This window comes from Streptomyces sp. NPDC107517, assembly GCF_055582645.1.
Window position 1 is genome coordinate 173015 of sequence record NZ_JBVJPM010000014.1, and the last position, 56829, is coordinate 229843.

47 protein-coding genes, 1 tRNA gene and 1 pseudogene (1 of these 49 running past the window's edge) are annotated in these 56829 nt (G+C 70.9%); 20 read left to right on the top strand and 29 right to left on the bottom strand.

All coding sequences use genetic code 11. The features are described 5' to 3' along the window. The 6 genes and pseudogenes from uca to ACZ67T_RS29250 all read left to right on the top strand — a co-directional run. On the top strand, positions 1–1396 hold the final stretch of the coding sequence (gene uca, locus ACZ67T_RS29225) for an urea carboxylase (protein ID WP_469987990.1). It extends 2192 nt beyond the left edge of the window; only the last 1396 of its 3588 coding nucleotides appear in the window; its start codon lies off the left edge, out of view; it ends in the stop codon at positions 1394–1396. Continuing rightward, positions 1393–3063, top strand: a complete 1671-nt coding sequence (gene atzF, locus ACZ67T_RS29230; protein ID WP_469987991.1) for an allophanate hydrolase — start codon at positions 1393–1395, stop codon at positions 3061–3063. The genes uca and atzF overlap by 4 nt, the downstream gene beginning before the upstream one ends. Positions 3064–3747: 684 nt before the next feature. Next, positions 3748–4920 (top strand): annotated as a pseudogene (locus ACZ67T_RS29235) (PP2C family protein-serine/threonine phosphatase). Between the two features lie 326 nt (positions 4921–5246). Then, on the top strand, positions 5247–5822 hold the full coding sequence (locus ACZ67T_RS29240; RefSeq protein WP_469987992.1) for a lamin tail domain-containing protein: 576 nt from the start codon (positions 5247–5249) through the stop codon (positions 5820–5822). A gap of 190 nt (positions 5823–6012) precedes the next feature. Then, entirely contained in the window at positions 6013–6321 is a 309-nt protein-coding gene (locus tag ACZ67T_RS29245) for a helix-turn-helix transcriptional regulator (protein ID WP_469987993.1), read from the top strand. 733 nt (positions 6322–7054) lie between these two features. Beyond that, positions 7055–8077 carry a DUF389 domain-containing protein gene (locus ACZ67T_RS29250; protein WP_469987994.1) on the top strand — a complete coding sequence of 341 codons (1023 nt, stop codon included), beginning with the start codon at positions 7055–7057 and terminating at the stop codon, positions 8075–8077. A 59-nt stretch (positions 8078–8136) separates the two neighbouring features. On the opposite strand, the gene ACZ67T_RS29255 is transcribed toward ACZ67T_RS29250, so the two are convergent. The 4 genes from ACZ67T_RS29255 to ACZ67T_RS29270 form a co-directional block, all read right to left on the bottom strand. Beyond that, entirely contained in the window at positions 8137–8871 is a 735-nt protein-coding gene (locus tag ACZ67T_RS29255; RefSeq protein ID WP_469987995.1) for a hypothetical protein, read from the bottom strand. Positions 8872–9400: 529 nt separating this feature from the next. Beyond that, positions 9401–10948 (bottom strand): long-chain-fatty-acid--CoA ligase, encoded by a 1548-nt coding sequence (locus tag ACZ67T_RS29260; protein ID WP_469987996.1) that lies wholly within the window; start codon positions 10946–10948, stop codon positions 9401–9403. Positions 10949–11126: 178 nt separating this feature from the next. After that, complete coding sequence (locus tag ACZ67T_RS29265; RefSeq protein ID WP_469987997.1) at positions 11127–11717, bottom strand: aldehyde dehydrogenase family protein; 591 nt, start codon at positions 11715–11717, stop codon at positions 11127–11129. A 65-nt stretch (positions 11718–11782) separates the two neighbouring features. After that, complete coding sequence (locus ACZ67T_RS29270) at positions 11783–12829, bottom strand: Lrp/AsnC family transcriptional regulator (RefSeq protein ID WP_469987998.1); 1047 nt, start codon at positions 12827–12829, stop codon at positions 11783–11785. A 139-nt stretch (positions 12830–12968) separates the two neighbouring features. On the opposite strand from ACZ67T_RS29270, the gene ACZ67T_RS29275 reads away from it, so the two are divergent. Further along, the gene (locus tag ACZ67T_RS29275; protein ID WP_469987999.1) at positions 12969–14267 is read left to right on the top strand and encodes a metal-dependent hydrolase family protein; all 1299 of its coding nucleotides are present in this window, start codon (positions 12969–12971) and stop codon (positions 14265–14267) included. Continuing rightward, positions 14264–15841, top strand: coding sequence for an AbgT family transporter (locus ACZ67T_RS29280; RefSeq protein ID WP_469988000.1), 1578 nt, complete (start codon positions 14264–14266; stop codon positions 15839–15841). The genes ACZ67T_RS29275 and ACZ67T_RS29280 overlap by 4 nt, the downstream gene beginning before the upstream one ends. Before the next feature lie 62 nt (positions 15842–15903). On the opposite strand, the gene ACZ67T_RS29285 is transcribed toward ACZ67T_RS29280, so the two are convergent. The 11 genes from ACZ67T_RS29285 to ACZ67T_RS29335 form a co-directional block, all read right to left on the bottom strand. Further along, the gene (locus tag ACZ67T_RS29285) at positions 15904–16698 is read right to left on the bottom strand and encodes an alpha/beta fold hydrolase (RefSeq protein WP_469988001.1); all 795 of its coding nucleotides are present in this window, start codon (positions 16696–16698) and stop codon (positions 15904–15906) included. Positions 16699–16762: 64 nt separating this feature from the next. Continuing rightward, complete coding sequence (locus tag ACZ67T_RS29290; RefSeq protein ID WP_469988049.1) at positions 16763–17797, bottom strand: LLM class flavin-dependent oxidoreductase; 1035 nt, start codon at positions 17795–17797, stop codon at positions 16763–16765. Between the two features lie 14 nt (positions 17798–17811). After that, complete coding sequence (gene dmpG / locus ACZ67T_RS29295) at positions 17812–18828, bottom strand: 4-hydroxy-2-oxovalerate aldolase (RefSeq protein WP_469988002.1); 1017 nt, start codon at positions 18826–18828, stop codon at positions 17812–17814. Further along, a complete protein-coding gene (locus tag ACZ67T_RS29300) occupies positions 18825–19763 on the bottom strand; it encodes an acetaldehyde dehydrogenase (acetylating) (protein ID WP_469988003.1) in 939 nt (312 codons plus the stop codon). The genes dmpG and ACZ67T_RS29300 overlap by 4 nt, the downstream gene beginning before the upstream one ends. Next, complete coding sequence (locus ACZ67T_RS29305) at positions 19760–20566, bottom strand: 2-keto-4-pentenoate hydratase (protein ID WP_469988004.1); 807 nt, start codon at positions 20564–20566, stop codon at positions 19760–19762. The genes ACZ67T_RS29300 and ACZ67T_RS29305 overlap by 4 nt, the downstream gene beginning before the upstream one ends. After that, positions 20563–20883 (bottom strand): ferredoxin, encoded by a 321-nt coding sequence (gene fdxA / locus ACZ67T_RS29310; RefSeq protein WP_469988005.1) that lies wholly within the window; start codon positions 20881–20883, stop codon positions 20563–20565. Before fdxA ends, ACZ67T_RS29305 begins: the two co-directional genes overlap by 4 nt. A gap of 5 nt (positions 20884–20888) precedes the next feature. Further along, positions 20889–21923, bottom strand: coding sequence for an NAD(P)/FAD-dependent oxidoreductase (locus ACZ67T_RS29315; protein WP_469988006.1), 1035 nt, complete (start codon positions 21921–21923; stop codon positions 20889–20891). Between the two features lie 89 nt (positions 21924–22012). Then, positions 22013–22846: an IclR family transcriptional regulator gene (locus ACZ67T_RS29320; RefSeq protein ID WP_469988007.1), complete on the bottom strand. Its 834-nt coding sequence runs from the start codon at positions 22844–22846 to the stop codon at positions 22013–22015. Next, complete coding sequence (locus tag ACZ67T_RS29325) at positions 22843–23820, bottom strand: DODA-type extradiol aromatic ring-opening family dioxygenase (protein ID WP_469988008.1); 978 nt, start codon at positions 23818–23820, stop codon at positions 22843–22845. Before ACZ67T_RS29325 ends, ACZ67T_RS29320 begins: the two co-directional genes overlap by 4 nt. After that, positions 23817–25175: a M20 family metallopeptidase gene (locus ACZ67T_RS29330; protein ID WP_469988009.1), complete on the bottom strand. Its 1359-nt coding sequence runs from the start codon at positions 25173–25175 to the stop codon at positions 23817–23819. The genes ACZ67T_RS29325 and ACZ67T_RS29330 overlap by 4 nt, the downstream gene beginning before the upstream one ends. A 115-nt stretch (positions 25176–25290) precedes the next feature. Beyond that, positions 25291–26532, bottom strand: a complete 1242-nt coding sequence (locus tag ACZ67T_RS29335) for an aromatic ring-hydroxylating oxygenase subunit alpha (protein WP_469988010.1) — start codon at positions 26530–26532, stop codon at positions 25291–25293. A gap of 183 nt (positions 26533–26715) precedes the next feature. Between ACZ67T_RS29335 and ACZ67T_RS29340 the strand changes: the two genes are divergently transcribed. Next, complete coding sequence (locus ACZ67T_RS29340; protein ID WP_469988011.1) at positions 26716–28221, top strand: AMP-binding protein; 1506 nt, start codon at positions 26716–26718, stop codon at positions 28219–28221. A gap of 122 nt (positions 28222–28343) precedes the next feature. Here the strand turns inward: ACZ67T_RS29340 and ACZ67T_RS29345 are convergent, their stop codons facing one another. The 7 genes from ACZ67T_RS29345 to ACZ67T_RS29375 form a co-directional block, all read right to left on the bottom strand. Then, positions 28344–29300 (bottom strand): alcohol dehydrogenase catalytic domain-containing protein, encoded by a 957-nt coding sequence (locus ACZ67T_RS29345; RefSeq protein ID WP_469988012.1) that lies wholly within the window; start codon positions 29298–29300, stop codon positions 28344–28346. Continuing rightward, the gene (locus tag ACZ67T_RS29350; protein ID WP_469988013.1) at positions 29300–30154 is read right to left on the bottom strand and encodes an alpha/beta fold hydrolase; all 855 of its coding nucleotides are present in this window, start codon (positions 30152–30154) and stop codon (positions 29300–29302) included. The genes ACZ67T_RS29345 and ACZ67T_RS29350 overlap by 1 nt, the downstream gene beginning before the upstream one ends. A 72-nt stretch (positions 30155–30226) precedes the next feature. Next, a complete protein-coding gene (locus ACZ67T_RS29355) occupies positions 30227–31075 on the bottom strand; it encodes an alpha/beta fold hydrolase (protein WP_469988014.1) in 849 nt (282 codons plus the stop codon). A 290-nt stretch (positions 31076–31365) separates the two neighbouring features. Then, entirely contained in the window at positions 31366–32142 is a 777-nt protein-coding gene (locus ACZ67T_RS29360; protein ID WP_469988015.1) for an enoyl-CoA hydratase/isomerase family protein, read from the bottom strand. Between the two features lie 71 nt (positions 32143–32213). Beyond that, positions 32214–34526, bottom strand: a complete 2313-nt coding sequence (locus ACZ67T_RS29365) for a CaiB/BaiF CoA-transferase family protein (RefSeq protein WP_469988016.1) — start codon at positions 34524–34526, stop codon at positions 32214–32216. A gap of 78 nt (positions 34527–34604) precedes the next feature. Next, positions 34605–35396, bottom strand: coding sequence for an IclR family transcriptional regulator (locus tag ACZ67T_RS29370; protein ID WP_469988017.1), 792 nt, complete (start codon positions 35394–35396; stop codon positions 34605–34607). Positions 35397–35483: 87 nt separating this feature from the next. Further along, a complete protein-coding gene (locus tag ACZ67T_RS29375; RefSeq protein ID WP_469988018.1) occupies positions 35484–36905 on the bottom strand; it encodes an MFS transporter in 1422 nt (473 codons plus the stop codon). A 344-nt stretch (positions 36906–37249) separates the two neighbouring features. Here ACZ67T_RS29375 and ACZ67T_RS29380 point away from each other — a divergent pair, with 344 nt between their 5' ends. The 5 genes from ACZ67T_RS29380 to ACZ67T_RS29400 all read left to right on the top strand — a co-directional run bounded on the left by ACZ67T_RS29380 (position 37250) and on the right by ACZ67T_RS29400 (position 40970). Beyond that, positions 37250–38233, top strand: a complete 984-nt coding sequence (locus tag ACZ67T_RS29380; RefSeq protein WP_469988019.1) for an ABC transporter substrate-binding protein — start codon at positions 37250–37252, stop codon at positions 38231–38233. Continuing rightward, positions 38230–39204, top strand: coding sequence for an ABC transporter ATP-binding protein (locus ACZ67T_RS29385; RefSeq protein ID WP_469988020.1), 975 nt, complete (start codon positions 38230–38232; stop codon positions 39202–39204). The genes ACZ67T_RS29380 and ACZ67T_RS29385 overlap by 4 nt, the downstream gene beginning before the upstream one ends. Continuing rightward, a complete protein-coding gene (locus ACZ67T_RS29390; RefSeq protein ID WP_469988021.1) occupies positions 39201–40028 on the top strand; it encodes an ABC transporter permease in 828 nt (275 codons plus the stop codon). Before ACZ67T_RS29385 ends, ACZ67T_RS29390 begins: the two co-directional genes overlap by 4 nt. A gap of 185 nt (positions 40029–40213) precedes the next feature. Continuing rightward, a tRNA-Ile gene (locus ACZ67T_RS29395) sits at positions 40214–40286 on the top strand. 45 nt (positions 40287–40331) lie between these two features. Further along, a complete protein-coding gene (locus ACZ67T_RS29400; RefSeq protein ID WP_469988022.1) occupies positions 40332–40970 on the top strand; it encodes a hypothetical protein in 639 nt (212 codons plus the stop codon). Positions 40971–41077: 107 nt separating this feature from the next. Here ACZ67T_RS29400 and ACZ67T_RS29405 read toward each other — a convergent pair whose 3' ends face one another. Further along, positions 41078–41893 (bottom strand): DUF899 family protein, encoded by an 816-nt coding sequence (locus ACZ67T_RS29405; protein WP_469988023.1) that lies wholly within the window; start codon positions 41891–41893, stop codon positions 41078–41080. A gap of 335 nt (positions 41894–42228) precedes the next feature. Here ACZ67T_RS29405 and ACZ67T_RS29410 point away from each other — a divergent pair, with 335 nt between their 5' ends. Continuing rightward, positions 42229–42831 carry a TetR/AcrR family transcriptional regulator gene (locus ACZ67T_RS29410; RefSeq protein WP_469988050.1) on the top strand — a complete coding sequence of 201 codons (603 nt, stop codon included), beginning with the start codon at positions 42229–42231 and terminating at the stop codon, positions 42829–42831. Positions 42832–42852: 21 nt separating this feature from the next. On the opposite strand, the gene ACZ67T_RS29415 is transcribed toward ACZ67T_RS29410, so the two are convergent. Together ACZ67T_RS29415 and ACZ67T_RS29420 are read right to left on the bottom strand one after the other, a co-directional pair. Continuing rightward, positions 42853–43881, bottom strand: a complete 1029-nt coding sequence (locus tag ACZ67T_RS29415; protein ID WP_469988024.1) for an SMP-30/gluconolactonase/LRE family protein — start codon at positions 43879–43881, stop codon at positions 42853–42855. 225 nt (positions 43882–44106) lie between these two features. Beyond that, entirely contained in the window at positions 44107–45168 is a 1062-nt protein-coding gene (locus ACZ67T_RS29420) for an SDR family NAD(P)-dependent oxidoreductase (RefSeq protein WP_469988025.1), read from the bottom strand. 174 nt (positions 45169–45342) lie between these two features. On the opposite strand from ACZ67T_RS29420, the gene ACZ67T_RS29425 reads away from it, so the two are divergent. Both ACZ67T_RS29425 and ACZ67T_RS29430 read left to right on the top strand, forming a co-directional pair. After that, a complete protein-coding gene (locus tag ACZ67T_RS29425) occupies positions 45343–47157 on the top strand; it encodes a flavin-containing monooxygenase (RefSeq protein ID WP_469988026.1) in 1815 nt (604 codons plus the stop codon). 308 nt (positions 47158–47465) lie between these two features. Next, a complete protein-coding gene (locus tag ACZ67T_RS29430; protein WP_469988027.1) occupies positions 47466–47894 on the top strand; it encodes a hypothetical protein in 429 nt (142 codons plus the stop codon). A gap of 270 nt (positions 47895–48164) precedes the next feature. Here ACZ67T_RS29430 and ACZ67T_RS29435 read toward each other — a convergent pair whose 3' ends face one another. The 4 genes from ACZ67T_RS29435 to ACZ67T_RS29450 form a co-directional block, all read right to left on the bottom strand. Continuing rightward, complete coding sequence (locus tag ACZ67T_RS29435; RefSeq protein ID WP_469988028.1) at positions 48165–48968, bottom strand: SAM-dependent methyltransferase; 804 nt, start codon at positions 48966–48968, stop codon at positions 48165–48167. A 167-nt stretch (positions 48969–49135) separates the two neighbouring features. After that, positions 49136–50047: a carbohydrate ABC transporter permease gene (locus ACZ67T_RS29440; protein WP_469988029.1), complete on the bottom strand. Its 912-nt coding sequence runs from the start codon at positions 50045–50047 to the stop codon at positions 49136–49138. After that, positions 50044–50967, bottom strand: coding sequence for a carbohydrate ABC transporter permease (locus ACZ67T_RS29445; RefSeq protein ID WP_469988030.1), 924 nt, complete (start codon positions 50965–50967; stop codon positions 50044–50046). Before ACZ67T_RS29445 ends, ACZ67T_RS29440 begins: the two co-directional genes overlap by 4 nt. Then, positions 50967–52301, bottom strand: a complete 1335-nt coding sequence (locus ACZ67T_RS29450; protein ID WP_469988031.1) for an extracellular solute-binding protein — start codon at positions 52299–52301, stop codon at positions 50967–50969. Before ACZ67T_RS29450 ends, ACZ67T_RS29445 begins: the two co-directional genes overlap by 1 nt. A 327-nt stretch (positions 52302–52628) precedes the next feature. Between ACZ67T_RS29450 and ACZ67T_RS29455 the strand changes: the two genes are divergently transcribed. The 3 genes from ACZ67T_RS29455 (at position 52629) to ACZ67T_RS29465 (ending at position 56566) form a co-directional block, all read left to right on the top strand. Further along, positions 52629–53396: an SDR family NAD(P)-dependent oxidoreductase gene (locus ACZ67T_RS29455; RefSeq protein ID WP_469988032.1), complete on the top strand. Its 768-nt coding sequence runs from the start codon at positions 52629–52631 to the stop codon at positions 53394–53396. 154 nt (positions 53397–53550) lie between these two features. Then, positions 53551–54285 (top strand): FadR/GntR family transcriptional regulator, encoded by a 735-nt coding sequence (locus ACZ67T_RS29460; RefSeq protein WP_469988033.1) that lies wholly within the window; start codon positions 53551–53553, stop codon positions 54283–54285. Positions 54286–54718: 433 nt separating this feature from the next. After that, positions 54719–56566 carry a transketolase gene (locus ACZ67T_RS29465; RefSeq protein ID WP_469988034.1) on the top strand — a complete coding sequence of 616 codons (1848 nt, stop codon included), beginning with the start codon at positions 54719–54721 and terminating at the stop codon, positions 56564–56566. The last annotated feature ends 263 nt before the right edge of the window (positions 56567–56829 follow it).

The window sequence follows — 56829 nt, forward strand, 5'->3', positions numbered from 1 at the left end:
CCAGCTCCGGCCCGGTGACACAGTCCGCTTCGTGCCCCTCACCACGCGCGCCGCCGCAGGGCTGAGGCGGAACCCGGCCGCGGCCCCGCGCGAGGACCGCGAGGTCATCGTCGACGGCGGCATCCTCGCCCGCCTGCCGCAGACCGAGATCCGCCCGTCGGTCACCTACCGGCGCAGCGGCGACGACAACCTCCTCATCGAGTACGGGCCGATGCAGCTCGACCTGGCGCTGCGGATGCGCGTCCACGCGCTCGCGGAGGCGCTGGCCGCCCGGGAGCTCGACGGCATCGCCGACCTGACCCCGGGCATCAGGTCCCTCCAGGTCCGGACCGACCCCGACGTGCTGCCGCAGGACAAGCTCCTCGAAGCCGTCCTGCTGCTGGAGGCGGAACTACCCGCCACCGACGAGCTGGTGGTGCCCAGCCGGACCGTGCACCTGCCGCTGTCCTGGGACGACCCGGCCACCCGCGAGGCCATCGCCCGCTACATGGCGGGCGTGCGCGACGACGCCCCGTGGTGCCCGTGGAACATCGAGTTCATCCGCCGCGTCAACGGACTGGAGACGGTCGACGAGGTGTACCGCACGGTCTTCGACGCCGAGTACCTGGTCATGGGCCTCGGGGACGTGTACCTGGGCGCACCGGTCGCGACCCCGCTGGATCCGCGCCACCGCCTGGTCACCACCAAGTACAACCCGGCCCGCACCTGGACCGCGGAGAACTCCGTCGGCATCGGCGGCGCGTACCTGTGCATCTACGGCATGGAGGGCCCCGGCGGCTATCAGTTCGTCGGCCGCACCACCCAGGTGTGGTCCGGCTGGCAGCAGCGCGGCGCCTTCGCACCCGGCAAGCCCTGGCTGCTGCGCTTCTTCGACCGCATCAAGTGGTACCCGGTCGAGGCGGACGAACTCCTTGAGCTGCGCGCCGACATCACGTCCGGCCGTTTCGTTCCCAAGACCGAGGAAGGCACCTTCTCGCTCGCCGACCACCAGGGGTTCCTCGCCGAGAACGCCGCGTCGATCGCCGGATTCCGGGCCCGGCAGGGCGAGGCGTTCCGTGCCGAGCGCGATGCCTGGGAGGCGGCGGGCGAGTTCGCTCAGGCCGAGGCGGCCGCCGAGGCCGCCCCGCCGGCCACCGACGTCGAGGTCCCCGAGGGCGGCAACCTGATCGAGGCGGAGTTCGCCGCCTCCGTCTGGCAGGTCAACGTCGAGGTCGGCGACCAGGTCTCGGCAGGACAGCAGCTTCTCGCGCTCGAAGCGATGAAAATGGAGTCACGGGTCCCGGCCCCCACCGACGGCATCGTCACAAGGATCCTGACCAAACCGGGCAGCCAGGTCGAGGCGGGCACCGCGCTCGTCGTCCTCGCGCCCCTCAAAACCACGGAGGCAGCCGCGTGATCACCGCAGTGGAACGGGTGCGGGCCGCCTATGCGCGCATCGCGCAGGCGGACCGCCCCGAGGTGTGGATCTGCCTGCGCCCCCAGGCGGACGCGGACGCGGACGCCGCCGCGATCGACGCGAAGGCCGCCGCCGGCGCGCGGCTGCCGCTCGCGGGGACCGTGTTCTCGGTCAAGGGCAACATCGACGTGGCCGGGCTGGCGACCTCCGCCGGCTGCCCCTCGTGCGCGTACGAGCCGGACGCCGACGCCCCGGTGGTGGCCCGCCTGAAGGCGGCGGGCGCCGTGGTCCTCGGCACGACGAACCTCGACCAGTTCGCGACCGGCCTGGTCGGCACCCGCAGCCCCTTCGGCGCGGTCCGCAACGCCGTCGACCCGGAGTACGTGTCCGGTGGCTCCTCGTCCGGCTCGGCGGTCTCGGTGGCCCTCGGCATCGCCGACCTCGCGCTCGGCACGGACACCGCAGGATCGGGCCGGGTCCCGGCGGCCTTCAACGGCATCGTCGGCCTCAAGCCGACCATCGGCCTCGTTCCCACCGAGGGCGTCGTCCCGGCCTGCGCATCCCTCGACTGCGTGACGGTCTTCGCCCGTACGCTGCCGGAAGCCGAGCTGGCACTGTCCTGCATGGCGGCGCCGTCCGGCCGCGACCTCCCGCCGCTCGAACAACGCGGTCCGGGCCCGTGGCGCATCGCCGTGCCCGAGCGCGGACAGCTCGCAGATCTGGACAAGGGCTGGGCCGAGGCCTTCGACGCGGCCGCTGCCCGGCTCGCCGACGCGGGCGCCGAGCTCCTGCCCGTCGATCTCGCGCCGTTCACCGAAGCGGCGGCGATGCTGTACGAAGGCGCGTTCGTCGCCGAGCGCTACACCGCCGTCGGCGCCTTCATCGACGCGCACCAGGGCTCCGCGGACCTCGATCCGACCGTGGCCGGGATCATTTCCGCGGCCCGGGACATCCCGGCCCGCCGTCTCTACGCCGACCAGGCGAAGCTCGCGTCCCTGCGCTCCCGGGCCCTCGCATCGCTCGGCGACGCGGACGCGCTGCTCCTGCCGACGACACCGGGGCACCCCACCATCGCCGAGGTCTCGGCCGACCCGCTCGGCGCCAACGCGCGGCTCGGCCGGTTCACCAACTCGACGAACCTGTTCGACCTGGCGGCGGTCGCCGTCCCGGCCGGCGAGGTGAACGGGCTGCCGTTCGGCGTCATGCTGGTCGGCCGGGCATTCACCGACGAACGGCTCGCCCGCATCGCCGGGGCGCTCACCGCCCCGCCGCTGCGGCTCGCGGTGGTCGGGGCACACCTTTCCGGGCAGCCGCTGAACGGGCAACTGCTGGCTCTGGGCGCCCGTCTGGTTCGCACGACCACGACCGCCCCCACCTACCGTCTGTACGCACTGGACACGACACCGCCCAAGCCGGGACTGGTCCGCACCCGGGAAGGCGGGGGAGCGATCGAGGCCGAGGTGTGGCAACTGCCCGCGGCGGGACTCGGTGCTCTCCTCGCGACGCTGCCCCGCCCGATGGCGCTCGGCAGCGTGGAGCTCGCGGACGGCAGCCTCGTGCCCGGCTTCCTCTGCGAACCCGAGGCCGTCGAGTCCGCGCAGGAGATCACGTCGTACGGAGGCTGGCGCGCGTACATGGCACGTGTCCGGCGACCTGCCGGTGGCTGAGCGGGCCAAGCCGTGGTGAGGGCTCGTGTCAGGGCCGGCCCTGATCTTTCCTTCGTCACGTCGAATCGCCGACCGGCCGTGGGGCCCGCATGATGTCGTCGGGCAGCCATGTTCCACGGAAGGGTAGTGATGGAGCCGATCCGCCCAGGAATCGACGCACGCTACCGATTGGACCTGGGTGCTGTGCGTGAACTGCTGAGAGGGCAGCAGCGGCGAGTCAATGACTACGCCCTCACGCATCAGCCGCCCTCTCGTGCCAGCGCTCCGGTACCGGCAGCCCTGCGACGGCCGGTGCCGGCACTGATCCGGGACATGCTCGACGCCATTCCGCTGGCGGCCGTGCTGATCACCCCGGTCCCGGACGAGGACGGGACGGCGCAGTTCGTTTATACGGCCCAGAACGACCGCGCCCGCGCCTATGCCGCCGCCCATGTGCCGCACGACGCCGTGCCGGAGTTCGCCGGGCCCGTCCCGTTGCTCGAACGGTTTCCCGTCCTTGAGTACACGCCCCTCCCGCAGATGCTCGCCGACGCCCAGCGCGACCGTGTCCAGCAGGGACCCAGATTGATCGAGTGGTTCATCACCCGGCCACCGCGCGCGCCGGTGCGGCTGAGCAGCGAGGCGACGGTGACTCCCTGCGGCGAGCACCTTCTCGTCACCTGGGCGTCCGGACACCGCGCGCACATGGCGTTGGCTGCCCAGAAGCTGGTCCGAACGTGCTGGGCCGAGTGGGACCTGGCCGGCGGCACCGTCGAGGCGTCCCTCGCCTTCGCCCATGTGCTCGGCCTGGACGAGACGGCCCCCGTCCCCGGCTTGGCCGACCTCGCTGCCCAGGTCGGCGCGGGCAGTCTTCCCACGCTCTACGACCTGCTGTACGACGTGCTGCTGCGCAAGCGGCAGTCGGAATGCCTGCTGCGCATGGGCGGCCCCTTCGAGCGCTTCGTCCGCATGGTCGCCGAGCCGGTCCGCGCGACGGACGGCCCGGTCTGGGCCGTACGCGCGGTCCTCATCGACGTCACCGACGACCATCGCCGACGCGAACTGGCCCGGGCCGCGCAACAGGAGGCAGACAGACAACGGGAGCGTGCCCGCGCGCTGAGCGAGATCGCCGTCGTACTGCGCGACGCCGTCCTGCCCCGCTTCGCCGGGGAAGTGCCCTCCTCGGGTCTCGATGCCGCCGCCGTGTACCGGCCCGAGGCACGGGCCGGCATCGGCGGAGACTGGTACAAGGCGCGCAAGCTTCCGGGCGGGCGGCTGCTCGTCGCTCTCGGCGACGCCCGCGGACACGGGCTGGACGCGGTCACGCTCATGGCCAAGCTCCGCTACGCGCTGGCCGGACTCGCCTACACCGGCCATCCGGTCGAGGACCTGACCGAGTGGCTGAACAAAGTGGCGTGCGACGACGGAACCGAATCGACCGCGACCGCCATCATCGCCCACTACCACCCGGAACGACTCCTCCTGCGCTGGACATGAGCCGGCCACCCCCGCCCCGTCCTGCTGCGCGGGGGCAGGGCCACACAGTTTCCCGCCCCTGAGCGCGGCCCCGACCTGGCTCTCGGCGTCGTTCCTCGCACCGCGTACGTCGCCACCGAGACCTACCTCGCCGCCGACGACGTCATCCTGCTGTACTCGGACGGACTGGTCGAACGCCGCGACACGGATCCGGACGAGGACGCCGCCCGACTCCTCGAGGCAGCCGAAGACTGTGCGCGTGGGGGATCCCCCCGCCCCGGGCACGTGGCACTGCAGACCTACGCCGAGAGCCTCATGAACCGCCTCGACGACCCGCACCGAACCGACGACGCGACCCTCCTCGCGCTGCGCCGCACCGCGGAGCCTCGGCAGACCAGTTGACACAGGCGTCGAGCCGCAGTGAGCAGTGCCGGGCTGTTACGCACTTTTGGGTGACGAGGGCAGGGATGCGGTCCTGACTACGGGCGCCGACGCGTTACGGGAGAGCGACTGTGACGCCAATTTGGGGCATTCGGTACATAGATGGAAGTTACATGTGAGAGTGACAGAAATGTGTCTGAATTGTAACGGCCTTCACGCCTCGCTCACATCTGGCGGCGACTGAGGCACGTTGTGGTTCCTCGGCCATCGGGCCGGGATCAGCACACAACGGACCTGCGGCGCACGCGCCGGGGAACAGGTCTGCAAGTTCGAGATGAGGGGCATTCATGTCCGCTTTCATGTCTGTCGCTGCCCGTCGTACGGGTGCCGCCGTTCTGGCGGCCGGCGCGCTGGTCGGCACCTTCGCGGCGTCGGCCTCCGCCGACCCGGGGGCGCGTCGGCACCGCGAGTTCGTTGAGATCAGCGGCGTGCAGTACGACGCGCCCGGTTGGGACACCCGCAGCATTCGCTCCCTGAACGGCGAATGGGTCGACGTCACCAACACCTCCCGCCGCTCGGTGAACCTCGACGGCTGGACGCTGTCGGGCAAGGACGGTCACACCTACACCTTCCACCACTACCGTCTCGGAGGCCGCTCCACCGTCCGCGTTCACACGGGCATCGGACGCGACACCTACCGTGACGTCTACCAGGACCGGCGTTACCACGTCTGGAACAACCGCTCCGACACGGCCACGCTGCGTAACGACCGCAACTGGAGGGTCGACACCTTCTCCTGGGGCCGCGACCGCGACCGCCACGACCGTGACTACCGCGACTACCGCGACGGCGGCCGTGACTACCGCGACGGCGACCGCCACGACGGCGGTCACCGTGGTCACGGCCACGATGGGCGCCGCTGACCTGACGTGAACGGAAGCGCGGGCCCAACCGTCCGCGCCTCCCTGCCCGGCTCTTGAGGGGCGTGCCCGCAGATCGCCGTCTGCGGGCACGCCCCTCCGTCTGCGTGGGGTCACACGCCTTCGGTGGTGGGGCGGTCGGCCGGCTGCCCTGCGACGCTCATGGTCCTGTTCGGCCAGTCCTGCCACGAGCGTGGAACACGTCGCACAACTCTTCAACGTCCACCGGTACACCCTCAACCGACGCCTCGCCCACCACGGCATCACCTTCGAGACCCTCCTCGACGACACACGGCGCGACCTCGCGGGCCAACTGCTCAGCGTCACCGACCTCCCCATGTCGGACATCGCAGGCATGCTCGGCTACGGCAGCCAGGGCAACTTCACCCGCGCCTTCCGCCGCTGGCACCACCAGCCACCGAGCCGGTGGCGCCACCAGCCATCGAGCCGGTGGCGCCGGGAGCAACTCGCCAGACAACTGCCGTGTCCTGGAAGCGAGTAGAGGCACATGAATCGAGTGTCGCCAACCGTTCTCCATGGCTACAGTGGGCGTCGTTCAGGTGCGCAGGTTGCGGCTACTCCTCCTTCAAGAGAGCAACGCGGGTTCGAATCCCGTCGCCGGCCCCGGCCGGTGTCGTCCAGCGGCCCAAGACACTACGTCGCCGCCACCGACCTTGATCTCTGGACACTCACGGCGCGAGCCGTCCGTCAGGGAACCTCGGCGGGCGGCTTCGCGGTGTCGCCGACGTGCGGGCGGGCGCGACACCCTTTCCCGGCCGACGAAACCCCTGCTCCCGCACCGAGCTGACGAGCGAGCCATCGAGGCGGCGTCGCGCCGATCGCGCCCATCGCTGATGGCGTGACCTCTTCGTCATGAGAGGGGCAGCAGTTGTGGGTGCGAGAGATGGCTCACCCCGACGCGGCGAGTAACCCCGCCAGCGGGCATCGTGGTTGAGCTCGGGCTGCTGATCTCAGGGCAAGTTGACCGGGAGAGTTCCGCCTCGGCGGCCTCGGCAGGCCTCCGTGGACCTCGGCGGGCCTCCGCGGCGATGCTGGGCCCGAGCGTGCGGTCGGCCTGTTTCCTGTTGGGTGCGCCCAGTGGGGTGACGGTGCCGCCGCGCCGCGCGGCTGGATGGGTGCACTCGGGTAGAACGGGCCCTCGGAGAAGGGCTGGCAGGCCGGAGCCGTGATGGCCAGGGCACGCTGTCCGTACTGAGGGGTGTGAGGTCCGCCGCATGGCATCGATCGATACGGCCGCGGTTGAGCGGATGGTCGGCACCCTGTTCATCGAGAGGTCGTGGCGCAGCCCCAGCGCGTCGCGGTTCTGGGTGCTGCTGGTGCTGGCCTCGGTCATCGCGGGTGCCGGGGTGGTGGGCGATTCGACGGCCACGGTGATCGGCGCGATGATCGTCGCACCTCTGATGACACCGATCCTCGGCAGCGCGCTGGCGCTGGTACTGGCTGCCCGGCGCCCACTGGTGCGCAGCCTGCTGCTGGTGATCGGCGGCGCCGCGCTCGTCGTCCTCATCGGCATGCTGCTGGGCTGGATCGCCGCCCCTCCCGACGGGTTCGCCTCGAACAGCCAGGTGTCCTCCAGGATCAGCCCCCGGCTCATCGACCTGCTGGCCGCCCTGGCGACCGGCACCGTGGGGGCTTTCGCGCTGGTGCGTTCGGATATCTCGGACACCTTGCCGGGCGTTGCCATCGCGATCTCCCTCGTCCCGCCGCTGTCGGTGACGGGGCTGCTGATCACGGTTCACCACTACCACGACGCCGGCGAGTCGGCGCTGCTCTTCGCGACCAACGTCACCGCGATCGTGGCCACCGGCACGGTGGTCTTCCTCTTGTACGGGGTGCGGTCCGCGGCGCAGGATGCGGGTTTCACGGTGGGTGACTTCCGCGGGCGCACCCTCGCCGTGGTGGCCGTCATGGTGGCGTTGGTGGCCGTGCCGCTGACCGTCGGCACCGTCTCAGTGGCACAGGACGAACAGCTTGCCGCCAATGCCCGTAGCGTGGCGCAGAGTTGGGCCTCCGACCGCCGCTGGCAGATCTCCTCCGTGGACGCCCGCAACGGCACCGTCGTGGTCGATGTCCTGGGGCTCCCGCCCGGTCCGGCGCCCTCCGCCCTGCGCACTCAGCTCAACGAGCACGGGATGGCGGACGCCGGCCTCGAACTGCATATCGTGGGCGGGCGCACCCGCTGGTGCCCGGCGAACGGCTCCGACTGCACCGACGACCGCTCCGCGAGCGTCGGCTAGGGCCCGTTGCCCAGCTCAGGCGGCACGAAGAGCGGTGCGGGAACTCCTGCGGCGGGGTCCTACTGCCGCATCAGGTGCAGGTCCTCACCCCATGCGTCCAGCACCGCGCCGTGTCCGGCTCGCCGGGCCGCCGCTTCGACCTGGGCGAAGAGACGACGCTGTGTGGGCACGTCGCCCGTACCCGAGATGCGGTCCGCAGCGTCCAGCAGTGGCCCCGTGTCCCAGCCGGGTAGCGGGAATCGGGCAAGCTCCCATTCCAGATACTTGTTGTAAGGGCGGGGACGACGGTCCAGGGCGAAGAGCGACTCCAGCAGAAACTGAATGCTGTCGGCGGCGTCGAGCCGTGCGGCGAGCGCATGTCCGTCGCGGTCGTTCTTGACCGAGCGGTAGAGGGAGTTGGCGTAGGCATCGAGCCATTCACCCGCCTCCCGGAAGGCTTCACCAGCGTTGAGCCGTGCCTTGGCGGCCAGGATCTGAGCGATGCCTCCGTCGAGCCGGTCGAGCACGATCCGGGCCCGGGCGAGGGCGTACCGCTCGAAGCCGGGCATTCCGGCGGCGCGGAATTGGTCGAGGGAGATGATGACGAGGTCGAGTTGTGGCGTGCGGTGCCCAGCGAATCGCGTGAGGTCCGTGATCGCACCGTCGGCGAGGACCACGTACAGATCGTGGTCGGAGTACTCGGTGGTCATGCCCTCATGGGCTCGGGACCCCTTGAGGACGAGGCCGACGACAGCTGAATCAGCGGCGGCGAGTTCGACGAACGCGTCGTAGGTGAGGGGCTTGTGAGCAGTCATCGCGTGATCTCCGGTGTTGCGGTGACGGGTATGCCAACCAGGCGGCCCCGAGACTGCATCGGGGGCGCCCGCACCGTCTGCGACGGGCCTCGGCCGCCGCCCGGAAGATCAACGCACGTGCGGACTCTACCGGTTGGCCCGCTGAACGGTCTCGGTTTCCGCCGTCTGTGGGACGGCAGGCACGCGGCGGGCCGCCTGGCGGTCTCTGTTCGGTCTGCTGCTCGCCGGCTGCTCAGGACCCGCCTGGATCTGAGCGCGAGCCGGTCGTCGCGGGGCAGGCGCCTGGCGCACCCGATGGCGCGGAGATGACGCGGACAGATCTGCCTGGCCGCTGATCAGACACGAGCGCGCGCTGCTGAGGACCGGGCCGCACGGCCAGTCGCCCCTCGGTGAGACAACCAGCGATCAACCGGTCAGCACGCGGTCGGAATACGCGCCTGGCGCCAGGCAGATGTACCGCCGCTCCTTACGCCCCAGGGGCCGAGGCGGCGGAACATCATCCGGACGAAACGCCGTGGCGTGGCGCCGGCTACTTGAGTTCGCGCTTGAGGATCTTGCCGGTGGGGGTCATCGGCAGGGACTCGACGATCTCCACGATGCGCGGGTACTTGTAGCCGGCCATCTGGCTCCTGCCCCAGGCGACGAGCTCGTCCGGGGAGGCCTCGGTGCCGGGGTGCAGGATGACGAACGCCTTGATCTCCTCGCCGTGGCTCTCGTGGGGCACGCCGGTGACCGCGGCCATGCTGATCGCGGAGTGCGTCATCAGCACCTCCTCGATCTCGCGGGGATAGACGTTGAAGCCGCCGCGGATGATCATGTCCTTTGAGCGGTCGACGATGTAGTAGTAGCCGTCCTCGTCCTTTCGGGCCAGGTCACCGGTGCGGAACCAGCCGTTCTTGATCACTTCGGCGGTGGCTTCGGGGCGGTTGTAGTAGCCCTTCATGATGTTGTGGCCCTTGACGGCGATCTCGCCGATCTGACCGGTTTCGGTCACCTCGGACCAGTCGCCGTTGATGAGCTTCACCTCGATGCCCCAGATCGGCACGCCGATGGAACCGGGCCGCGGCTCCTGGTCCGGGTCGCTGAACGTGGCCACCGGGCTCGTCTCCGAGAGGCCGTAGCCCTCCAGGATCTTCACGTGCAGCCGTTCCCTGACCTGGTTGATGATCTCGACGGGCAGGCTGGCGCCGCCGGACACGCCGATCCGCAGGTTGCCGGCGATCCGGTCCACGTCGACATCGTCGGTGAGCGCGGACAGCAGGCCCCACCACATCGTCGGGACGCCGGCGAAGAAGGTGATCTCCTCGGTGTTCATCAGCTGCACGACCTGCTCCGCGTTGAACCGCGGCACCAGGTGGAGTGTGGCGGCCATCGAGAAGCCTGCGTGCATCTGCACGGTCGCGCCGAAGGTGTGGAACAGGGGGAGGCAGAGCACGTGGCTGTCGGTCGCCGGCTTGCTCTGGAACATCCGGTTGCAGGTCATCGCGTTCATCATCGTGTTCGCGTGGGACAGCTCGGCGCCCTTGGCCTGGCCGGTCGTGCCCGAGGTGTAGAGGATGATCGCGGTGTCGGTGGCCTCGGTGACGACCGGGTCGAACCGGGGGCTCTTGCCGGCGAGCGCGGCGCCCATGGTCTCGGCGCCCTCGACCGGGCTCGGCGCGGCCGGGTCGGCGGTGATCAGGAAGAAGTGCCGGGCCGCCTCGGCCTCGTTGAACGCAGCGAAGCCCTCACTGCCCATGGGCAGCTCGGGCGTGCCCTCGAAGCAGAAGTACGCCGTCACGTCGGCGTCCTTGAGGTGGTAGGCGATCTCGCGCCTCTTGAGCAGCACGTTGAGGGGCACCACGACTGCGCCGGCCTTGAGGATGCCGTAGTAGACGATCGGGAACTGCGGCAGGTTCGGGCAGCTCAGGGCCACCTTGTCCCCGGGCCGGATGCCGCGTTCCACGAGCAGGTTCGCGACCTGGTTCGCCGCCGCATCGACCTGGGAGTAGGTCAGCCGGTTCGGGCCGAGGACCAGCGCGTCACGGTTCGGGTACTTGCGGGCGGAGTCCTCGAGCAGGACCGACAGATTCAGCATGATGTCTTTCGGTGTGGTGTCCTGGCAGAGCCGCAGGGGGTCGGTCCCCGGGGCCCCGTCCAGTGGCCGGCGTGAGTCACACGTATATGGACTTGATCTGCGGGTGGGCGGCGAACGCCTCGGCTCCGAGTTCGCGGCCGCTGACGCCGGCCGTGACTCCACGAACCGATCGGCGATGTCAGACAGGCAGCGCTTGACGCCGACCGGGCCCGTGCGCACGTGCCGGGGGGATGGCCCGGCCGTGCCCGGGACCGGACGTCCGTACGGCCCCGCTGAGGCCATAGTCGGACCCGTTCGCGATGTGCATCGCGTCATCATCGTCGTCGCATGCGATCACGGTCAACAGCGGGCCGAAGATCTCTGCCCGAGCGATGACTGGAGAAGTATCCCCGTCGGGGAAGACAGTGGGCCCGAAGAAGCAGCCCTTCGCCAGGTTGGTTGTCGGCTGCCTCGGGCGGTGATGCCGGCGCCTTCGACGGCGCCGAGGCGGGCTGCACCGACTGCGCGGCGCTCGCCGACCGGCACAGTCCGAGTCGTGTGGCCTCGTCTCCGGTCCCGCCATGTGGTGGGGCGGGCGCCGAGACGTTGCAGGCCGGGGTGGCAGGTATGGGGGCCGCACATAGTTCGGGAGTGGGGTGCGGGCGGGAAAGTCGCTGCTGATGGGCGCGTGCGCGGGAAGGGTGGAGGACGAATGAGCGGTGAGGGGGAGCGCGGGGGAGTGGGGCCAGGGCAGGTTCTGTCGGCCGTGCACCGTGGTTCGATCATTCATGCGGTCTTCTGGGTGGCGCGGTTGCACGGCATGAGCCCGCCCCGGCCCCGCACGCCCGTGCCCCCTCAGTGCTCCGGGTGCCGTAGTGGCACGACACCCACGCTGCGGCCGTTGCGGTCCAGGAGGCGGCCCATGTGCTTGACCGTGCGCAGGACCACCGAGCGGTCGGTGACCGTCAGGCGCGGGAGTCTGCGGGCGAGGTGGGCCTCGAAGGTGTGCACGTCCTGCAGGTCGCGCAGCCAGACGTCGACGACCAGGTTGTGCGGCCCCGCCGTGATCGAGCACGATCGGACTTCGTGCAGGTCGGACAGCGCGCGGCTGGTCTCTTGGAGGTACTCGCCCGGTACGGAGGCGAAGTAGACCGCGGACAGGGGCCATCCGGACAGCGGGCGGGCCAGGTCGCAGCGCAGCTGTATGCGTGACGCGAGCAGGGAGTCCACCCTGCGCCGCAGCGTCGTCAGGCTCGTGTCGCTCGCGGCGGACAGGTCGCGCAGCGACATCCGTCCGTCGAGGCTGAGCAGTTCGAGGAGCCGGGCGTCCAGGGCGTCCCAGCGAGCTCTCTCCCCGGACGGGGCGCGACGGTCCGGTGTCGCCGCAGCCTGAAGGCGCGCGCTCTGCGCCGCGTCGAGACTGCGCAGACGCCACCGGCTGCCCTCGGCCGGAAGACCTGTCGAGACGTGTGTTCGCGTGGCCCGTATGCCCGGGGCACGCCGGAACAACTGGTCGCAGTGGTGGGAGAGCTCGTCCAGCGTGCGGACCTGGACCGCGATCACCAGGTCACGGCCCCCTGCGGTCAGTTTGACGTTCGGCACGGCCGGGTCCTGGGCGAGGACCCGCGCCACCTCTTCGATGCGGCCCGGCTCGGTGTCCACCTCCACCACACCTGTCACCCACACCTGTGTGTTGGTGAGCAGCGGATAGGCGGTCACCCACGCGAGCCCTGCCTCCTCCAGCCGGTGCCAACGGCGCGCGGCGGTCACCGGGTTGACCGCGAGGACCTTGCCCAGCAGGGTCCAGGGGGCTCGGGGGTGGATCTGCAGGGCGTGGACGATGCCGCGGTCGAGTTCGTCCAGGTCCCTGTACTGCTGCTCCGGGCCGGTGTATTCCTGCATACCCGGACGTGGCACTTCTCTGCGCATCTCCCCGGAATCCGCTACGAAAGCTGCGCTCTCAACCGGTCTTGATATGCGCACTCCACACTCCGTCCATCTGTTCCCGACACCTACGCACTTCCTGGAGTGACCGCACACCATGACGCACGCCACCACTCAGGCCTCCTCGCGGACCCCGCTGCGGATCCGCCACGCCCGGCTCATCGACGGCACCGGCTCGGCGCCCGTGGACGACGCTGTCATCGTCATCGATTCCGAAGGGATCATCGCCTACGCCGGCCCCGCTGCGGAAGCGCCCGAGTCCACGGACCGAGACGCATCGGCGCAGGTCCGCGAGGTGGACGCGGGTGGCCGCACGGTGCTGCCCGGCTTCTTCGACTGCCATGTCCACATGTCCTACGCGCATGGTGCGCATCCGGGCCGCCGCGGCGAGCTCGACCGGGTCCTCGTCACGCTCGACACCGCCGCGCGGCTGAGGCAGACCCTCGACACGGGCGTCACCACGGTGCGCGACCTGGCGGGCCTCGCTTCCGGCTACCGCACCGCCGTCGAGACCGGCCGGATCGTCGGCCCCCGGATCCAGACCGCCGTCCGCGTCATCAGCCACACCGGTGGCCACGGTGACGTGCGACTGCCGGACGGCACGGACCTGAGCGACGGAATGTCCGAGCTGGCGGACACCGCCGACGAAGCCCGTCTCGCGGTGCGCCGCGTGCTGCGGGAGGGCGCCGACCTGGTGAAGGTCTGCGCCACCGGTGGCATGGGGAGCCCGTACGACCAGCCCGACGACGAGGGGCTTTCGGAGGAGGAGATCCGGTCCGTCGTCGACGAGGCACGCCGGCACGGCGGCAAGCCGGTCGCCGCGCACGCCCAGGGCACGGCCGGCATCCTCAACGCGATCCGCGGCGGGGTCACCAGCATCGAGCACGGCTACGGCATCAACGAGCAGGCGCTGGAGTTGGCGGGGGAGCGCGGCACGTTCGTCGTCCCGACCCTGTCCACGGTCTACGCCGGGATCAACAAGGACACGATGCCGGACTACCACTACCAGAAGAAGGTCCGCTGGTCCGGCATCACGAAGGAGAACATCGCCCGCGCGATCGAGAGCGGCGCCCGCATCGCCATGGGCACGGACGCGGCGGTCGGCCCCCACGGCGTGAATCTGATGGAGCTGTCCTACCTGGTCGATCTCGGCATGGCGCCGATGGACGCCATCGTCGCCGGCACCCGCACCTCCGCCGAACTCCTCGGCGTCGAGGACCGCCTGGGCACCCTGACGGAGGGCCGGGTCGGGGACCTCATCCTGTGCGACGGGGATCCGCTGGCCGACATCGGTGTCCTCGGCGACCCCGCCAACATCGTCTGCGTCGTCCAGGAGGGCGTCGTCCGCAAGGACCTGATCGGCGTCGCGGGCGGTGCGGACGGGGGCCGGCCATGACGTCGACGAGGATGCAACAGCAGTCCGATCCGACCGAGGGCGACGCGGTGGGCGAGAAGCCGCAGGGCCTCGACCGACTGCTGTCACTTGTCGAACGGGCCGGCAACGCCCTGCCCAATCCGGTCGTCCTGTTCACGGTTCTGTTCGGGCTGGTCGCCGTGGTCTCCACCGCGCTCGCCCTCGCGGACGTGTCCGTGACGGTGCCGGGGACGGACGACACCAAGCAGATATCCGGCCTGCTGACCGGCGGCGGACTGCGCTGGCTGGTGGAGAACCTCGTCACCAACTTCGCATCGTTCCCGCCCATCGCCGCCGTGCTCCTCATGATCATGGCCGTGGGTGTCGCCGAGAGGGCCGGCCTCCTGGAGACGGCGATGCGGGCCACCCTGGCCCGCGCCCCGCGCGCCTTCCTGCCGTACCTGGTGGCGCTCGTCGCCTGCCAGGCGCACATGATGAGCGACGTCGCGGCGATCGTGCTGCCGCCACTCGCCGCGGTGGTCTTCAAGAGCGCGGGCCGCCACCCGGCGGCCGGCCTGATCGGCGCCTTCGCGTGCGTCACCGCGGGCTACGCGGCAGGGTTCACGATCGGTTCGCTCGACGCGCTCTACACGGGCATCACCCAGCAGGCCGTCGCGGTCCTGTCGGACACCCACCACGTCGACGTGAACATCCTCGCGAACTACTTCTTCACCGCCGCCAGCAGCCTTGTCCTCGGCCTGGTCGGCGGCTTCCTGATCAGCCGGGTGCTCGAACCGAGGCTCCCCGCCTACACGTCGGGCGCCGACTCGGCGGAGGACGAGGACATCCGGCTCACCCCGGTCCAGCGCCGCGGCCTGCTGATCACCGGCCTCGTCGTCGTCGCGTATGCGGCCGTCGTGCTGTCGCTGTGGCTGCCCGAGGGCGCACCCCTGCGCGGGGAGGGCGGGGCGCTGGTGCCGTCCCCGCTGCTCACCGGAGTCGTCCCCGTCCTGTTCGGCGCGTTCCTGCTCGCAGGCGTGACGTACGGGTTCACGGTGAAGACACTGGGCGGCTCGGAGAGCGTCGTCACCGCGATGACCGACTCGGTGAAGAACATGGCCGGATACGTCGTCATGATGTTCGTCGCCGCGCAGGTCATCGCCGTGTTCAACTGGTCCAACCTGGGCGTGCTGCTCGCGGTGAAGGCCGCGGCGCTGCTCAAGTCCATCGGGCTGACCGGCTTCGGGGCACTGGTCGCGTTCATCCTCCTCGTCTCGTGTCTCAACCTGGTGATCCTCTCCGGATCCGCGCTGTGGTCGCTGATCGGGCCCGTCTTCGTCCCGGCGTTCATGCTCCTCGGCATGAGCCCGGCCCTCAGCCAGGCCGCGTTCCGCATCGGCGACTCGGCCACCGCCGTCATCACACCGATGAACCCCTACGTGTTCCTGCTCCTGGCGCTCCTGCAGCGTTACGAACCGGAGGCACGCCTCGGGACACTCATCTCGCGGCTCGCGATCTTCGTGGTGCCGTTCCTGGTGGCGTGGCTGGCCATCCTGGGAGTGTTCTACGGCTTCGACCTGCCGCTGGGACCGGGGGCGGGCATCTCCCTCAAGTGAGCGTGCCGACACGGCGATGCCCCACCGGAAGGCGCCGGTGGGGCATCGCCTTGTCACCACGCTCAGCGCTCGCTCGTCCACTCCAGGACGATCTCGGCGAACTCCCGCGGCACCTGCTCCGGCGCGGCCACGTGCCCGTCGGACAGGACGCGGGTCTCGCAGCCGAGCGCGGCGGCGAACTTCTCCAGGGCGGGCAGCGAGTAATGGTCGCCGGGCGCGCAGACGGCCAGGGTCCGCGCGGTGATGAGAGGCAGGCGCGCCTCCATGGCGTAGCGGCGTATCGCCTCGTGCCCTTCCTCCACCCGGTCGAGGACGGTCAGCGCGTCGGCCACGTAGCGGTTGAGGGCCGCCTCCTCGCCGGCGCGGTAGAAGTCGCGCCGGTTGTCCCACAGGCCCTGGAGGTGCGAGCCGTCGGGCTTGGCGTCGACGTGATCGATGCGGACCCCGCCCGCCGCGCCACGCCGCTTCTCGTCATCGACGAACGGTGTGGCGGACAGCAGCAGACCGGCCACGCGGTCCCCGAACCGCGCGGCCAGTTCGACGGCGATCACGCCGCCCGTGTGGTGCCCGACCAGGTGGAAGCGCTCCAGGCCGAGCGCGTCGACGAGCGCGCCGGCGGCGTCCGCGAACCGCTCGACGGAGTGCGGCCCTTCGGGCTTGGCGGAGGCTCCGTACCCGAGAGTGTCCATGGCGATCGCCCGACGCCGGGTGCCGACCAGGGGCAGCACCTCGAGATACTCCGTCCACGACCTGGGTGTCTGGTGGAGCAGCAGCACGGGGGAGCCGTCGCCGGACTCCACATAGTGCAACTGGCCGAAGGCGCTGGGCACATAGCCCTTGCGCAACGTGTCCGTCATCCGTTCTCCGTCCTCGTATTCGTCTGTGTACTCGTACTCGTATTTGTATTCGTACTCGTCTTCGTCACAGGGCCGGCAGCACCGAGGCGCCGACCGCTTCGATCAGTTCGGCCGGAGGGTCGTACGAGCCGACGTGCTGCAGGAACACGCCGGTCACCCCGGTGGCACGGAGCGCGCGCAGCCGTCCCGTGATCTGCTCGGCGGTGCCGAACAGGCAGAACTCCTCGGCGAACCGCAGCGCCGCCTCGTCACTGACCCACTCCGACGTGATCTTCACGGCGGCGTCCCAGTCCTCGGCATGCACCAGGTCCGGGTACACCCCCTCGACGACCTTGGGCACGTCGACGTGCACATCGGCCAGGGCGAGGAAAGGCGCTCCGCCGTTCTGGGCGATGGACGCGCAGATGGGCTTGATCTGACGCGCCGCCGCCTCGATGTCGTCGGTCACCGCACAGTAGGCGGAGACGGTGAGCGGCACGGTGTCCGCGTCGCGGCCACCGGCCTCGGCGCCCTCGCGCACCTGGGCGGTCGCGCCCGCCAGGGTCCGTGGGGAGACGCCGCTGAGCAGGATGACGCCGTCGGCGACCTCACCGGCGAGCCGGAGGTTCTTCGGCCCGCTCGCCGCCATGTGGAGGGGCACCTCGGGGCGGGGGTCGCGCAGGCGGGAGCGGACGGTGCCCGCCGGGCCCGTGAAGTCCTGGTCCTCGCCGGCGAGGAGCGCACGGAGCAGGGTGAGGCCCTCGCGCATCGCGGCCGTGGTGCTCTGCCGAAGGCCGACAGGTCCCACGGAGCTGTTGCCCACGCCGAGGCCGAGGGTGAACCGGCCCGGGGCGAGCTCCGCCACGCTGCGAGCGGCGGAGGCGACGACGGCCGGGTGACGGGTCACCAGGTTCGTCACCGCCGTGCCCAGGCCGATGCGTTCGGTGCCGAGGGCGGCGGCCGTCAGGGTGGTGAACACGTCTCGCCACAGCAGCTGCGAGTCCGGGAACCAGACGTCGTCGAAGCCCGACTCCTCCGCACGGCGGACGGTCTCGACGATCCGGTCGGCGCGGTCGCAGGGCGGGATGCGGATCCCGACCCGCAACGGTTTCCGCAACATCCCCTGTGCGGCGCTCACTTGCTGCCGCCCGCGGTCAGGTCGAGTGCGATGTCGGTGATCATGTCTTCCTGGCCGCCGACGAGGCCGCGCCGGCCGACCTCGACGAGGATGGTGCGGGTGTCGAGGCCGTAGCGACGGGCGGCGGTTTCGGCGTGGCGGAGGAAGCTGGAGTAGGCGCCTGCGTAGCCGAGGGTGAGGGTTTCGCGGTCGACGCGGACCTCGCGGTCCTGCAGGGGGCGGACGAGGTCGTCGGCGGCGTCCATGAGGGGGAACAGGTCGCAGCCGTGCTTCCAGCCCATCAGGTCGGCGACCGCGATGAATGCTTCGAGGGGGCAGTTGCCGGCGCCGGCGCCCTGGCCGGCGAGCGAGGCGTCGACGCGGGTGACACCGTTCTCGACGGCGACGACGGTGTTGGCGACGCCGAGGGCGAGGTTGTGGTGGGCGTGGATGCCCAGTCCGGTGGCCGGGTCGAGGACATCACGGTAGGCGTGCAGGCGGTCGCGGACGCCGTCCATGGTGAGGCGGCCGCCGGAGTCGGTGACGTAGACGCAGTGGGCGCCGTAGGACTCCATCAGCTGGGCCTGGCGGGCGAGTTCGGCGGGCTCGGCCATGTGGGACATCATCAGGAACCCCGCGACGTCCATGTCCAGCTCGCGGGCCGCGGCGATGTGCTGGGCGGCGATGTCCGCCTCGGTGCAGTGCGTGGCGACGCGCACGGAGCGGATCCCGAGAGCGTGGGCCTGCTTGAGGTCACGGACCGTGCCGATGCCGGGCAGCAGGAGCGTGGTGGGGACCGCCCGCCGGACGGCGCCGGTGACGGCCTCGATCCACTGCCAGTCGGTGTGGGCGCCCACCCCGTAGGTGACGGAGGAGCCGGCGAGGCCGTCGCCGTGGGAGATCTCGATGGCCGCCACCCCGGCCGCGTCCAGCGCCGTGGCGATGGTGGCGGCCTGCTCGACGGTGTAGCGGTGGCGGATGGCGTGCATGCCGTCGCGCAGGGTCACGTCTTGGACGTAGAGGGGGGTGGTCACTTGGCTGCCTCCGTCAGGTCGTGCGCGGCCATGCGTTCGGCGGTCCGCAGCGCGGCCGAGGTCATGATGTCGAGATTGCCGGCGTAGGCCGGCAGGTAGTGGGCGGCGCCCTCGACCTCCAGGAAGACCGACACCTTCAGCGGCTCGCCGGTGCCGGCGGGGGCGAGCGCGGTCAGGGGGTCGTCGGTGGCGATGCGGTCGAACTGGACCTGCTGCTTGAGGCGGTAGCCGGGGACGTACGTCTGGACGCGTGCGACCATCGCCTCGATCGACGCGGTGATTGTGGTGGTGTCGTCGTCGCGGACCAGGCAGTGCACGGTGTCCCGCATGATCAGCGGGGGTTCCGCCGGGTTGAGGACGATGATCGCCTTGCCGCGGGCCGCGCCGCCCACCTGCTCGATCGCGGACGCGGTCGTCTCGGTGAACTCGTCTATGTTGGCGCGGGTGCCGGGGCCGGCCGAGCGGGAGGAGATCGAGGCGACGATCTCCCCGTAGTGCACGGGCGTGACCGCGTTGACCGCGGCGACGATCGGGATGGTGGCCTGGCCGCCGCAGGTGACCATGTTGACGTTGCGCGCGGACAGGTGGGTGTCGCCGTTGACCGGTGGCACGACGTAGGGCCCGAGGGCGGCCGGGGTGAGGTCGATGACCGTACGTCCCAGGGCGCGCAGCACCTCGTCGTGGTGGTGATGGGCGCCGGCCGATGTGGCGTCGAAGACGTACTCGACGTCGGCGAACTCGTCCATCTTCACCAGGCCTTCGACACCTTCGTGGGTGGTGGCGACCTTGAGGCGGCGGGCGCGGGCCAGGCCGTCGGAGTCCGGATCGATGCCCGCCACCGCGGCGATCTCCAGTGTCTCCGACAGGCGCAGCACCTTGATCATCAGGTCGGTGCCGATGTTGCCCGAGCCGATGACGGCGACCTTCGTGGTCATGCTGTGGCTCCTTCCATGGTGGCGAATGCGGTCGTGACGGTGCCGAGGCCTTCGATGCGGGCGCTGAACTCGTCGCCCGCGGCGGCCGGAACCATCGGCCCGAGCGCGCCGGTCAGCACGATGTCGCCCGCCTGGAGCGGATCGCCGTGCCGGGCGAGGGTGGCGGCCAGCCAGAGCGCCGCGGTCAGCGGGCTGCCCAGACAGTCGGCGCCCGAGCCGCGGGAGACGACCTCGCCGCCCCGCGTCATGGACATCGTCACGGAGCGCAGGTCGACCCGGTCGAGCGGCACCGGCCGGCCCCCGAGGACGTAAAGGCCGCACGAGGCGTTGTCGGCGACGGTGTCGACGAGGCTGATGTCCCAGTCGGCGATCCGGCTGTCGACGATCTCCAGGGCGGGCAGCGCGAACGCCGTGGCCCGCAGCAGATCGGCCATAGTGGGTTCGCGGTGCGGCAGATCGGTGCCCAGGACGAGGGCGACCTCCGCCTCCACCTTCGGCTGCAACAGCCGTCCGCAGGCGACGGCCTCTCCCTCCGGCACGGCCATGTCCGCGAACAATGCCCCGAAGTCCGGCTGATCCACGCCGAGTTGGGACTGGACCGCAAGAGACGTCAGGCCGATCTTCCGGCCCACCAGGCGGCGCCCCGACGCAAGCCCGTGTGCAACATTGTGCCGCTGCACCGCGTACGCGGCCTCGACATCACCCTCGGGCAGCAGGGAGCGCACCGGCGGACACGGCACTTTGCTGCGCGTGGCTTCCTCCAGCACGTCGGCCGCCTTGATGACGGCGTCGGCGGCGCTCATCGGGCGCCCACCAGCGGTGTGTCGGCACCCACGGGGCCGAGGCCGGCCGAACCGCCCGGGGAGCCGAGCGGGGCATCGCGCCCCGGCAGGGCCTCCTCGAAGAAGCGGCGGTTGTCCTCGCGGAAGACCGGGTCGGCCTTGCGGTCGACGGTGATCGCCTGCTCCGGGCAGGCGACTTCGCAGGCGCCGCAGTCGATGCACTCCGTGGGGTTGATGTAGAGCTTGCGCTCGCCCTCGTAGATGCAGTCGACCGGACATTCCTCCATGCAGGACTTGTCCATGATGTCGACGCAGGACGCGCCGATGACGTATGCCATGTCGGTCAGTGCTCCTTCTCGGTGGAGTGCCCGGGGAACAGGGCGGCTTCCGGATCGATGACGGTGGCCGCGTTGTTGACGGCGGTGGCGGCCTCGCCGAAGCCGACGGAGATCAGTCGGACCTTGCCGGGGTAGTCGGTGATGTCGCCCGCGGCGAACACACGCGGCAGGTTCGTCGCCATCCGCGTATCGACGGTGATCTTGCGGGCGTCCAGGTCGAGCCCCCAGTGCTGCAGCGGGCCGAGGTCGGCGAGGAAGCCGAGCGCGGCGACGACCGTGCCGGCCGGGACCAGGCGGGTCTCCTTCGTCGTGCGGTGCCGGATCTGCGCCTGCTCCAGGCGGTCCGTGCCGGACAGGGCGCTCACCTCGCTGTCCGTGACGATCTCGATGCCGAGGCCGCGGACCTTCTCGACACTCGCGGCGTGCGCGCGGAAGCGGGCGGTGCGGTGCACCAGGGTGACGGAGCGGGCGAGCGGGCAGAGCAGGGCCGCCCAGTCGAAGGCGCTGTCCCCGCCGCCGACCACCACCACGTCCTTGCCCGCGTGCTCGGCCGGGTCCGGCACGAAGTAGGCGAGGCCACGCCCGAGGAACTCCTCACCGGCGGGCAGCGGTCGCGGCGTGAACGTCCCCACGCCACCGGTGATCACCACGGACCGCGCGCGCACCCGCGTCCCCTGGTCGCTGCGGACGACGGGCAGGCCCTCGGGGTCGTAGGTCAGCTCGGTGGCCCGGTGACCGAGCAGGTGGAGCGGCGCGTACGGGTCGGCCTGCGCGGCCAGCGAGTCGACCAGGTCGCGGCCGCGTACGGCGGGGAAGCCGGCGATGTCGAAGATCGGCTTCTCCGGGTACATCGCGCTGATCTGCCCGCCGAGCTGCGGCAGCACGTCCATGACGGTGACGCTCAGGCCGCGGAAGCCGGCGCAGTACGCGGCGTAGAGGCCGGCCGGGCCGGCGCCGATGACCAGTACGTCGGTGTCGAGCGTCGCGGCGTCTGCGTCGGGATCGGTGAATTCGGCGGTGGCGGCGGTGAGTTGGGTCATGGTCGGTGAGCGTAGGAAGATCGTGGGGACCGCCCTACGGACGTGTTCCGGTGAGTGGGACGGTCCCGCGGCGTGGTGCGTCGTCCGGGTCACGTCAGCGACCGCCCGATCCCGAGCGCGGCCGTCCGCAGCGCCGCGGCGTGCCCGGCCGCGTCCATCCGGTACGTGGGCGCGGTCACGGACAGCGCGCCGACCAGGCTGGTGCGTCCGGCGAAGACCGGCACGGCCAGGCTGGCGTAGCCGAGCCGGATCTCCTCGCTCTCCAGGGCGATGCCCTCCTCGTGGATCCGGTCCAGCTGCGCCCGCAGCCTGCCGGGGGAGACGACTGTGTGCCGGGTGAGCGGTTTGAGCCCGCTGCGCACGACGGCGGCGAAGAGCGACGGCGGCGCGTACGCGAGGATCGCCTTGCCCGTCGCCGTGCAGTACAGCGGAAGCCTGCCCGCCACCCGCGACTCGGCGTTGAGACCCCGGTGCGGGAAGATCTTGTCCAGGTAGACGACATCCAGGCTGTCGTGGATGGCGAAGTGGATGGTCTCCCGGGTGATCAGGAGCAGGTCCTCCATGTACGGCTGGACGGCCTCGCGCAGGATCCGCTGCCGGTGCACCCGCTGGCCCAGCTCGAACAGGCGCAGGCCGAGCCGGTAGTCGCACCCCTCCCGCTCCAGCAGCCCCCAGGTGACCAGCTCCCCGGCGAGCCGGTGGACCGTGGCCTTCGCCACCCCCGATCGGCGGACCAGCTCGGCGAGCGACAGGGCGTTGTCCTCGGCGGTGAACGCCTCCAGGATCGGACGGACCTTGCCGAGGACCGAGTTCATGGAGTCGGGGAGGTCCGCAGCGGCCGCGTCGTCGGGCCCGGCGGGGCGGGGGCGCAGGGAGAGTCCCCGGCCCCCGGCTGCCGTCGGCAGTCCGGCCGACAGGCTCATGCCCGTTGCCCCGCGTCCGACGCCGCCGGATCGAGAACGGCGACCCCCATCCCGGTCAGCCACTGCGGTATCGACTCGTACGCGAGGCGACGGCCCGGAGTGTGGTCGAGCGCGGCGGCCATGAGCAGCCAGGTGCGCAGCTCCTGCGCGCCGTTGCCGGCCGCCTTCTCCAGCTCTTCCGAGCTGTACGCGGTCAGCCGGTGCGCCTCGCCCCGCTCGATCAGCGACAGGAAGCGGTCGTCGAACTCCGGCGTGATGGCGGCCTCGGCGGCCCGGATGATCTCGCGGCGGCGGGCGTCGTAGTCCTGCCAGTTCTCCCGGCCGTTCAACCAGGCGCCGACCATGAACTCCTCGTCGTCGCCCTGCGGATCACGCCAGTCCGGCCACGGCAGGCGGTGCGAGAGCCCGCCGGAGCCGACCACCGCGACCCGCCGCTCGCCGGGGAACGCGAGCACGGCCTCGCGGATCGCGCGTCCCAGCTGCTCGCAGCGGTCCAGGGTCGGCAGCGGGGGCGCGAAGACATTGACCACCAGCGGCACGATCTCCACGGCACGGCCGCCGGCGCCCTCCAGACCGTCGAGCAGATACTGGATCGCGTGCGACTGGCCGTGGTCGATCTGCAGCCGCGCCGAGAACGCCACGTCGAAACGCCCGCCCTCCACCAGCGTGTCTGCGAGATGGCGCGCCAGCGGCACGTCCACGGGCTGCGGCCCCTTCGGCGTGCCGGACTCGCCGCTCGCGATGCACTCGCCGACGCCGAGCGTGAACGAGGGGATGAGGTCGAGCCAGAATCCGCGGAAGTGGTTCGAACCGACCAGCACGACGGTGTCGGGGCGGGCCTTCACCAGCGCCTCGCGGGCCTCGCCGAGCCCGTCGCGGAAGCGCTCGGCCCGGTCCTTGTGGAGGGTCTGCTCCCAATGGGTGTTCATCAGGGTGCTGTGGGAGGCTCCCACGCCCAGCACGATCTCGGTCATCCCTCGGCTCCTTCCAGGTCGCCTTCCAGCTCGTCACGGGTGCGGGTGAGGGTGTCGACGGCCGTGCGGATCAGCAGCCGGGTCAGCCTCTCCATCTCCCGTACAGACACGGTGTTCATGCCGCGGGAGAAGTCGATGTCGAAGGGGGCCTCGGCGACCTTCGGCATGCCCACGCGCACGGTCGGGATGCCGCGCCCGCGCAGGATGTTCGCGTCCGTCGCGCCGCTGTTGCCGCGGATCACCTCGTGCCCGCGGCCCTCGAACGCTTCCCAGCCGGCCGCCGTGCTGCGGAAGACCCAGCTCTCCCGGCTCGTCCGGGTGCCGGGAATCGCGAGGATCATCTCCACCGTGGCGTCCAGGCCGGGCAGTTTCTGCTTCAACTCCTCGATGGCGGCGGTGAACTCGCGCTTGGCCTGCATCGGCGTCGTGTCCGGGGCGATCCGCAGGTCCACGCGGAGGGTGCAGGCGGCGGGCGTCACCGCGGCCATGCGCGGCCAGCCCCCACGAACCGACGACACGATGCCCTGCGGGGCGACCGTCCCGTCCGTGTGCCGCTGCGCGTACTCGGTGAACCACTCCTCCAGGTGCCGTACGACGTCCCCGGCGCGCGCGATGGCGTTGTCGTACGGGAGGCGGTGGCGCGAGCCGACGTAGGTGTGTGAGCCGTGCACGGTGACCTCGAACCACACCAGGCCGACCTCGTCCCAGGACACCGTCCAGCCGGGCTTGGCGATGACCGCGTAGTCCGTCCACACGCCCTGCTCCAGCAGGAACGAACAGCCCACGCCCTGCCCGGTGTTGAGGCGGTTGCCGCCCGGGCGGGCGTTGGTGGGCATGCCTCCCGCGCCGAACGCGGCCACCAGGTCGCCGGTGAGCGGGATGCCGGCCAGCGAGAGCGCTTCCGCGGCCATCATCACGCAGGCCGCGTGCCCCTTCGGGTTGGAGGCGCCGAGACCGGTGACCAGGTCGTCGTAGACCGTGGCCTGCGGGCGCATGTCCTCCCGCAGCTCCGGCCCGATCCACGGCACGTCCTCGCTCTCCTCGCCCACGGTGAGGGTGTCGATGGGCGCGTAGAGCATCAGATCGGCCCCTGTGCCGTCTCCTTCGAGCCGGGCCCAGGCGTTGGCCTGGCGGTCGTCGAGCGGCTGGACCCCGGCGCGCAGGCCGACGCCCTTCAGCGTCGCGGCGATGTGGTCGGCGAGCGCACGCTCGTCGCCGGTCGGGCTGGGCACGCCGACCAGGCCCACGATCAGTTCGCGCAGGCGCTCGGCGGTCACATGCCGCCAGGCCTCGGCGGTCCAGGCACGGCGCGTGTCGTCGAGCCCTTCGAGACCCGCCTGCTCCTCGGCGCTCACTGGTTCACCCGGTGGACCTGGGTCATGGTGGTCTGCGCGATGTGCTTCCTGGCGAGCGGGAGCGCCACGACGAGGGCGGCGCCCACGAGCAGCTTGAACAGGGTGCGGCCCATGATCAGGCCTCCTTTTCCGTGGTGGGTGCGGGCGCGACGGCCCCGGTCGACGCGAGCTTCTTGCCGTACTCCTCCTCGCTGAGGTTCCGCCAGGAGGTCAGTGAGACATCAGGGCGGTAGAGCTTCTCCGGCGGCGCGTCGGTCACGTCGACCATCCAGGCGTCCTGTCCGGAGAACTGGCCGTGGAACAGCCAGCGGATCGCGCCCAGGTACTTGGCGTAGAAGGGCAGGGTCTCCCAGCCCTCCTTGAAGTTGACCATCACGCCGACATACCGGTGGTGGTCGTCGTCGACCGGTACGTAGAACTCGTAGTGGATGAAGTTCGGGTACGCGATGCGCAGTACGCCCGGCATGGACAGCGACGCGAAGCCGGGGAACTCCTGGGCCTCGATGGTCGGGTCGACCGAGTCCGCCTTGCCGGTGTTGCCGATGTTGAAGGTCTCCTTCGGCGGCTTCTTCTTCCACCAGCGCTTGTTGGACCAGCGGCCCACGCCCGGGAAGTCGGCCTCCCAGTGGACCTCGTCCTGCACGCGGTAGATCCAGCGGCCCTGCGGCACGATCCGGGTGATGTTCCAGGTCGGCATCGGCTTGAACAGGCGCCAAAGGGCCGTGCGGTGCAGGTACTTGGCGTGGCCCTCGTCGAAGCCGTTCTCGCAGGCGAAACGCCAGTTGCCGCCGCGCGGCTCGATGCGACCGCCCATCACGAACGCGTTCGAGACCAGCTCCTCGGGCAGCTGCTCGTCGATCGGGTGCGGTTCCTCGGCGGCGACGGGGATGTACACCCACACCATGCCGAGCCGCTCCTCGACCCGGTAGGTGCGCACGCCCAGCTTGCCGGTGAGACGGCAGCCGGGGCCGTCCGTGATGACGGCCGACAGGTTGCCGGTGGGCAGGTCGAACGTCCAGCCGTGATAGGGGCAGCTCACCGTGCCGGGGAACTGCTGGTTGCCCTCCGACAGCGGCACGCCGCGGTGCGGGCAGCGGTTGTGGAGTGCGTACGCCGTGCCGTTGTCACGGATCAGCGTGATCTTCTCGCCGCAGATCGTGAACGGCAGCGGCTTGTCCGTGATGTGGCTCGACCAGGTCACCGGGTACCAGTAGCCGCGGAATCCGGACGCCGCGTTGTCGTAGTGAGGCCAGCTCGACCAGTCCTGCCGGCCGATCTTGTCGGCGGCCGTGCGCCGCGGGCGGGCCGGCGTGCGTGCGGCCTCCTTGCTCGGCGCTGCTTCGTCGCTCGTCGTCATCGTGCCGTGGCCTCCTGCTCTGCTTACTGCTCGCGTCGTGCTTGCGTCGGTGTAGGCATGAGCATCCGGCGCGGCGACGTCCTCGCCCATGGGACCGTTCCGGTGAGCGGACCAGAGGGCCGATGGACCGCTGAGCGAACCACCGCCGTTGCCCGCACGGGCGGCGGCCGACAGCATCCGTCCATGAACCGCATGACGATCCCCGCCCTCGTCCAAGCGGCGGCGGCCCGGTACGGCGACCGGCCCTTCCTGCGGATGGAGGGCGTCCTTCGCACCTACGAGCAGACGCGCACGGCCGCGGCCACCATGGCCGGCGCACTCGCCGACCAGGGGTGCCGGCCGGGGGACCGGGTCGCCGCCCTGATGTCCAACCGTGTGGAACTCGTCGACCTGATCCTCGGCTGCGCCTGGCTCGGCGCAGTCGTGGTCCCGCTCAACACCGCCCTGCACGGCCCGCTGCTGCGTCACGCGCTGCACGAGGCCGCACCTCGATTTCTGTACGCGGACCACGAGTCGGCGGCCCTGCGGGCGAGGGATGCGGGGTTCGCGGGGCGTGTGTGGGTGGCCGGCGCGGACGACGCGCCGGTGGCCGATACGGGCCGAGGGGGCGCGGAAAGAGCCCCCTTCGCGTCCGGTCCGGGCGACACCGCCGCCGTCCTTTTCACCTCCGGCACCACCGGGCCCTCGCGCGGCGTGCGCTGTCCGCAGGCCCAGTTCGTCTGGTGGGGGCGGAACGTCTCCGGCGCGCTGCGCCTCACCGCCGACGACACCCTCCACACGTGCCTGCCCCTCTTCCACACCAACGCCGTCAACGCACTCGCCCAGGCGCTGACCGTGGGCGCGCAGATCGCCGTGGACGGGCGCTTCTCCGCGTCGCGCTACTGGTCACGTGCGGCCGAGGCAGGGGCCACCTGCGTGCACCTGCTCGGCGTGATGGTGCCCATGCTGCTCGCCCAGGAGCCGTCGCCCGCCGACCGGGCCCACCGCGTGTGGCGCGGCCTCGCGCCCGGCACGCCCGGCCCTCTGTGGCAGCCCTTCCGGGACCGCTTCGGCGTCGCGGTCATCGACGGCTTCGGCTCGACGGAGACCAACCTCGTCATCGGGCACACGCCCGACGAGCACCGGCCGGGGTACATGGGCAGGGTCCGCAGCGGCTTCGACGCGCAGGTCGTCGGCGATGCCCTCACCCCTGTTCCCGACGGGACACCCGGCGAACTCGTCGTCCGCACCGACCAGGAACACGCCTTCGCCACGGGCTACTTGGGGGAGTCGCGGCAGGCGCCCGGCTCGTGGCGCCGGACCGGGGACCGTGTGGTCCGCGAGGCCGACGGCTGGTTCCGCTTCGTCGACCGCATCAAGGACTGCATCCGGCGGCGGGGCGAGAACATCTCCTCGTACGAGGTGGAGGCCGCGCTGCGTGCTCAGCCGAACGTCGCCGAGGCGGCCGCGTTCCCCGTCGCGTCCGAACTGGCCGAGGACGAGGTGATGGTGGCGGTCGTGCCGCGCAGCGGCTGCCGCCTGGATCCGGAGGAGGTGGTACGGCACTGCGCGGGGTTGCTGCCGGCGTTTGCTGTCCCCCGGTACGTGGATGTCGTTGCCGAGTTGCCACTCACGGAGACGGGGAAGGTGCGCAAGGCCGCTCTGCGGGAGCGGGGGGTGAGCGAGTGCACGTGGGACCGGTGCGGGTGAGAGGTCGGGCGGTCGCGGTGATGCGCCCGGGTGCGGGTTGTGCGGCGTTGCTCGCGCAGTTCCCCGCGCCTGTGAAAGCGTGCGGTTTCGTCGCAGCCTTCAGAGGCGCGGGGCTGTGTCGATCAGCCGGGCAGTACGACCGCCCGGCCCCGCACCCGGCCGCCTCGCAGGGCGTCCAGCGCCGTGGCGATGTCAGTGAGGCCGAACTTCTCCACCGCCACCGTGAGTTCCCCGGCCGACAGTCGCCGTACCAGGTCGTCGGCGACCTCCCGTGCCCGTCGCTCCTGGCGGATCATGTTGACCGGCAGCAGGGCGACATCGTCGAGGAGCCAGCTGGGCAGGTCGAGTTCGACGCGCGCACCGGTCACATACCCGATGACGACCGCGCGCCCGCCCTGCCGCACCCAGCGGCTGCGGCCGATCAGCCCTTCGCCGCCGAGCGTGTCGACGAGCAGCGAGGCCGAACGGTCCCGCGCCAGCCGCTCGGTCCGGTCCGTGTCCGCCAGCTCCACCGCCTGGACACCCTCGGGTACGTCGGCCACCTGGTCGGCCCGTCCCACCACGCCTGTCACCTGTGCGCCGGCCGCGAGGGCCTGCTGCGCCACCATCGCGCCGACCGCGCCGGCGGCCCCGACGACGATGACCTCGTCCCCCTTCTCGATCCGCCCGACATCGTGCAACGCCACGTAGGCCGTTGTGGCGGGAACGAAGAAGCTTGCCGCCACGCCCGGTTCGAGGGGAGCGGGGAGCGGCGTGACCGCCTTGCGCTTGACGCTGACCCGCTCCGTCCACGTGCCGTCGCGGACGATGCCGAGACCACCGCCGCGCAGTACGACCTGCGTGCCCGGCGTGAGACCGGAGCCCGCGTCGGCTTCCAGGACGGTGCCCGCGCCCTCGACCCCGCCGATGTAGGGCAGGTTCGGCTTGAGACCGAACTCGCCGGAGGCGACGGTGACATCGAGGTGCGCGACCGCGCCCGCGTCGACCTGGACGAGGACCTCGCCCTCACCCCGTACGGGCTCGGGCACCTCCTCCACCACGGGCGGGGCGCCCCAGGCATGTATCCGGGCCGCGCGCATCAGCCCGCCGCCTTGCCGAGGAAGCCGAGGCTCAGAGCGTTGTAGCGCTCGGCCTGCTCGTGCTGCGGCCAGTGACCGCAGTCCTCCAGGAGTTCGAGCTGGGAGCCGGGGACCGCCTGGTGGATCGCGTGTGCCTCGGGCGTCTCGCCGAACGGGTTCTGGCGGCCCCACACCACCAGCGTCGGCTGGGTGATCTGCGCCAGGTGCTCGGGGCGCAGCAGGTTGCGCTGCCGGCGCTCCATGTCCTGGAGCGACAGCAGATTGTCTACGCCCGCGACGAACTCCGGGGTGTGGTAGATGGCGTGCCGGACCTCGACCAGCTCTTCCGTGGCGTCCTTGTCGTCGGCCATCAGCAGGCGCATGCGCTTGCGGGTGAGGTCGATGTCGTCGTGGGTGACGGCCTTCTTGGTGCTGGTGCGGATGCGGTCCATGACCTCGGGGTTGGCCACCGTGCCGCCGGAGCACAGGAGCTGGAGGCTGCGGATGCGCTCGGGGTGCTCGATGGCGGCGCGGGCGCCGACCCAGCCGCCCAGGGATTCGCCGACGATGTGCGCGGACTCGATGCCTACGGCGTCGAGGTAGTCGATGAGGTGAGCGACGTAGTCGGCGATCTCGTACGGCTTCTCGGGCTTGCCGGTGTAGCCGTGACCGAGCATGTCGATGGCGTGCAGATCGTACGCGGCGTGCGCCGTGATGTTGCGCGCGAACGCCTCGAGGTGGCCGCTGGTGCCGTGCAGGAAGACCACGGCCTGCGCGGCCGGGTCCCCGGCCCGCAGGGTACGGGTGGCGACGCCGCCGGCATCGACGTACTCGACGCGGAAGGGGGTGGGGCTGATCTCGGTCCAGATGGTCACAGGGCGTACTCCGTCCGGGAGTTGGTGAGGGAGGAGAGGGGAGAGGGAGGGAGGAGGGGGAGGGTTTGGGGCTCAGGAGCGGGCGTCGAGGAAGCCGTCGACCACCGCGTGGTACGCCTCGGGGCGCTCCTCCTGCAGGTGGTGCGAGGCGTGGTCCATCACGTGGAGGCTTCCGTTCGGCACCATGCGCGCCAGCATCAGCGGGTAGTCCGGGGTGAGGAAGGCGTCGTGCATGCCCCACATGAACAGCGTCGGCGCCTGGATCCGGCCCAGCTGCTCGGTGAGGTCCTGCCAGTCGCCGCGCGGCGAATCCGACATCGCGGCGAGCGCGCGCTCCTCCTCGTCGAGGCTCTGCTCGTAGCGCAGCGTCAGGGTCTCCTCGGGCAGCTTCTCGCCGTCGTACCACTCCAGCTTGGTGATCAGATCGCGCATCTTCTCCCGCGTCGGGCCCTCACCGCCGTAGTAGATGTCGCGGGCCGTGCGGCCGCGGTGCCCGTTCTCCGGGAGAGGGGCGAGCGGACCGTAGAAGACCGGCATGCTGCCGGTGATGACGAGGGAGCGGACCCGCTCCGGGTGGGTCGCGGCGAGGTTGAGGGCGATGGTGCCGCCCCAGGAGTTGCACACGAAGTCGGCGCGGTCCACGCCGAGGGTGTCGAGCAGGCCGATCGTCCTGGCCGCGTGGTGGTCCCACATCGGCCCCTCGATCCGGGACTTCTCCGACTTGCCGTACTGGTGGATGTCGACGAGAAGACACCGCCGGTCGGCCGCGAAGAGCGGGGCGACGGGTCCGAAGTCGCTCCATGCGGTGCAGCCGGGACCGCCGCCGTGAAGGAAGACCGTGTCGGGGCCCGTGCCGAGGTCGTGGTAGTGGTATCGGACCCCCGCGCCGTCCGCGTAGTGGCTCTCGGGTGCTGGTGACATGCGCGTCTTGCCGCCCTTCCGTGCTGGGGTGGTTCAGTTCTTCGGTACGACTTCCGAGGTGAGCCCATCACCGCGAGGCACGTGAGCCCAGCGAGGCGGTCCGCTCAGCGAACCGGGGTCACTGAGCGGTGCGGCCGCCATCGACATGCACAGCGTGTGCAGCAGCGCACAACAGACCTATGCGGACGGTCCGTTGAGTAGATCGTCCACATAGGTCAGAGTTGCGGGATCACCCACACAGGTCGGGCGCGGGACCGCCCGCACAGGTGATCGGAACGGCGGCGCTGTGATCAGCGGCCGAGGAACACCGGCTCCCGCTTCTCCAGGAACGCCTGCAGTCCTTCCGCCGCGTCAGCGGTCCGGGTCAGTTCGGCCACGCCCTTCTCCTCGCGTTCCAGCGCCTCCTCCACCGCAAGCCCGTAGCCCTCGTCCACGACTCGCTTCAGCAGGGCGATGGCCGCGGTCGGGCGGTCGGCGAGGCGGTGCGCCCGCTCGGCGACCACGGCCTCGAACTCGTCCGCAGCGGCCACGACATCGACGAGGCCGAGCTCCGACGCCCGCTGCGGAGCGAGCCGTTCCCCCTCGATCATGAGCCGCTTCGCCAGGTGCGGCCCGACGAGCCGCGGCAGCCGCTGACTGCCGCCGGCCCCGGGGAACAGGCCGAGCCGTATCTCCGGGAATCCGAACGACGCGTCCGCGGAGAGGATCCGCAGATCGCAGGCGAGCGACAGCTCCGCACCGCCGCCGAGGGCATGCCCGTTCATCGCCGCGACGACCGGCTTGGGCGCCTGTTCGATGAGCCGCTGGACGTCGATCCAGCGGCGCATCCTGGCCTGGTTGCCGGCCGACAGGTCGCGCATCACGGCGATGTCCGCGCCCGCGATGAAGAACCGGCCGGTGCCGGTGATGACGATGCAGCGCACCTGCGGGTCGGCGGCCAGGGGTGGCAGAACGGCGAGGAACTCCTCGATCATCGTCGGGTCGACGGCGTTCGCCTTGGGCCGGTCGACGCGGATCGTGGCGACGGCGCCGTCGCGGGTCACGTTGAGCACGGAAGGTGCCGTCACGGTTTTCTCCTCCTGTACGGCCACGGTCCTGACCGGGCCACGGGTCATGCGGTAGGTCCGGTGTGTCCGGCTCACTCGGTCACGCCCTGCGCGGCCAGCGCCGCGAGCGTGTCGGCGTCGAGCCCCAGCAGCTCCTGGAGAACCTCGCGGGTGTGCTCGCCGAGCAGTGGTGCCGGGCGGGTGAGCGCGCCTGCCGTGGCCGTCAGCCGCGCGACGATGCCCTCGTGCGGGACGGGTCCGGCGAGCGGATGCTCCAGTACGGGGTAGAAGCCACGGGCCGCGAGGTGCTCGTCATCCACGACCAGGTCCTCACCTGTCGCCACCACGGCGGCCGGAACGCCTGCCACCTGGAGCAGAGCGGCAAGCTTGCGGGCGTCCTGGTCACGGGTCCAGGAGGCGAGAGCCGCGTCGATCTCGTCCTCGTGGGCACGGCGGCCCACCGTGTCGGCGTCACGGCAAGGCAGTTCCACCAGGGAGTTGAGCGTCCGCCACTGCGCCTCGTCCGTCACCGAGACCGCAACCCACCGGTCCTCCCCAGCCGCCGGATACACCCCGTGCGGCACGGCGTGCGCCGACCGGTTCGGGTGCGCGGCGGTCCGCGGGTCCTCGGTGCGGCTTCCCGCCAGGACCGATTCGAGTGCGGCCGGTCCCATCGTCGCGGCCATCGCCTCCAGCTGAGACAGGTCCACATGCCCGCCCCGCCCCTGCGCCAGCAGATCGAGCGTGGCGAGCACGGCGGCGTTGGCCGCCACCATGTCGCCGAGACCGAAGGTGAGCCCCTGGGGCGGGCCGCCCGGATCGCGGGTCTCGCTCGTGAGCCCCGACATGGCGGCGAGCGTGTCGGCGAACGTCACCGCCGTCCGCCACGGTCCGGTCTGTCCTACTCCCGCCATCGACACCAGGACCACGTCCGGGTTCAGCTCTCGCAGCGACGCGAAGTCCATGCCCCAGCGGGCGAGCACGCCCGGGCTGAAGTTCTCCACGACCACATCGCAGTGCGGCACCAGATCGCGCAGCAGGCGCCGGCCCTCCTCCGTGCGCAGATTGAGAGTGACGCTGCGCTTGTTGCGGTTGAAGTTGAGGAAGTAGCCACTGTCATCAGGGTCGGAGCCCGGTCGCAGGTGCATCGAGGGCGCGAACCGCGTCGGGTCCTGCCGGTGCTTCGATTCGACCTTGACGATGTCCGCGCCGTGCTCGCCCAGCTGCTTGGTGACGTACGGACCGGCCAGCACCCAGGTCAGGTCCAGTACCCGGACCCCTTCCAGAGCACGGGACCTGGGGCTCGCACCGCGCGGGCGGACGGTGCCGCGGGCCGTCGCGTGCCGCCACGGCTGCCCGCCGTCCGGTACCTCTCGCAGCGCGTCCAGAGCGAGCGGCCGGGGGAGCGGCGACCACGGGAAGCCGACGTTCTCGACCCCTCCCTCCGGGAGTCCCTCGCCGTCGACCGTGACCAGGAAGCCGCGGTCGCGCAGCTGCGGGTTGGCCGTCAGCTGCGCCGGCTCCGCCACCTCCGCCCAGGGCAGAGCCCGCGTCCGTGCCTCTTCGGCGAGCTCGGCGACAGGCCACCGTGCGGCGAACCGCTGCACGATCTCGTCGACATGAGGACGTTCGCTCCACCGGAAGGCCGCATCGCTCCAGCGTTCCTCGCCCAGATCCCCGGCCTCGCCCCGCTCCGCCATCCAGGCGAGCAGGTCCGTCCACATGCGGTTGCTGCCCGAGTAGCCGCCTGCCGCGTGTCCGTCCGCCGTTGCGAAGATCCGGTGCGCGACGTGTTCGTACACGCCGCCGCTGCGCACCGGGAAGCGCCCGGCGTGGATCCATGCGACGGCTCCGGTCTCCAGGGTGGCGGCGACCGCCTCCTGCACGGAGACATCGACGAGTTGAGGCGTCCCCGATACGACGCCCAGCAACGCGCCGATGGCCGCGTGCGCTCCGGCTGTCTGCAGAGCCTGCCCGCGCGGCGGCGGCTTCGGCTGCCCGTCGGGCCGCCCGCCGAGCCACGTCATCCCGCCCGCCGACGCCAGAATCAGGTCGTCCCCGAGCCAGTCGCGGTGCGGCCCGGTCAGTCCGAACGGAGTCACCACCACGTGCACGGCGTGCGGCCAGCGCGACGAACCGTCACTGCGTACTCCGCGCAACCGTGCCACGGGACCGCTCTCCAGAACGATGTCGGCGCCGCGCGCCAGCCCGTCGAGCCCGGCCTCTCCGCGCACCGGCACCCAGCGCTTCCCCGCGTGCCAGTGCGTCCTCGCCGCCTGACTCAGCTCGGCGGCCGGTTCGGTCCGTACGACATCGGCGCCGAGGCCGACGAGCAGCCGGGCACCCTGGAAGGCCAGTTCATCGGTCAGGTCGAGTACGCGCAGCGGCGACAGGTCGATTCCCACCACGGCTCCTCCCCATCTGTTGCGAGCGGAGCCTCACGATCACCTCCCCCGGGCCGGGCGGCCAGACGCCTGTTCCACTCACCGAACCGGCGGCGCGGCCTCGTCCGCAAGCCCTCTGGTGACGCCTGCCGCCGTCATCCGCAGGAGAGGCAGCAGGCGCTCGACCGACACCTCGGACACGGGCGCGGTCGCCGACAGAGCGGCGCGCACCGTGCCGTCCGGATCCGGTACGGGCACGGCCAGGCTGGCGTATCCGGCCCGGACCTCCCCGACCTCATGGGCGAAGCGCTGCCGCTGCACAGCGATCAGCTGCCGCTTCAGAGTGCCCTCGGACCGTACGGAGCGATCGGTGAGTCCCGGCATCCCTGCGCCGTGCGCGAGCAGAGCTGCGTTCTGTTGCCCCTCGGGGGCCAGAGCGAGCAGCAGTTTCCCGGTGGCCGTGCAGGACGCCGGCAATCTGCCGCCCACATGCGAATGGGTGTGCACGCTGGCCTCGCCGGCGATCTTCTCGAGGAAGAGCACATGGGCGCCGTCGAGCACGGCAAGGTGGATCGTCGCCCGGGTCCGAGCGAACAGGTCCGTGAGCAGCGGACGCGCGACGGAGCGCAGCACCGCGGAGGCCGGGACGCGCTGGCCGAGCTGGAAAAGGCGCATGCCGAGCTGGTACGTCTCCTCGTGCCGGTCGAGCAGACCCCACTGCGCCAGTTCCTGAGCCAGCCGGTACGCCGACGCCTTCGGCACCCCCGACCGCCGGCTCAGCTCACTCAGGCGCAGCCGGACCGCACCCGACTCGAAGGCTGCGAGCAGCAGCTGCGCCTTGCCCAGGACGGAATTGGGCAGGGTGACGTCCTCGTCGACGTACGAACTCATGAGCGTCCTCTCGCTTCATCGCCCGGCGGCACAGGCCATGTGAAGTGCAACAGGAGCATGTTGCACCGAAGGATGCCCAGGTGAACATCAGGAAACAGGTGCCGAGACGCCGTCCGCAGACGAGTCGGACGGGTCAGACGGGTCAGACGGGTCACAGGCGCCGGACGCGCCGGTCGAGTCGGACACGGCCGGAGATGCGGTGCCTCCAAGGCTGCCGGAGCCCGCCTCGCTCTCCTCTTCCCGTCCGTCCTTGACGAAGAGCAGCGCCAGAGTCGTGACCAGGGCGATCCCCGCGGTGAGGAGCGCGACCGGAAGAAAGTGCCCGGTGGAGGCGAGCAACGCGGTGGCGACCACCGGCGAAAGGCCGCCGGCGACGGCCGAGGAGAGCTCGTGGCCGAGCGCCATCCCGGAGTACCGGGTCCCGGTGCTGAACAGCTCCGCGAAGTACGACGGTTGGACCCCGATCATCGCGGCGATGGGGATGTGCCCCACGACGAAGGCCAGGAACACCGCCGGGGTCTGCCCCGTCTCCAGGAGCAGGAAGAACGGGGCCGCCCAGACGATGATGCCGATCGTCCCGCCGAGGTAGACGGGCCGCCGGCCCACGCGGTCCGAGAGGCGTCCGAAGACGATCATCAGCACCGAGTCCACCAGCATCCCCGTGATTCCCGCCCACAGCAGCACCGTGGACGAGATCCCGACGTACGCCCCGTACACGAGCGAGAAGGACATGAAGATGTAGCTCGCGCCGCTGTCCGCGAAGCGCAGGGCCATGGCGTACAGGACCTGGCGCGGGTGGCGCCGCAGCACCTCGCGCAGCGGCGAGCGCTCCGGCTGATCACCGGACTTCCCTTCGAAGTCGGCCGTCTCACCGAGATGCCTGCGGATGTAGAGACCCACGAGGAAGATCACGCCGCTCGCCAGGAACGGGAGGCGCCAGCCCCATGAGGGGAACCCGTCGCCGGTCACCTGCTCGGCGAGCAACAGCGCCAGGGACGACAGGATGAAGCCGAGGCCCATGCCGGACGAACTGAACGAGGCGAGGAATCCGCGCCGTTCGGCGGGGATGTTCTCGGTGATGATGAGTACACCGCCGCCCCACTCGCCGCCGGCTGCGGCGCCCTGGAGGAGGCGCAGGACCACGAGCAGCAGGGGCGAGAGGATGCCCGCCGTCCCGTAGGACGGCAGAAGTCCCATGCAGAACGTGGCGCCGCCCATCAGCGAGATGGTCGCGAGCAGCGCCGCCTTGCGGCCGTGCCGGTCGCCGATGTGCCCGAAGACCAGGCCCCCGACGGGGCGTGCGGCGAAGCCGACGGCATGCCCGGCCAGCGCGGCGATCGTGCCGAGCAGCGGATGTCCGCCGGAGGGGAAGAACACCGAGCCGAGAACTGTGGCGGCGGCCGTGGTGTAGAGGAAGAAGTCGTACCACTCCAGCGTGTTGCCGACGACGGATGCGGTGACGAGGCGCCGTACCGAAGGCGCCCCGTCCTTCGTGGACTGTGAGGTCATCTGTGCTCCTTGCCGAGTGGCCCGGGGATCGACGGAGCGTACGGACGACAGGGCGGCGCTTCAATCGGGTCGGTCCGGCAGGCGGGACACCGGCGCGAAACCGGGTCCACGGAGACCGAGGCGGCGTCCCGGTCAGCGGACCGCTGCGCGCGCATCGGCCGACGGCCGCGCAGTACATTGCGCCGACTCGCGGGCCCGCACCCCGACGACCTGCTCAGACGATCCGTCCCGACGCGTCCCCTTCAGAGGTGCCCATGCAGCGACCGTCCCGTACGCGACGTACACGGCTCACTAGATCTACGCGGACCACGAGGCTCACGTGGGCGACGAGACTTACGCCGCTCATGCGACTTCCGTCGGCCCGCCGACCCGCTCTGCTCATCGCTTCTCTGCTGCCGCTGACCGCCTGCATCGCGGGCACCACCGACTCCGACACCGGCGACGGTGCGGTACCGGGGCCGACGGTGCGCATAGCCGTAGGCGTCGATGCCTCCTTCGCGCCGTTCTTCCTGGCCGACGACCAGGGACTGTGGGCCAAGCACGGAGTCAACGTCGACCTGGTCCAGTTCGCCAAGGGCGGTGAGGGCGTCGACGCTCTCACGGCCGGCCAGGTGCAGATGGCCGCGAACTCCGACACCACCACCATCGGCGTGCTCGGTCAGAGCCCCGGCCTTCGCTCGCTGCTCGTGTACGAGAACTCCGGCGCATACCTGAAAGTCGTGCTCGGTCCGCACGTGAAGTCCCCGGCCGGAATACGGAAGATGGCCGTCGTACCCGGCCTGTCCGAACTGGCGGCGACCAGGTTCCTGGAATCGAAGGGCATCGCACGCGGCTCGGTCGACTTCGTCACCGCCGATCCGGCCGAGATCCCGGCGCTGGCCAAGAAGGGCGATGCCGATGCGTACGTCCTGTGGGCGCCCTGGCCCGACAAGGGCGTAGAGCTGGGCGCGAAGGTCCTGGAGACCACCGGCGACTACGGCCTGTCGTATCAGCAGTGGCTCCTGGGCACCTCGCCCTGGCTCAAGGCCAATTCCGACACCGCCGCGAAGGTCGCAGGCGCCCTCGCCGAGGCGGCCCGGCGCACCGAGCGGGATCCGGACGCCGCGGCCAAGGCGACCAAGGACGCGGCCAAGGTCCCGACGGAACAGACCGTGAACGCGATCAAGGACATCGATTTCGGCGTCCGCGACTTCACCGCCGCGGACCTGAAGGCGTACCACGACACCGCCGCGTTCTACGTGAGCACCGGCAACGTCAAGTCCGCACCGGACGTGGCCCAGGCTGTACTGGACGGATGGCTGCCCGAGCACACGAAGGGATCCCGATGACGAGGGCCGTGACCAAGACCGGGCAGGCAGAGCAGACCGGACAGACCCGGGAGACCGGAGAGACCCGACTCGCGCCCGGCGGCAGGGGGCCGAGCGGAGCGCGAAGCGGCAGGGGAACCGGACGAGGCGCGGCCCTGCGCGCCGACGGCGTCGGCATCCGCTTCGGCTCCTTCCGGGCCGTCAGCGGCATCAACCTCGACATCAAGGCCGGTGAGTTCCTCTGCCTGCTCGGCCCGAGCGGCTGCGGCAAGTCCACCCTGCTCTCCGCCATGGCCGGGTTCGTCCCAGTGAGCGAGGGCGCGCTCACCGCCGACGCCGTACCGATCACCGCTCCCGACCCCGAACTGGGGATGGTCTTCCAGAGCAGTGAAGCCCTCTTCGACTGGCTGACCGTGAGCCAGAACGTCGCCTTCGGCCCGCGCATGCGCGGCAGGTCACGGGCCGAACAGGCGCACCTGGCCGAAGAGTTCCTGTCACTGGTCGGCCTGCGCCACTGCGCCGACCGGTTCCCCGACCAGCTCAGCGGCGGCATGCGCCAGCGCGTGCAGATCGCACGCGTCCTGGCCAACGAGCCGAGCGTGATCCTCATGGACGAGCCGTTCGGGGCACTCGACGCGCAGACCCGGCAGGTACTGCAGCGGGAGACGGACCGTATCTGGCGGACCTCCGGCTGCACCGTCGTGTTCGTCACCCACGACATCGACGAGGCGATCCTCCTCGCCGACCGGGTCGCCGTCATGACCGCGGGACCCGCGGCGTCGATCAAGTCCGTGTACGAGGTGGACCTGGACCGGCCCCGCGACGAAACCGACCCCGCGGCCGTCGAGTTGCGCCGTACGCTGCGCCGGGACATCGCCGAAGAGGTCCGCAAGGCGATGCGGGACCAAGGCCTCGACGAGGACGAGGACGAGGACGAGTACGAGGAGCAGGACAAGGACGAGTACGAGGCCGAGAAGGAGCAGGGCGCATGACCGTCGTCACGAATGACACCGCCACCACCCCGCAGGCAACGCGTACCCGTCGCACGGCCGGGGCAGGCATGCGCAGGCTGCGGACCCTCGGCCTCTACACCGTCTCCGTCGTCATCGGCGTCGGAGTCTGGCAACTCCTCGCCATGAGGTACGGCCCGTCCCTGCTGGCCTCGCCGAAGGCCACGGCGTCGGCCGCGCGCGAGCTTTTGAGCGACGGCACCCTGGTCAAGTCGATGATCGCGTCCAGCCGGCGCATCCTGATCGGCTGGGGTCTCGGCATCGTTGTCGGCGTGCCGGTCGGCCTCCTCGTCGGAAAGTTCAGGCCGGTCCGTCAACTCCTCGAGCCCTACATCGAGTTCTTCCGCTTCATCCCGCCGATCGCCTTCGTGACCCTGGCGGTGGTGTGGCTGGGCATCGGTGAATCCTCGAAGGTGGTGCTCATCTTCTACACGGCCGTCTTCATCGTCACCCTCAACACCAGCGCGGGTGTGATGGCCGTCAACGAGTCCAAGCTGCGCGCCGCTGCCAGCCTGGGCGCGAGCCGCCGGCAGATTCTGCAGCGGATCGTTCTGCCGTCCACCGTCCCGCACATCGTGACGGGAGCCCGCCTCGCCATGGGCAACAGCTTCCTGACCATCGTCTCGGCCGAGATCGTCGCCTCCCAGGTCGGCCTCGGCTCCCTGATCTGGACATCGCGCAACTACGGGCGCATCGACTGGGTCTTCGTCGGCATCCTGACCCTCGGGACGCTGGGATTCGTCTACGACCGGTTGCTGCGGGTCGTCGCGGGGCGGGCGCTGCGCAAGTACGGGGTCAAGGTGTGACATGAGGCGACGGGCCGTGGTGCCGAGATGCCTCGGAGCGACAGAAGCGCCGCAGAGTTCCGCGGCCCAAAGTTCGTGCTCAGCGGCACACGGCCGCCCTGAACGTTGCGGACGACCAAGGTGATTGCCCGAGACCGGGGGTGGTCAACGCACTCACTGCCATGGCGCGGAGTCGTATGCACCACGCGGGGTGGAGCAGCTCGGTGGCTCGCCGGGCTGATGGCTCAGAGGTCGCAGGTTCACATCCTGTTTCCGCCACGGCACTTCCTCGGCGCCGGCGCCGCGTGCGCCGGCGCCCTCGCCGTGCCTGCCGTCGCGGAGACGACGCAGTACACCCTGACGGTCACGAACAACTCGACGCAGTTCCAGGACATCTGCCTGTTCCAGAAGACGGCCGGCCTCGGCGTCCCGGCCGCGCTGTCGCTCGCCTGGCTGACCGCGCCCGCCCGTCCGGGCAGAACGTTCACCTTCGACTGGACCGTCAACTACAGCTTCGTCTGGGCGCTGACCGGCCCGCTCATGAGCGGCATCCCGTTCATGGACCGGGAACACGTGGCGGCCGACCCTGACGACGAGCTCCAGAACCAGACCGGCTTCGACTTCGACAACGGAAGCTACGGGTTCGTGCCTGCCCCGGGCAGTGCCACCCCCCTGGGTGGCCTCGGTATCCAGGTCCTTCCCGCCGTGCCGGACGACACCGCCTCGGTCGGCATCGGCATGGACGGCTCCCCGGTCTTCGCGGCGCAGGCGGTCCCCGGTGCGAAGCTGGTCTTCACACCGCATCCCCAGTACTGGATCACAGCCGGCACCTTCAGCCGGGGCGAGGTGCTGGAGGTCGAGGAGATCACCAACGACGCCGAGATCCCCTTCGACGACACGTTCTCGATGCATGCCGTCCTGGGGGCGACCAACGTGTGGACGGTGTCCGCTTCGAAGCGCTGAGGCGTCTGCTCCTATCGACGGCGTCGGCAATGGTGTCCGGGTCATCGTGCGGTCCGCTTCCGGGGCGGGTCGCGACCACTACGGCCATTGGCCAGGTCCTCGCCGCGTCAGTGGTGTTGGCCGTGCCGGCCGAGTGTCTCCACAGGAGTCGCGTCGGGGCGGGTCCACTGCGGTGCGGGGCGGCTGTTCGGGCCCCAGGAGGCGACACCGTCGGCGTCCGTGCGCCAGTACCAGCAGATCTGCGCGCCGTGCCCGCCCACCGGTGCCCCGGCCTCAGCGGCCTCCGGCCAGCCAGCGGGGTTGTCCTCCCACCCCTCGCGGCGGCCGTAGGGCGTCATGTCGAGCAGGCCGAGCGACCCGTTGACCCGCTCGTTGCCCCGGCCGGTCGTCGAGTAGGTGAGGAACACGCGATCGCCGTCACGCAGGAAGCAGGTGACGTACCCCATTGCTCCGCCGACCGGCTCCTCCACGTTGCGCACCGAGTACCAGGGCTGGGTGTATCCCATGAACTCGACGAAGGAGGCCACCTCGTCCCACGGGCCCGTGGTCAGGATGGCGAACGAGACGCCGCGGGCGTTGAGGTAGACGGCGTCCTGCATGGACCAGGCCGTGGTGGTGCAGCCCTCGCACTGGCCCTGCGGCGGCGCGCCGTCGTACCACATGTGCTTGTAGACCACGAGCTCGTCGCGGCCCTGGAAGAGGTCCAGGAACGGGACCGGGCCGTCGGGTCCGACGACCTCGACCTTCCCGTCGCACTCCACCATCGGCAGCCGGCGCCGGGCCGCGGCGATGGCGTCGCCCTCGCGGGTGTGGGCCTTCTCGCGGATCAGCAGCTCGTCACGCGCGGCCTGCCAGGCGGCCAGGTCGACGACGGGCGGGCGGCCGGGCAGTGAGCTGGGCGGGTCACTCGGCGGGGTCGTCATGGTGTCCTCCGTGGTATCTCGTCCCGGGCAGCGTCGTACGCGGTGCACGACGGTCACCAGAACAGACTCGTGACGCGGCCGGAACTCATCGCGGGAGGGGGCTCCCTCGGCCGAGCCTGCACGGACCGCATCGGGCGGACAAGTTCACCGACTCGGCCCGAGAGTGGGCGGGGCTGTGTTGTCCGCGCTCCGCGGGCGGGCTCTGATCTGCGAAAAGCGTGGTGGCGGCGGGTGAGCTGCCGGGAGGCTGCGCCCTGCGCTCGTACTACGCTGCCAAGGTGACGAAGCCCAGCGAGCCCCAGGACCCGCAGCCGGCCGCGCGGGGCTCGGCCGTGGTGCGGGGCGGCCGCGCGAGTTCCGATCGCAGCGGCTCCGTCGGCCGGGGCCGCCCGGCCAATCAGGGGCGGCGGGTCGCGGCTCGCAACCGTTCCGCTCTCATCGCCGCCGCCCGCGAGGTCTTCGCCGAGCAGGGCCTGAACGCCCCGCTGTCCGCCGTCGCACGCCGCGCAGGGGTGGGGCAGGGCAGTCTCTACCGGCACTTCGCCGACCGCTTCGCACTGGCCTCCGCCGTTCTGGACGAGAACGTCCGGCAGATCGAGCGGGCCGGCGCCGAGCCGGGCGCGAGTCTCAAGGGTGTTCTGGGCGTGGTCACTTGGCACCTGACCCGCTCGACGGCATTCGTCGACCTGCTGCGCGTGCGCGGGGACGGCGACCAGGCCCGCGCGCTGGCCGAGCGCGTCCGCAGGGTCCTGGCCCAGTGCCTGCCCGCGGGGCATCGTCTGTCCGCCGACGACGTCATGCTCGCCGTCGCGATGGTCTCCGGCGCCGTCGTCGGCCCCACCCCGGCGGAACGGGAGCGCGTCGCGCTGGCGGCCTGGCAGCTGCTCGACGTCGAGGTGGGACCGTTGCGGCCCTGCGAGGCGGTTGTGGACGTGTGAGGGGGCGCGGACGTGTGATCGTCAGCCGCCGTTGGACTGGCGGATGCCCTTGGCCAGTGCGGTGAACGTGAAGACGTACCCGCCGTCGGGGCCGCTGACGGTCGTGTAGGCCTTCGTGCCGTCGGGAGCGATCGCGACGTTGGTCGCCGACTTCAGACCCCCGGCTTGCCCGGCGGGGATCTCCACGGTGGCGAGACGTGCCCCGTACTTGCTGTAGACGGCGATCGCGGGTCGGCCGTGCAGGGCCTGGTAGAGGTTGCCGTCGGCGTCCACGGCGATGGAGTCCGTCTGGGCCAGGCCGCCGTCGACATGGATGGCCTCGTGCTGCGAGGCCACAGCGGTCTTGCCGGCATCGAGCAGCAGGTAGGAGATGGTGTCCTCGGCGAGCTCACTGATCCACAAGCCGCGCAGGCCGGGGTCGAACATGACGCCGTTCGGCTGGGCGAGCCCGTCGGCCAGGACGCTGCTCTTCGTGCCGTCGCGGTCGATGCGCACGACGCGGCCGTCGGTCTGGTCCGGCTCCGTGCCGTGCGCGTCGCTCACGTACAGATTGCCCTCGTCGTCGAACGCGATGTCGTCAGGGGTCATCTTGGAGCCGTCGACCGTACCGGAGAAGAACGTGCGCGGATCCGAACCGTCCGGCGCGAGGCTGACGATCGAACCGGTGGCGAAGTCGGTCAGGTACAGGCGCCCGTCGTGCGGGCTTGTCTGGGCGGAGGTGTAGGCGCCGGTCCTGTCGGTGTAGACGCCCTCGTGCTCACCGGTGGTCACATCGACGGACATGAGCTTGGGCTCACCCGCGGGTGCGGTGACGTCCACGACGTACATGCGGCCGTCCTCGTACAGGACCGGGCTCTCCAGGAGAGTCATGCCGGTGGCCTCGTGCACGTCGGTCACGTGCGTGAGCTGGGTGGCACTGATGCTTCTGCCCTCGCCGGGCGACGCGGGCTTCGAGGCCGGGGTGTCGGTCTGGGTGCCGCAGCCGGTCAGTGCCAGGAGGCCGAAGGCGGCCAGACCTGCCAGGGCGCGGGGCATGCGGGACATGGTCATGGGGTGTGTGCTCCTGTCTCTCGCCGGGCGGTACGGACGACGTGGCATGCAGGACGTGCTCCCGGCAGTGGGGCCGGGGGCGTCGGATGCGCGTCCGGCGCGTCGGGAACGGGGTTTTCGCGTGGGGGTGGCCAGTGGCGGGTGAACGGTGACCGGTGGCTGGTGCGCGGGGGAAAGTCCCCCGCGCCGGGGCGGGTTGCCACGGCGGTTACGACCGGACAGCTGTCAGACGGCCGACCAGCCGCCGTCGGAGGGCAGTATCGCGCCGTTGATGTTCACCGCGTCCTTGCTGAGCAGGAACGTGATCGAGGCGGCCAGCTCCTCGGCCATGGCGAGGCCGGGGATCGCGACGCGCATCTTGGCGGTGCGGGCCGAGCCGTAGGGGGCAGGGTCGGGGACGTGGATTCCGGTGGCCACCGCGCCCGGGGCGACGGCGTTGACCTGCACGCCGGTGCCTGAGTACTGGTAGGCCGAAGACTTCGTCAGGCCCACCAGCGCGTGCTTGGAGGTGGTGTAGGCGGCACCGGCGGCCGAGCCGCGCAGAGCGGCCTCGGAGACGATGTTGACGATCCGGCCGCCGCCGGCGGCGAGCATGCCGGGCACGACGGCGCGCATCAGGCGCATGGGGCCGTCGACGTTGATGCGCATGACGCGGTCCCAGACGGTGTCGGCGACCTCGTGCACGGCGGCGTCGTCGTCCATCACGCCGGCGACGTTCGCCAAGGCGTCCACGCGACCGCCCGCGGCGGCCAGGACGGCGTCGGCGGACGCGGGCGCGGTGATGTCGGCGGTGAGGGGCACGACCGCCTCGCCGAGGCGGGCGGCCAGGGCCGTGAGGCCGTCGGCGGAGACGTCGACGGCGATCACGCGGCCGCCCTCGCGCACGATGCGCGACGCGACGGCCTTGCCGATGCCGGAGGCGGCACCGGTGACGACGACGGTCTGGCCGCTGAAGCGACCGGGCGAGACCTGTTCGGTCCACGGTTCCTGGGCGGCGATCTCGACGCCCAGGTCCGGCTCCACGGCCGCCGCGGTACCGGCCGGGGGAGCGGTGGGCAGGCCCTCGGGCACCCGGCCGGTCGCCGCGGCGGTGACCAGGGAATCCACGAGCTCCGGCGGGAACTTCCCGCCGGACATCTTCACAAGCTGCTCCAGCGGCAGGCCGAGGGCGGGGGCCAGGGCCTGCTCGCTCTGGCCCGCGGAGGCCAGCAGACCGCGCAGGACCTGCCCGGCGGCGTGATCCGCCAGCCAGTCGCGCAGAGGGGAAGCGGGGGTGAGGTTCGACATCGCGGGCCCTTCGTGTCGTGGGGCTGGGGCGGGGCTGTGTGAGACAGACCCGCACCGCAACCGGACAGCACTGTCCGGTTCTTGGGTTACGGTACCGGTGTCCTCGCGGGACGCCCCACCGCCCCGTCCCGCGCGGCGACTTGCGTACCTCCCCCCACGAGAGGAATCCGCCACATGGCACTGCCTCAGTGCGACACCCCGCCCACCCCGCAGGAGACCGCTGACCTGCGCGAGCGCTATCGCGTCGAGCGGGAGCGCCGCGTGCGTCCCGAAGGCCCGGGCCAATACCGGTCCACGGTTGCGGAGTTCGGCTGCTTCGCCGCCGATCCGTACGTCGACGAGGTGGCGGAGCGCGAGCCCCTGCACGACGTGGTGGACGTCGCGATCGTCGGTGGCGGCTTCGGCGGGATCCTGGCGGGCGCGCGCCTGCGCGGCCAGGGCGTCGCTCGCGTGCGCGTCATCGACAAGGGCGGTGACTTCGGAGGCACTTGGTACTGGAACCGCTACCCGGGCATCCACTGCGACGTCGAGTCGCACGTCTACCTGCCGATGCTCGACGAGACCGGATACGTGCCCGAGTGGAAGTACGCGCCGGGAGAGGAGATCCGCCGGCACGCGGTGCGCATCGCCGAGCAGTTCGGCCTGTACGAGGACGCCCTCTTCTCCACCGCCGTCACCTCCCTGGCCTGGCACGAGAGTGCCCAGCAATGGGTGGTCGCCACCGATCGCGGCGACAAGTTCCGCGCCACCTACGTCATCACGGCGACGGGCACTCTCACGGAGCCCAAGCTGCCCGGAATCCCCGGCATCGAGGACTATCGAGGCCACACCTTCCACACCTCCCGCTGGGACTACGGATACACCGGCGGCGGTCCCGAGGGAGGCATGACGGGCCTGGCCGGCAAGAGGGTCGCGGTCGTCGGCACCGGAGCCACCGGCGTGCAGGTCATCCCGATGCTGGCCGAGGACGCCGGGCATGTGTACGTCTTCCAGCGCACCCCCTCCGCCGTGGACGTGCGCGGTCAGCGGCGCATGACACCGCAGGACGTCGGCGCGGACCGCCCGGGATGGGCGGCCGAACGCCGGGAGAACTTCCTGCGGATCGTCTCCGGGGAGGATGCTGGGCAGGACCTGGTCGCCGACCGCTGGACGCAGTCGGCCGGCCTGCTGGAGAAGCTCCTGCCCAGCTTCCGCCGCGACGGCGAGCCGGACTTCGAAGCCGCCTACGAGGCCGCCGACCACGCCACGATGAACCAGGTCCGCGAGCGGGTGGCCGCAGAGGTCACCGACCCCGCCACGGCCGCGGCCCTCCAGCCCTGGTACCGGTACGCCTGCAAGCGCCCCACGTTCTCCGACATGTACCTGCGCGCGTTCAACCGGGACAACGTCACTCTCGTGGACACCGCCGACACTCATGGCATCGAGCGCATGACGGAGCGCGGAGTTGTCGTCGGCGGGGTGGAGTACGAGGTCGACTGCCTGGTGTTCGCCACCGGGTTTTCCGTGGGAGTTTCCGGCATCACCTCGGGGAACCTGCCCGTGACCGGCCGGGGCGGCGTTCAGCTCCTGCACGCGCGGGCTCAGCAGGGCCCACGCACCCTGCACGGCTTCACCAGCAACGGGTTCCCGAACCTGATCCAGATGGGCTCGCTGCAGAACGCCAGCAGTGTGAACTTCACCCACATCCTGGACGAGCAGGCCGCGCACGCCGCCGCCCTGGTCACCGCCGCGGAGGAGAGGAGCGCCGTCGTGGAGCCCACCCCCGAGGCCGAGGCCACCTGGATCGACGTCTGCACCAAGGGTGCCCCCGACCACGAGTGGTTCCACGCCGAGTGCACCCCTGGTTACTACAACCGCGAGGGCCGCGGCCGCCCCAACGGTCCTGCCGCCTTCCCGCACGGTGCCGTCGCATTCCACGACCTCCTGCGCCGCTGGCGGGCGGAGAACATCGCCGAGGTGCTCCAGGCCAAGGCCACCGCCTCGGTCTGATGCGTCGACCGGTAGGGGCGGCGGCGCCCCTACCGGTGCACCGCGCGGGTTGCGCTTGCTGCTGTTCGGGGGCTTTTGCCGGTACCGGGTGGGTTCTGGCGTTGCCTGTGTAGTGGTTGGCGGTGTGAAGGCCGGGTACTCGGGGTGCACGTGAAGTTGGCGAGACGGGGAGTCGCCCGGCGGCGTACGCGGTGCTCCTCGATTCCGGTGAGGAGGCAGTCCCCGAGATCAACCGATATCCAGTGGCCTCCGTAGCCCAGGACGGGCAGCGGCCTCCGTAACCCAAGGTGGGAAGGAGGATTCAGACGATGGCGCGGATTCTCGTTGATGGCGATGACTTGGTCGTGCGTCTGTCATGGCGGGAAAAGGCCGCCGCCCGCCACGGCAATGTGCGCGCGCCGCTGACCGCGGTGATCCGGGTGACCGTGGAACCCGACTGGTGGCGGGCTCTGCGCGGTGTGCCGCAGAGAGGCGTATGGATCCCAGGGACCTGGTGTATCGGCACGCGCAGCCACGAAGCCGGGATGGATTTCGTGGCCATACGGTCCGGCAGACCGGTCGTGTGTGTCGAACTGCGGACCTCTTCCGCTGCTCCCGTCAGCTTTCTCGGCGTCTCCGTTCCCACCTCCGCGGAAGCGAGGAGCACGGCGCAGTCAATCTGCGGAAAGGCACCAGAGATCGACACATCCACGCCTTGGCGGCAGCCGCTTCCGGTCCCCGGCGAGAACTCGGCCTGAGCAGCCTTGGGCCGGTTGCCGAAGAGGCGTGGCCGACGCGCTTGCCGAAGCTCGGCTCATAGCGGCAGTCGCGCGCCGGCCGCCGCACCACGGCTTCCTCAACCCCGTCACGGTCTGACCGGGCCGGCAACGCCGTCGCCCAGCCGGCACGCTGAACGATGGCGTTCGGGAGGATCGACATGCTGCCTCGGCGGTGGCGCCAGCGGCGACGGTTGCGGACGGTTGCGATGGGGTCATGCACCAGTGGGAGCGGGTGACTTAGGTGACCGCTCACCGGGAGCCGGTCTTGCGGCCCACGCCCCCGTAGAACCCGATCTCCTCGGACCCGGCGGGCGGCGGGATGTCCGGGCGCCAGAACGGGGCCTGGGACAGGCCGGGTTCGACCAGTTCGAAGCCGGTGAAGAAGCGCTCGACCGCGGGCCGGGACCGCAGGTTCAAGCTGGCCGTGGCCTTGGTGTACACGGCCTGTGCCGCGCTGCGGTCGGCGAAGTCGCCCGTGGCGTGTGAGAGGACGAGGAAGCTGCCGGGCGCCAGGGCGTCGCGCAAGGTGGAGACGATCCGCTCGGGCTCGTCCGCGTCGGTGAGGAAGTGCAGGACGGCGACGAGGAGCAGGGCGACCGGCTCGTCGAAGTCGATGACCTGGCGGACGCCCGGGTGGTCCACGATGGAGCGCGGGTCGCGCAGGTCGGCCAGGACGACGCCGGTGCTCCGGGAGCCGCTGAGCAGGGCGCCCGCGTGCGCGCTCACGATCGGATCGTTGTCGACGTACGCGACCCTCACGTCCGGCGCGACAGCGTGGGCGGTCTCGTGCACGTTCGGTGATGTGGGCAGGCCCGTGCCGATGTCGAGGATCTGGCGGACGCCGCTGTCCACGACGTGCCGGACGGCGCGCCCGAGGAAGGCGCGGTTGGCCCGCAGGCCGATGCGTACCTCGGGCGCGGCGGCCGCGAGTTCGTCACCGGCCCGCTGGTCCACCTCGTAGTTGTCCTTGCCGCCGAGCAGGTAGTCGTAGATCCGGGCGGGATGCGGCCTGCTGGTGTCGATGCTCCCGGCGTGGAAGCCGTCCTGTCTCACGCTGAGCCCCTCCCGGCCTCGATGATCTCCTCAGCTTGCCACATCAACGACCATGCATGTGACACTAGTTGACGTGCCGTCACCGATCAACGAATGCGCCTCCGTCGCCGAGAGTGCGGCGGCGCAGGGGCGGAAGGAGTCCTTGGTTGCCGGTCCGGGGTGGTTCCCTACTCCTTGACGCTTCCCTCGGTCATGCCCGTCCGCCAGTACCGCTGCAGCACGAGCATTGCCACGGCGAGCGGGATGACGGAGACGAAGGCGCCGCCGATGGTGTACTGCATGAGTTCCGGCACCCGGTCGGCCGCCGTCTTCCACGTGGTGAGGCCGAGGGTGACCGGGTACTTCCGGTCGTCGGAGAGCATCACCAGCGGCAGGAAGTAGTTGTTCCAGATGCCGACGAACTGGAACAGGAAGACCGTGACCAGGGCGGGCGACATGATGCGCAGCACGAGCCGGAAGAAGATCCGGCCCTCGCGCGCCCCGTCCACCCGGGCGGCCTCCAGAAGTGTGTCCGGCACCGCCGAATCGGCGTAGATCCGGCAGAGGTAGACGCCGAAGGGTGAGGCGAGGCTGGGCAGCAGGACCGCCCAGTAAGTGTCGACCAGACCGATCCTGCTGAACACGAGATAGAGGGGGAGCGCGAGCGTGCTCTGGGGGAGCAGCACCCCGGCAAGGATCGTCTTGAAGACCGCCTCCCGGCCCGCGAAGCGGTACTTGGCGAGTGCGAACCCCGCCGCGGCGGCGAGCAGCGTCGCCACGGCCGCGCCGACCCCGGCGTACAGCGCGGAGTTGAGCACCCAGCGGACGTAGACGTGGTCGTCGTAGGTGAACACCTTGGTCAGGTTGTGCAGCAGCTGGGCGTGGTCGAACCAGAGGCCGGAGCTGCCGAAGACCCGGTCGGTGGACTTCGTGGCCGCGATGACGAGCCAGTACACCGGCAGCAGGAAGTAGCAGGCGGCGACCGCGAGCGAGGCGATCAGCAAGATCCGGCCGGGGCGCAGGGTGCGGCGGGGCGTGGCCGGAGTGGCGGGGGCGGGTGCCGCTTCGACCCTGGGGAGGTCCGTGGTCGTGACGCTCAACGTCCGCTCCTTTCCTTGCGGTTGACCAGGCTGAGGAACGTGAACGACAGGGCGCAGGCGACGAGGGCGAGGATCACGGACTTCGCGGCGGCGAGATAGAGGTTGGCGTTGGCGAAGGCGTCGTTGTACGCGCTGAGGTTCGGCGTGTAGTCGTTCGTGACAGCGGGCGCCTGCAGCTTGATGACGAGCGGCTCGGCGAACAGCTGCAGCGTGCCGATGATCGAGAACACGCAGGTGAGGACGAGAGCCGGGCGGATCAGCGGGAGCTTGATGTGCAGGGCCGTCTGCAGGGGACCGGCCCCGTCGATCTGCGCCGCCTCGTACAGCTCCTGCGGGATGGACTTCAGCTGGGCGACGATGATCAGCATGTTGTAGCCCGCGAACTCCCAGATCACGATGTTCGCGATCGACCACAGCACGCTGTGGTAGCCGAGGAAGTCGGGGGCGGCGGGACCCAGGACGTCGGTGATCGGGCTGATTCCGGGGACGTAGAGGAAGCCCCACAGGATGGTGGCGATGACACCCGGGACGCCGTACGGCAGGAAGAACGAGGCGCGCAGAATCCCCGACCAGCGGCGCCCGACCTGCTCCAGCATCAGCGCCAGGGCCGTGGCCAGGAACAGCATCAGCGGCACCTGCACGATGCCGAAGAGCAGCACGCGGCCGAACGACTCGAGGAACGCGGTCTGTTGGAGTGCCAGGACGTAGTTGTTGAGGCCGGCGAAGCCGACCGTGGGTGCGCCGAGGCCCATCGGGCCGTGCCGGTCGACCTTGAGCAGGCTCTGGTAGACCGCGTAGCCGATCGGCACGACGAAGACGAAGGCGAAGATCGCGAGGAAGGGGCCGAGGAATGCCCAGGCGGCGCGGTCGGGGCGGGACGAGCGGCTTTTCGCGGCCCGCGCGGGAGTGGTGGTCGTCATCATGCGCTCCTCGCCTTGAGTCCCTTGGCCCGTAGGTCGTCGACGACCCGGCCCTGCGCCTCCTTGAGGGCGCCCACGAGGGTGCCCCCGGTGGCGACCGCGCGGGCCATCGCGTCCTGGATGTGTGCGAAGGACTGGGTCGTCGTCGGCGACCACTGCCAGGAGGTGTCGACATTGCGGTCGGACTCCTGGAACACCTCGTTGTATACCTGGCCGCCGAAGAACGGGTCCGGCTTGCCGAGGGCCGTCTTCTTCAGATCGATCTTGGCCGCGGGCCAGCCGTACCCGGCGGCGACCAGCAGGTCGATGCTGCGCGGGTCGGTGTTCAGCCAGTGCGCGAACTCCAGGGCCTCGACGGGATACCGGGTGCCCTGCAGGACCGCGGTGGACGAGCCGCCGTAGTTGCTGGAGGCGTGGGCGCCCGCCGTCCACTGGGGCAGTTCCGTGACGCGCCACTTTCCCTTGGTACCGGGTGCGTTGCCGCGCAGCAGCGCGTCGCCCCACTGGGCCGAGAGCCAGCTCGCCAGCCGGCCCGTCTGAATGTCCCGGTACCAGGGGGCCTGGGTGTCCGGCATGATCGCGACGAGGTCCTCCCGGATCAGCCCGTCCCAGTAGTCCGCGACATCGAGTGACTGCTCGCCGTCGATGTCGACGATCCACGTGTCGGTCTGAGGGTCGGTGCGGATCCAGTGGGCGCCGCGCTGCCAGACGGCGGTGGAGAACCAGGAGCCGCCGGACGGGTTGAACGAGCAGATCTTCGCCCCCGCCCCGCGCTTCTTGATGGCGCGGGCGGCCTGCCGGAACTCGTCCCAGGTGCCCGGGACTTCGACGTCCCAGCGCTCGTAGAGATCCTTGCGGTAATAGAGGCCCATCGGTCCCGAGGCCTGCGGGATCGCGTATGTGCGGCCGCCGAAGACACCCTGGTTCCACTGCCAGTCGACGTACGACTTCTTGAGCTTGTCGGCGCCGTACCTGCTGAGGTCCGTGAGGCCGTTGACGAGCATGAACTCGGGCAGCGCGTAGTACTCGACCTGCGCCAGGTCCGGCGGATTGCCCGCCTTCAGCGCCGAGTGCATCTTCTGGTAGCCGCCGGACGTGTTAGCCGGGACGATCTGCACCTGGACCTGGACGTCCGGGTGGGTCCGGTTCCAGAGGTCGACGGACTTCTGCAACGGGACCCAGGTCCACAGGGCGAGCTGGACCTTCCCGCCGGGGCGGCGCCGGGTCTCCGCGCTGAGGCGGGCGGCGCCCGGTGACTCGCCGCAGGCGGCGAGGGCGGGCGCGACGGCGGCGGCCGCGGCGCCCCACGCCAGGATTTTCCTCCGAGAGGGCATCCAACCTCCTTGTCAGTGCCTTGGGCCGCGCTCCGGTCCGGAACTGGAGCGCGGTCTGTCGTGCATCGGCTCGGGCTCACCTTCGAGTCGGTGGTGGCGGGCGCGCCGCGGTGAGCACCGATGCTGTCGACGGCCTCAACTATCAATTAATTACGAAGTATTGTGAAGGCTCGTGACCGGACAAGAGCCGGGGCGGGCCCGAAGCAGCTCCTGAACAGATCCAGAACAAATCACGAACAAAGACTGAATGGCTCACGAAAACTAACGAAAGCTCACGAACAGGTCACAAATGGATCCCGCATAGGTCCGAACAGAAGGAGTCGCTTGATGACAGCCCCTGGTACAGCCGACCGCTTCACCGGGCGCACCGCGGTCGTCACCGGAGCTGCGGCGGGCATCGGCGCGGCCACCGCGCGCCGTCTCGCCGACGAGGGGGCCGCTGTCGTGATCGCCGACGTCGACGAGACGCAAGGCGCCCTTGTCGCCGAGGCGATCCGCGAGCGCGGTGGCCGGGCGGCCTTCGTCCGCGCCGACGTCGCCGACGAGGAGAGCTGGGAGCAGGTCCTCGCCGCCGCCCACACGTTCGGCCCGGTCGGCGTCCTGGTCAGCAACGCGGTGAAGGTCGAGGTCGCTCCGGCTCACGAGACGTCCCCCGAGTCCTGGAACCGGCAGCTGTCCGTCGGCCTGACCGCCGCCTTCTTCGGCGTGCGCACCTGCCTGGACGATCTGCGGGCCGAGCGCGGCGCCATCGTCCTCGTCTCGTCCGTCCACGCCCACCACGGCATCCCCGGTCACCCCGCCTACGCGGCGGCCAAGGGCGGACTGCTCTCCCTGAGCGGTCAACTCGCCGTCGAGTACGGGCCGCAGGTGCGGGTCAACGCGGTGCTGCCGGGGCCGATCCTCACGGGTCTGTGGGAGCGGGTGCCCGAGAGCGAGCGTGCGGCCAGTGCCGCCGAGACCGCGGCCGGCCGTCTCGGTGACCCGGCGGAGGTCGCCTCCGCCATCGTCTTCCTCGCCTCGCCCGAGGCGTCGTACGTCACCGGCTCCAGCCTCCACGTGGACGGCGGCTGGAGCGTCGTCAAGTCCTCCGCGTAAGGGGACAGTTCTCGGCGTGAACGGGAGAGTCTCCGCTGCGACCGGGACAGTGCCTGGCGTGACCGGAACCTTCCCTGATGCAGCCGGGCATCGCCTCGGTTCGACCGGGACAACTCGGCGACGCCGTCCACCCACGACAGATCGGCAGGCAGACATGTCGGGCTATGCGCGGCGCGGGGTTCACGGTCAGACCGTGGAGGCCATCGCCCACCGGGTGCTGAGCGGCCGGATCGGCGAGGGGGACACGCTCGATCTGGGCGCGCTCCAGGCCGAACTCGGCGTCAGCCTCACCGCGTTGCGGGAGTCGCTGAAGGTGCTCGCGGCGAAGGGGATGGTGGACGCCCGGCAGAAGCGCGGCACCTTCGTCCGGCCCCGGGCGGACTGGCATCTGCTCGACGGAGACGTCCTGCGCTGGCAGTTCGAGTCCGCCGGACCGCCGGCGGCCGGTGCCGCGCATGCGTTGCTGCGGGATCTCGGCGAGGTCCGTGCGATCGTCGAGCCCGCCGCGGTCCGGCTCGCAGCCCGGCGCCGCACGGAACAGGACATCGCGGCGCTGCAGACGGCGCTCGACGCGATGGCGCAGGCGGCGGACGGCGGCGCCGACGCGGTGCAGGCCGACCTCGCATTCCACCGCGCGCTCCTCGCGGCCTCCCACAACGAGCTGCTCGAACGCATGGAGTTGGTCATTTCCAGCGGCCTGGCCGTCCGCGATCGCCTCGTCCACGGCTCCGACCGCCCCGAGGACCCGGTCCCCAGCCACCGCGCCGTACTCGACGCCGTCCGGGCGCAGGACCCCGACGCGGCCGAGGCGGCCATGCACACCCTGCTCGACCAGGCCGTCCGGGACCTGGGCAAGGTCCAGGGCGGGCGAGGCCAGGGCGCCGACTGAGCGAGCGGACGGCCCGGACGTCCAGTCGAACGCCTGAGCCCCCGAATCGCGGCGCCAGGGTCGCCCTCCTGGGCCGCCGTCCACCCCGTGTCCGGGGCGGAGGGCCACTGCGCGCGTGTTTGGCCTCTCTTGTCAGGGGGACGCGGTAAACGGGTGGTGAGCCACGTTTCGGAGGCGAACCGGTGGCTCCACCCGCGGGGACCGTCGGTGCCCACGTCGCCGGGCCTCGGACGGCCCGCCGCACGTCCGGAGCGGCCGGGCGCACGGGCCCTCCGCACACATCAACAAACTGTTGCCCATGCGCGGCGTGGTGAGTACGCGCAGGAGGTCGCCGCCTACGGGCCACTGCTCACCGATGGTCTGCTGCGCAGGCACCCGCCGGCGCGCGAAACGGGAGCCCCCATCGGCGCGACAACTCCTCGGAAGGAGCGACATGACCACCCATCCACTCACAGAACTCGCCCAGCAGCTGCGTGTCGACAGTATCCGCGCCTCCGCCGCCGCGGGCTCCGGGCATCCCACCTCCTCGATGTCCGCGGCCGACCTGATGGCCGTCCTTCTGGCGAACCACATGCGCTACGACTTCGACCGCCCCGCACACCCCGCCAACGACCGTTTCGTGCTCTCGAAGGGGCACGCCTCACCGCTGCTGTACGCCGCGTACAAGGCCGCGGGCGCGATCAACGACACCGAACTGCTGACCTTCCGCAGGCTCGGCAGCCGCCTCGAGGGGCATCCGACGCCACGGCAGCTGCCATGGGTCGAGACGGCCACCGGCTCGCTCGGACAGGGCCTGCCCGTCGGCGTCGGCGTCGCCCTGGCGGGCAAGCGGCTCGACCGTACGGGATACCGCGTCTGGGTGTTGTGCGGCGACAGCGAGCTCGCCGAGGGCTCCGTGTGGGAGGCCGCCGAGCACGCCGGATACGAGCACCTGGACAACCTCACCGCGATCGTCGACGTGAACCGCCTCGGCCAGCGCGGCCCGACCCGGCACGGGCATGACCTGCACGCCTACGCGCGCCGTTTCCAGGCCTTCGGCTGGCACACGGTCGAGGTCGACGGGCACGACATCGACGCCGTCGACCGCGCGTACAACGAGGCACTGTCCACCGCCGGGCAGCCGACCGCGATCCTCGCCCGCACCCTCAAGGGCAAGGGCGTGGCCTCGGTCCAGGACCGCGACGGCCTGCACGGCAAGCCGCTGCCGGACCCCGAGGAGGCGATCGCCGAGCTCGGCGGCGTGCGCGACCTGCGGGTGGAGGTGCACCATCCGTCCGCGGCACGGATGGTGCATCCCGTGGGGTCGGGCCACGCGGAGCTGCCCCGTTACCGGACCGGCGACGAGGTTGCCACCCGCGACGCCTTCGGGAAGGCGCTCGCCGCTGTCGGAACGGCGCGTGGCGATGTCGTCGCGCTGGACGGAGAGGTGAGTGACTCCACGCGCTCCGAGTTCTTCGCCAAGGAGCACCCCGACCGCTTCTTCGAGTGCTACATCGCCGAGCAGCAGCTGGTCGCGACCTCGGTCGGGATGGCGGCGCGCGGCTGGGTGCCGTACGCATCCACGTTCGCCGCGTTCCTCACCCGCGCGTACGACTTCGTGCGGATGGCCTCGATCAGCGGGGCCGGGATCAACCTGGTCGGGTCGCACGCGGGCGTCGCCATCGGCCAGGACGGGCCCTCGCAGATGGGGCTCGAGGACCTGGCGATGTTCCGGGCCGTGTACGGCTCGACCGTGCTGTACCCGTGCGACGCCAACCAGACGGCGAAACTCGTCGCGGAGATGGCGGGCCTCGACGGCATCCGCTATCTGCGTACGTCCCGCGGCGGCACCCCCGTCATCTACAGCCCCACGGAGGAGTTCCCGATCGGCGGAAGCAAGGTGCTGCGCGCCTCCGCCGAGGACAGGCTGACCGTCGTCGCGGCGGGCGTCACCTTGCACGAGGCACTGGCCGCCGCCGAGTCGCTCGACCGTGAGGGCGTTCCGGTCCGGGTCATCGACCTGTACTCGGTCAAGCCCGTCGACCGCCGCACCCTGCACGAGGCGGCCGAGAGCACGGGTTGCCTCCTGACCGTGGAGGACCACCGGGAGGAGGGCGGCATCGGGGACGCGGTGCTCGACGCCTTCGCCGACGGCCGGCCCGTACCGCGCCTGGTGCGCCTCGCCGTCCGGACGATGCCGGGCTCGGCGAGCCCCGCGGAGCAGCTGCACGCCGCCGGAATCGATGCCCAGTCGATCGCGGCGGCGGCACGGCTGCTGGTCGAGACGGCTGCGGTGCGCTGACCGAAGGACACCGGGACGACCGGCGTCCTTCGGTCCGAGCCGGCCGCGTTGCAGACGGCCTGGTCGATGCCACCTGCGAACACACCGCAGCAGGCCGGGCAGTCGGCTGCCGGGGCCGCTGCGTCGCACGGTGTGTCAGCCGGACGGTTCGTCGGGCACGGGATGCTCCGGATTCGGGCTTCCAGAGGGCGGGGGCGCCGCGCCGGCCCGTACCGGCCTCGTCCGTGTCGGGGATCTGGGGTGTGTCGTTGAGACGGATCCGG

What these genes read in the sequence shown, in the direction of transcription:
- ACZ67T_RS29240 (WP_469987992.1), top strand. Translation starts at nt 5,247, where the DNA reads ATGTCCGCTTTCATGTCTGTCGCTGCCCGTCGTACGGGTGCCGCCGTT.
- ACZ67T_RS29250 (WP_469987994.1), top strand. Translation starts at nt 7,055, where the DNA reads ATGGCATCGATCGATACGGCCGCGGTTGAGCGGATGGTCGGCACCCTG.
- ACZ67T_RS29255 (WP_469987995.1), bottom strand. Translation starts at nt 8,871, where the DNA reads ATGACTGCTCACAAGCCCCTCACCTACGACGCGTTCGTCGAACTCGCC.
- ACZ67T_RS29260 (WP_469987996.1), bottom strand. Translation starts at nt 10,948, where the DNA reads ATGCTGAATCTGTCGGTCCTGCTCGAGGACTCCGCCCGCAAGTACCCG.
- ACZ67T_RS29265 (WP_469987997.1), bottom strand. Translation starts at nt 11,717, where the DNA reads ATGAATGATCGAACCACGGTGCACGGCCGACAGAACCTGCCCTGGCCC.
- ACZ67T_RS29270 (WP_469987998.1), bottom strand. Translation starts at nt 12,829, where the DNA reads ATGCAGGAATACACCGGCCCGGAGCAGCAGTACAGGGACCTGGACGAA.
- ACZ67T_RS29275 (WP_469987999.1), top strand. Translation starts at nt 12,969, where the DNA reads ATGACGCACGCCACCACTCAGGCCTCCTCGCGGACCCCGCTGCGGATC.
- ACZ67T_RS29280 (WP_469988000.1), top strand. Translation starts at nt 14,264, where the DNA reads ATGACGTCGACGAGGATGCAACAGCAGTCCGATCCGACCGAGGGCGAC.
- ACZ67T_RS29285 (WP_469988001.1), bottom strand. Translation starts at nt 16,698, where the DNA reads ATGACGGACACGTTGCGCAAGGGCTATGTGCCCAGCGCCTTCGGCCAG.
- ACZ67T_RS29290 (WP_469988049.1), bottom strand. Translation starts at nt 17,797, where the DNA reads ATGTTGCGGAAACCGTTGCGGGTCGGGATCCGCATCCCGCCCTGCGAC.
- ACZ67T_RS29300 (WP_469988003.1), bottom strand. Translation starts at nt 19,763, where the DNA reads ATGACCACGAAGGTCGCCGTCATCGGCTCGGGCAACATCGGCACCGAC.
- ACZ67T_RS29305 (WP_469988004.1), bottom strand. Translation starts at nt 20,566, where the DNA reads ATGAGCGCCGCCGACGCCGTCATCAAGGCGGCCGACGTGCTGGAGGAA.
- fdxA (WP_469988005.1), bottom strand. Translation starts at nt 20,883, where the DNA reads ATGGCATACGTCATCGGCGCGTCCTGCGTCGACATCATGGACAAGTCC.
- ACZ67T_RS29315 (WP_469988006.1), bottom strand. Translation starts at nt 21,923, where the DNA reads ATGACCCAACTCACCGCCGCCACCGCCGAATTCACCGATCCCGACGCA.
- ACZ67T_RS29320 (WP_469988007.1), bottom strand. Translation starts at nt 22,846, where the DNA reads ATGAGCCTGTCGGCCGGACTGCCGACGGCAGCCGGGGGCCGGGGACTC.
- ACZ67T_RS29325 (WP_469988008.1), bottom strand. Translation starts at nt 23,820, where the DNA reads ATGACCGAGATCGTGCTGGGCGTGGGAGCCTCCCACAGCACCCTGATG.
- ACZ67T_RS29335 (WP_469988010.1), bottom strand. Translation starts at nt 26,532, where the DNA reads ATGACGACGAGCGACGAAGCAGCGCCGAGCAAGGAGGCCGCACGCACG.
- ACZ67T_RS29340 (WP_469988011.1), top strand. Translation starts at nt 26,716, where the DNA reads ATGAACCGCATGACGATCCCCGCCCTCGTCCAAGCGGCGGCGGCCCGG.
- ACZ67T_RS29345 (WP_469988012.1), bottom strand. Translation starts at nt 29,300, where the DNA reads ATGCGCGCGGCCCGGATACATGCCTGGGGCGCCCCGCCCGTGGTGGAG.
- ACZ67T_RS29355 (WP_469988014.1), bottom strand. Translation starts at nt 31,075, where the DNA reads ATGTCACCAGCACCCGAGAGCCACTACGCGGACGGCGCGGGGGTCCGA.
- ACZ67T_RS29370 (WP_469988017.1), bottom strand. Translation starts at nt 35,396, where the DNA reads ATGAGTTCGTACGTCGACGAGGACGTCACCCTGCCCAATTCCGTCCTG.
- ACZ67T_RS29375 (WP_469988018.1), bottom strand. Translation starts at nt 36,905, where the DNA reads ATGACCTCACAGTCCACGAAGGACGGGGCGCCTTCGGTACGGCGCCTC.
- ACZ67T_RS29380 (WP_469988019.1), top strand. Translation starts at nt 37,250, where the DNA reads ATGCGACTTCCGTCGGCCCGCCGACCCGCTCTGCTCATCGCTTCTCTG.
- ACZ67T_RS29385 (WP_469988020.1), top strand. Translation starts at nt 38,230, where the DNA reads ATGACGAGGGCCGTGACCAAGACCGGGCAGGCAGAGCAGACCGGACAG.
- ACZ67T_RS29390 (WP_469988021.1), top strand. Translation starts at nt 39,201, where the DNA reads ATGACCGTCGTCACGAATGACACCGCCACCACCCCGCAGGCAACGCGT.
- ACZ67T_RS29405 (WP_469988023.1), bottom strand. Translation starts at nt 41,893, where the DNA reads ATGACGACCCCGCCGAGTGACCCGCCCAGCTCACTGCCCGGCCGCCCG.
- ACZ67T_RS29415 (WP_469988024.1), bottom strand. Translation starts at nt 43,881, where the DNA reads ATGACCATGTCCCGCATGCCCCGCGCCCTGGCAGGTCTGGCCGCCTTC.
- ACZ67T_RS29420 (WP_469988025.1), bottom strand. Translation starts at nt 45,168, where the DNA reads ATGTCGAACCTCACCCCCGCTTCCCCTCTGCGCGACTGGCTGGCGGAT.
- ACZ67T_RS29425 (WP_469988026.1), top strand. Translation starts at nt 45,343, where the DNA reads ATGGCACTGCCTCAGTGCGACACCCCGCCCACCCCGCAGGAGACCGCT.
- ACZ67T_RS29430 (WP_469988027.1), top strand. Translation starts at nt 47,466, where the DNA reads ATGGCGCGGATTCTCGTTGATGGCGATGACTTGGTCGTGCGTCTGTCA.
- ACZ67T_RS29445 (WP_469988030.1), bottom strand. Translation starts at nt 50,967, where the DNA reads ATGACGACCACCACTCCCGCGCGGGCCGCGAAAAGCCGCTCGTCCCGC.
- ACZ67T_RS29450 (WP_469988031.1), bottom strand. Translation starts at nt 52,301, where the DNA reads ATGCCCTCTCGGAGGAAAATCCTGGCGTGGGGCGCCGCGGCCGCCGCC.
- ACZ67T_RS29455 (WP_469988032.1), top strand. Translation starts at nt 52,629, where the DNA reads ATGACAGCCCCTGGTACAGCCGACCGCTTCACCGGGCGCACCGCGGTC.
- ACZ67T_RS29460 (WP_469988033.1), top strand. Translation starts at nt 53,551, where the DNA reads ATGTCGGGCTATGCGCGGCGCGGGGTTCACGGTCAGACCGTGGAGGCC.
- ACZ67T_RS29465 (WP_469988034.1), top strand. Translation starts at nt 54,719, where the DNA reads ATGACCACCCATCCACTCACAGAACTCGCCCAGCAGCTGCGTGTCGAC.